Annotated in this window: 62 protein-coding genes (1 of these 62 running past the window's edge); 29 read left to right on the top strand and 33 right to left on the bottom strand. The window is 68.3% G+C overall.

The window, feature by feature from the left end; translation table 11 throughout:
* Together HYZ11_10240 and HYZ11_10235 are read right to left on the bottom strand one after the other, a co-directional pair.
* Positions 1-924, bottom strand: the 5' portion of a protein-coding gene (locus HYZ11_10240) for a tripartite tricarboxylate transporter substrate binding protein (GenBank protein MBI3127973.1). 48 nt of this gene lie to the left of the window's left edge; the window shows 924 of its 972 coding nt (coding positions 1-924); it begins with the start codon at positions 922-924; the stop codon falls past the left edge of the window.
* A gap of 44 nt (positions 925-968) precedes the next feature.
* The gene (locus HYZ11_10235) at positions 969-1,415 is read right to left on the bottom strand and encodes a heme-binding protein (GenBank protein MBI3127972.1); all 447 of its coding nucleotides are present in this window, start codon (positions 1,413-1,415) and stop codon (positions 969-971) included.
* 273 nt (positions 1,416-1,688) lie between these two features.
* On the opposite strand from HYZ11_10235, the gene HYZ11_10230 reads away from it, so the two are divergent.
* Positions 1,689-2,480, top strand: a complete 792-nt coding sequence (locus HYZ11_10230) for a hypothetical protein (protein ID MBI3127971.1) — start codon at positions 1,689-1,691, stop codon at positions 2,478-2,480.
* Between the two features lie 3 nt (positions 2,481-2,483).
* On the opposite strand, the gene HYZ11_10225 is transcribed toward HYZ11_10230, so the two are convergent.
* The 3 genes from HYZ11_10225 to HYZ11_10215 are packed head-to-tail and all read right to left on the bottom strand — an operon-like array spanning position 2,484 to position 5,326.
* On the bottom strand, positions 2,484-3,287 hold the full coding sequence (locus HYZ11_10225) for an alpha/beta fold hydrolase (GenBank protein MBI3127970.1): 804 nt from the start codon (positions 3,285-3,287) through the stop codon (positions 2,484-2,486).
* A 42-nt stretch (positions 3,288-3,329) separates the two neighbouring features.
* Positions 3,330-4,571 carry a tRNA epoxyqueuosine(34) reductase QueG gene (gene queG, locus HYZ11_10220; GenBank protein MBI3127969.1) on the bottom strand — a complete coding sequence of 414 codons (1,242 nt, stop codon included), beginning with the start codon at positions 4,569-4,571 and terminating at the stop codon, positions 3,330-3,332.
* Positions 4,571-5,326 carry a methyltransferase domain-containing protein gene (locus HYZ11_10215; protein MBI3127968.1) on the bottom strand — a complete coding sequence of 252 codons (756 nt, stop codon included), beginning with the start codon at positions 5,324-5,326 and terminating at the stop codon, positions 4,571-4,573. The genes queG and HYZ11_10215 overlap by 1 nt, the downstream gene beginning before the upstream one ends.
* Before the next feature lie 219 nt (positions 5,327-5,545).
* On the opposite strand from HYZ11_10215, the gene HYZ11_10210 reads away from it, so the two are divergent.
* Positions 5,546-6,277: a TVP38/TMEM64 family protein gene (locus tag HYZ11_10210; protein MBI3127967.1), complete on the top strand. Its 732-nt coding sequence runs from the start codon at positions 5,546-5,548 to the stop codon at positions 6,275-6,277.
* 1 nt (position 6,278) lies between these two features.
* Here the strand turns inward: HYZ11_10210 and HYZ11_10205 are convergent, their stop codons facing one another.
* Entirely contained in the window at positions 6,279-7,163 is an 885-nt protein-coding gene (locus HYZ11_10205; protein ID MBI3127966.1) for an AEC family transporter, read from the bottom strand.
* A 158-nt stretch (positions 7,164-7,321) separates the two neighbouring features.
* Here HYZ11_10205 and HYZ11_10200 point away from each other — a divergent pair, with 158 nt between their 5' ends.
* From HYZ11_10200 to HYZ11_10170, 7 genes are all read left to right on the top strand, one after another.
* Positions 7,322-7,759: a VOC family protein gene (locus HYZ11_10200; GenBank protein ID MBI3127965.1), complete on the top strand. Its 438-nt coding sequence runs from the start codon at positions 7,322-7,324 to the stop codon at positions 7,757-7,759.
* Between the two features lie 103 nt (positions 7,760-7,862).
* The gene (locus HYZ11_10195; protein MBI3127964.1) at positions 7,863-8,765 is read left to right on the top strand and encodes a LysR family transcriptional regulator; all 903 of its coding nucleotides are present in this window, start codon (positions 7,863-7,865) and stop codon (positions 8,763-8,765) included.
* Between the two features lie 146 nt (positions 8,766-8,911).
* Entirely contained in the window at positions 8,912-9,334 is a 423-nt protein-coding gene (locus tag HYZ11_10190) for a hypothetical protein (GenBank protein MBI3127963.1), read from the top strand.
* Positions 9,335-9,467: 133 nt separating this feature from the next.
* Positions 9,468-9,929, top strand: a complete 462-nt coding sequence (locus tag HYZ11_10185; GenBank protein MBI3127962.1) for a cytochrome c — start codon at positions 9,468-9,470, stop codon at positions 9,927-9,929.
* Entirely contained in the window at positions 9,929-10,429 is a 501-nt protein-coding gene (locus tag HYZ11_10180) for a hypothetical protein (GenBank protein MBI3127961.1), read from the top strand. Before HYZ11_10185 ends, HYZ11_10180 begins: the two co-directional genes overlap by 1 nt.
* 632 nt (positions 10,430-11,061) lie before the next feature.
* Positions 11,062-12,774: a CocE/NonD family hydrolase gene (locus HYZ11_10175; protein ID MBI3127960.1), complete on the top strand. Its 1,713-nt coding sequence runs from the start codon at positions 11,062-11,064 to the stop codon at positions 12,772-12,774.
* A 152-nt stretch (positions 12,775-12,926) separates the two neighbouring features.
* On the top strand, positions 12,927-14,456 hold the full coding sequence (locus HYZ11_10170; protein MBI3127959.1) for a pyruvate carboxylase subunit B: 1,530 nt from the start codon (positions 12,927-12,929) through the stop codon (positions 14,454-14,456).
* Between the two features lie 11 nt (positions 14,457-14,467).
* Here the strand turns inward: HYZ11_10170 and HYZ11_10165 are convergent, their stop codons facing one another.
* From HYZ11_10165 to HYZ11_10095, 15 genes are all read right to left on the bottom strand, one after another.
* On the bottom strand, positions 14,468-14,776 hold the full coding sequence (locus tag HYZ11_10165; protein MBI3127958.1) for a DUF86 domain-containing protein: 309 nt from the start codon (positions 14,774-14,776) through the stop codon (positions 14,468-14,470).
* 16 nt (positions 14,777-14,792) lie between these two features.
* On the bottom strand, positions 14,793-15,110 hold the full coding sequence (locus tag HYZ11_10160; protein MBI3127957.1) for a nucleotidyltransferase family protein: 318 nt from the start codon (positions 15,108-15,110) through the stop codon (positions 14,793-14,795).
* Between the two features lie 111 nt (positions 15,111-15,221).
* Entirely contained in the window at positions 15,222-15,626 is a 405-nt protein-coding gene (locus HYZ11_10155; GenBank protein ID MBI3127956.1) for a hypothetical protein, read from the bottom strand.
* Positions 15,627-15,705: 79 nt separating this feature from the next.
* Entirely contained in the window at positions 15,706-15,906 is a 201-nt protein-coding gene (locus HYZ11_10150; GenBank protein ID MBI3127955.1) for a hypothetical protein, read from the bottom strand.
* 41 nt (positions 15,907-15,947) lie between these two features.
* Positions 15,948-16,139, bottom strand: a complete 192-nt coding sequence (locus HYZ11_10145) for a hypothetical protein (protein ID MBI3127954.1) — start codon at positions 16,137-16,139, stop codon at positions 15,948-15,950.
* 87 nt (positions 16,140-16,226) lie between these two features.
* Positions 16,227-17,402, bottom strand: a complete 1,176-nt coding sequence (locus HYZ11_10140) for an alpha/beta hydrolase (GenBank protein MBI3127953.1) — start codon at positions 17,400-17,402, stop codon at positions 16,227-16,229.
* Positions 17,402-17,809, bottom strand: coding sequence for a cupin domain-containing protein (locus tag HYZ11_10135; protein ID MBI3127952.1), 408 nt, complete (start codon positions 17,807-17,809; stop codon positions 17,402-17,404). The genes HYZ11_10140 and HYZ11_10135 overlap by 1 nt, the downstream gene beginning before the upstream one ends.
* A gap of 36 nt (positions 17,810-17,845) precedes the next feature.
* Complete coding sequence (gene gatB / locus HYZ11_10130; GenBank protein ID MBI3127951.1) at positions 17,846-19,363, bottom strand: Asp-tRNA(Asn)/Glu-tRNA(Gln) amidotransferase subunit GatB; 1,518 nt, start codon at positions 19,361-19,363, stop codon at positions 17,846-17,848.
* A 7-nt stretch (positions 19,364-19,370) separates the two neighbouring features.
* Complete coding sequence (locus tag HYZ11_10125) at positions 19,371-20,405, bottom strand: isocitrate dehydrogenase (GenBank protein MBI3127950.1); 1,035 nt, start codon at positions 20,403-20,405, stop codon at positions 19,371-19,373.
* A gap of 16 nt (positions 20,406-20,421) precedes the next feature.
* The gene (gatA, locus tag HYZ11_10120; GenBank protein ID MBI3127949.1) at positions 20,422-21,894 is read right to left on the bottom strand and encodes an Asp-tRNA(Asn)/Glu-tRNA(Gln) amidotransferase subunit GatA; all 1,473 of its coding nucleotides are present in this window, start codon (positions 21,892-21,894) and stop codon (positions 20,422-20,424) included.
* A gap of 25 nt (positions 21,895-21,919) precedes the next feature.
* Complete coding sequence (locus HYZ11_10115) at positions 21,920-23,005, bottom strand: ATP-dependent 6-phosphofructokinase (protein MBI3127948.1); 1,086 nt, start codon at positions 23,003-23,005, stop codon at positions 21,920-21,922.
* Positions 23,006-23,077: 72 nt separating this feature from the next.
* A complete protein-coding gene (locus tag HYZ11_10110) occupies positions 23,078-23,863 on the bottom strand; it encodes a class I SAM-dependent methyltransferase (GenBank protein ID MBI3127947.1) in 786 nt (261 codons plus the stop codon).
* Between the two features lie 151 nt (positions 23,864-24,014).
* Positions 24,015-24,950 carry a DNA integrity scanning protein DisA nucleotide-binding domain protein gene (locus HYZ11_10105; GenBank protein MBI3127946.1) on the bottom strand — a complete coding sequence of 312 codons (936 nt, stop codon included), beginning with the start codon at positions 24,948-24,950 and terminating at the stop codon, positions 24,015-24,017.
* Positions 24,947-26,425: a DegQ family serine endoprotease gene (locus HYZ11_10100; protein ID MBI3127945.1), complete on the bottom strand. Its 1,479-nt coding sequence runs from the start codon at positions 26,423-26,425 to the stop codon at positions 24,947-24,949. The genes HYZ11_10105 and HYZ11_10100 overlap by 4 nt, the downstream gene beginning before the upstream one ends.
* A 76-nt stretch (positions 26,426-26,501) precedes the next feature.
* Positions 26,502-26,909, bottom strand: a complete 408-nt coding sequence (locus tag HYZ11_10095; GenBank protein MBI3127944.1) for an Hsp20/alpha crystallin family protein — start codon at positions 26,907-26,909, stop codon at positions 26,502-26,504.
* Between the two features lie 332 nt (positions 26,910-27,241).
* Between HYZ11_10095 and HYZ11_10090 the strand changes: the two genes are divergently transcribed.
* From HYZ11_10090 to dnaQ, 15 genes are all read left to right on the top strand, one after another.
* Positions 27,242-27,691 carry a hypothetical protein gene (locus HYZ11_10090; GenBank protein ID MBI3127943.1) on the top strand — a complete coding sequence of 150 codons (450 nt, stop codon included), beginning with the start codon at positions 27,242-27,244 and terminating at the stop codon, positions 27,689-27,691.
* 26 nt (positions 27,692-27,717) lie between these two features.
* On the top strand, positions 27,718-29,100 hold the full coding sequence (locus tag HYZ11_10085; GenBank protein ID MBI3127942.1) for a radical SAM protein: 1,383 nt from the start codon (positions 27,718-27,720) through the stop codon (positions 29,098-29,100).
* Positions 29,097-30,488, top strand: a complete 1,392-nt coding sequence (gene rimO / locus HYZ11_10080; protein MBI3127941.1) for a 30S ribosomal protein S12 methylthiotransferase RimO — start codon at positions 29,097-29,099, stop codon at positions 30,486-30,488. Before HYZ11_10085 ends, rimO begins: the two co-directional genes overlap by 4 nt.
* 141 nt (positions 30,489-30,629) lie before the next feature.
* Positions 30,630-31,373 (top strand): hydantoin racemase, encoded by a 744-nt coding sequence (locus tag HYZ11_10075; GenBank protein ID MBI3127940.1) that lies wholly within the window; start codon positions 30,630-30,632, stop codon positions 31,371-31,373.
* 99 nt (positions 31,374-31,472) lie between these two features.
* Entirely contained in the window at positions 31,473-32,456 is a 984-nt protein-coding gene (locus tag HYZ11_10070; protein ID MBI3127939.1) for an ABC transporter substrate-binding protein, read from the top strand.
* 31 nt (positions 32,457-32,487) lie between these two features.
* Complete coding sequence (locus HYZ11_10065) at positions 32,488-32,904, top strand: hypothetical protein (protein MBI3127938.1); 417 nt, start codon at positions 32,488-32,490, stop codon at positions 32,902-32,904.
* Positions 32,905-33,194: 290 nt separating this feature from the next.
* Complete coding sequence (locus HYZ11_10060) at positions 33,195-34,178, top strand: ABC transporter substrate-binding protein (GenBank protein ID MBI3127937.1); 984 nt, start codon at positions 33,195-33,197, stop codon at positions 34,176-34,178.
* Positions 34,175-35,185: an ABC transporter substrate-binding protein gene (locus HYZ11_10055; protein MBI3127936.1), complete on the top strand. Its 1,011-nt coding sequence runs from the start codon at positions 34,175-34,177 to the stop codon at positions 35,183-35,185. Before HYZ11_10060 ends, HYZ11_10055 begins: the two co-directional genes overlap by 4 nt.
* A 33-nt stretch (positions 35,186-35,218) precedes the next feature.
* Positions 35,219-36,199, top strand: coding sequence for an ABC transporter substrate-binding protein (locus HYZ11_10050; GenBank protein MBI3127935.1), 981 nt, complete (start codon positions 35,219-35,221; stop codon positions 36,197-36,199).
* A gap of 29 nt (positions 36,200-36,228) precedes the next feature.
* Positions 36,229-37,212, top strand: a complete 984-nt coding sequence (locus HYZ11_10045) for an ABC transporter substrate-binding protein (GenBank protein MBI3127934.1) — start codon at positions 36,229-36,231, stop codon at positions 37,210-37,212.
* A 25-nt stretch (positions 37,213-37,237) separates the two neighbouring features.
* Positions 37,238-38,221: an ABC transporter substrate-binding protein gene (locus HYZ11_10040; protein MBI3127933.1), complete on the top strand. Its 984-nt coding sequence runs from the start codon at positions 37,238-37,240 to the stop codon at positions 38,219-38,221.
* The gene (locus HYZ11_10035) at positions 38,218-40,011 is read left to right on the top strand and encodes a HAMP domain-containing protein (GenBank protein ID MBI3127932.1); all 1,794 of its coding nucleotides are present in this window, start codon (positions 38,218-38,220) and stop codon (positions 40,009-40,011) included. The genes HYZ11_10040 and HYZ11_10035 overlap by 4 nt, the downstream gene beginning before the upstream one ends.
* Positions 40,012-40,055: 44 nt before the next feature.
* Positions 40,056-40,298 (top strand): carboxymuconolactone decarboxylase family protein, encoded by a 243-nt coding sequence (locus tag HYZ11_10030; protein MBI3127931.1) that lies wholly within the window; start codon positions 40,056-40,058, stop codon positions 40,296-40,298.
* The gene (locus HYZ11_10025; protein MBI3127930.1) at positions 40,299-40,610 is read left to right on the top strand and encodes a hypothetical protein; all 312 of its coding nucleotides are present in this window, start codon (positions 40,299-40,301) and stop codon (positions 40,608-40,610) included.
* 31 nt (positions 40,611-40,641) lie between these two features.
* Positions 40,642-41,505: a DNA polymerase III subunit epsilon gene (gene dnaQ / locus HYZ11_10020; protein ID MBI3127929.1), complete on the top strand. Its 864-nt coding sequence runs from the start codon at positions 40,642-40,644 to the stop codon at positions 41,503-41,505.
* A gap of 137 nt (positions 41,506-41,642) precedes the next feature.
* Here the strand turns inward: dnaQ and HYZ11_10015 are convergent, their stop codons facing one another.
* From HYZ11_10015 to HYZ11_09985, 7 genes are all read right to left on the bottom strand, one after another.
* Positions 41,643-42,104 (bottom strand): type II toxin-antitoxin system Phd/YefM family antitoxin, encoded by a 462-nt coding sequence (locus HYZ11_10015; protein ID MBI3127928.1) that lies wholly within the window; start codon positions 42,102-42,104, stop codon positions 41,643-41,645.
* Positions 42,105-42,158: 54 nt separating this feature from the next.
* A complete protein-coding gene (locus tag HYZ11_10010; protein MBI3127927.1) occupies positions 42,159-42,422 on the bottom strand; it encodes a type II toxin-antitoxin system RelE/ParE family toxin in 264 nt (87 codons plus the stop codon).
* Positions 42,423-42,561: 139 nt separating this feature from the next.
* Positions 42,562-42,930, bottom strand: coding sequence for a hypothetical protein (locus tag HYZ11_10005; protein MBI3127926.1), 369 nt, complete (start codon positions 42,928-42,930; stop codon positions 42,562-42,564).
* A 130-nt stretch (positions 42,931-43,060) separates the two neighbouring features.
* Positions 43,061-43,381 carry a hypothetical protein gene (locus tag HYZ11_10000; GenBank protein ID MBI3127925.1) on the bottom strand — a complete coding sequence of 107 codons (321 nt, stop codon included), beginning with the start codon at positions 43,379-43,381 and terminating at the stop codon, positions 43,061-43,063.
* A gap of 198 nt (positions 43,382-43,579) precedes the next feature.
* Positions 43,580-43,885: a hypothetical protein gene (locus tag HYZ11_09995; protein ID MBI3127924.1), complete on the bottom strand. Its 306-nt coding sequence runs from the start codon at positions 43,883-43,885 to the stop codon at positions 43,580-43,582.
* A 36-nt stretch (positions 43,886-43,921) separates the two neighbouring features.
* Entirely contained in the window at positions 43,922-44,197 is a 276-nt protein-coding gene (locus HYZ11_09990) for a hypothetical protein (GenBank protein MBI3127923.1), read from the bottom strand.
* 175 nt (positions 44,198-44,372) lie between these two features.
* The gene (locus tag HYZ11_09985; protein ID MBI3127922.1) at positions 44,373-44,765 is read right to left on the bottom strand and encodes a hypothetical protein; all 393 of its coding nucleotides are present in this window, start codon (positions 44,763-44,765) and stop codon (positions 44,373-44,375) included.
* Positions 44,766-44,881: 116 nt separating this feature from the next.
* Here HYZ11_09985 and HYZ11_09980 point away from each other — a divergent pair, with 116 nt between their 5' ends.
* Positions 44,882-45,325: a hypothetical protein gene (locus HYZ11_09980; protein MBI3127921.1), complete on the top strand. Its 444-nt coding sequence runs from the start codon at positions 44,882-44,884 to the stop codon at positions 45,323-45,325.
* A 264-nt stretch (positions 45,326-45,589) separates the two neighbouring features.
* Here the strand turns inward: HYZ11_09980 and HYZ11_09975 are convergent, their stop codons facing one another.
* Positions 45,590-46,045, bottom strand: coding sequence for a pyridoxamine 5'-phosphate oxidase family protein (locus tag HYZ11_09975; protein ID MBI3127920.1), 456 nt, complete (start codon positions 46,043-46,045; stop codon positions 45,590-45,592).
* A 77-nt stretch (positions 46,046-46,122) separates the two neighbouring features.
* Positions 46,123-46,995, bottom strand: a complete 873-nt coding sequence (locus tag HYZ11_09970) for a DMT family transporter (GenBank protein ID MBI3127919.1) — start codon at positions 46,993-46,995, stop codon at positions 46,123-46,125.
* A gap of 201 nt (positions 46,996-47,196) precedes the next feature.
* On the opposite strand from HYZ11_09970, the gene HYZ11_09965 reads away from it, so the two are divergent.
* The 3 genes from HYZ11_09965 (at position 47,197) to HYZ11_09955 (ending at position 49,080) form a co-directional block, all read left to right on the top strand.
* Positions 47,197-48,027 carry a maleylpyruvate isomerase family mycothiol-dependent enzyme gene (locus tag HYZ11_09965; protein ID MBI3127918.1) on the top strand — a complete coding sequence of 277 codons (831 nt, stop codon included), beginning with the start codon at positions 47,197-47,199 and terminating at the stop codon, positions 48,025-48,027.
* Between the two features lie 162 nt (positions 48,028-48,189).
* Entirely contained in the window at positions 48,190-48,693 is a 504-nt protein-coding gene (locus HYZ11_09960; protein MBI3127917.1) for a hypothetical protein, read from the top strand.
* Positions 48,694-48,702: 9 nt separating this feature from the next.
* The gene (locus HYZ11_09955; protein MBI3127916.1) at positions 48,703-49,080 is read left to right on the top strand and encodes a hypothetical protein; all 378 of its coding nucleotides are present in this window, start codon (positions 48,703-48,705) and stop codon (positions 49,078-49,080) included.
* Positions 49,081-49,205: 125 nt separating this feature from the next.
* Here the strand turns inward: HYZ11_09955 and HYZ11_09950 are convergent, their stop codons facing one another.
* Positions 49,206-49,595, bottom strand: a complete 390-nt coding sequence (locus HYZ11_09950) for a C_GCAxxG_C_C family protein (GenBank protein MBI3127915.1) — start codon at positions 49,593-49,595, stop codon at positions 49,206-49,208.
* 251 nt (positions 49,596-49,846) lie between these two features.
* On the bottom strand, positions 49,847-50,173 hold the full coding sequence (locus HYZ11_09945; protein MBI3127914.1) for a tRNA-binding protein: 327 nt from the start codon (positions 50,171-50,173) through the stop codon (positions 49,847-49,849).
* Between the two features lie 227 nt (positions 50,174-50,400).
* Between HYZ11_09945 and HYZ11_09940 the strand changes: the two genes are divergently transcribed.
* Positions 50,401-52,914 (top strand): AAA family ATPase, encoded by a 2,514-nt coding sequence (locus tag HYZ11_09940; GenBank protein MBI3127913.1) that lies wholly within the window; start codon positions 50,401-50,403, stop codon positions 52,912-52,914.
* 2 nt (positions 52,915-52,916) lie between these two features.
* Here the strand turns inward: HYZ11_09940 and HYZ11_09935 are convergent.
* Positions 52,917-53,180 (bottom strand): glycosyl transferase (locus HYZ11_09935; protein MBI3127912.1); only part of this gene is annotated, 264 nt, incomplete at its 5' end.

Raw genomic sequence — 53,180 nt, 5'->3', positions numbered from 1 at the left:
GACCAGCTTGTCCATCTCGTCGAGGTAGGGGTTGAACTCCTTCTCGTCCATGACATCCACGGTGAAGCCCGCCTTCTTGGAGAAGTCCTGGAAGGCCTTGGATTTCGCCGCCGCGACCATCGCCTTGTAGAGCCTGTCCTTCACCTCGGCCGGAGTGCCCTTGGGCACACTCAACCCCCGGAAGAGATCGATTACCACCGGGTAACCCAGGTCCTTGGCGGTGGGCGCGTCCGGGACGAGCGGGTTCCGCCTCGGGCTGGGGACCGCCAGGATGCGGATCTGCTTCGCCTGGGCGAGCTTGATGATGCCCGTCAGCGGGCCCACCATCGCGTCCACCTCGCCGCTCAGGACGGAGGCGTTGCGCCGCTTCACCCCCACCGGGACGTGAATCGGCTTGCACCCGGTCGCGTTCGCCAGCGCCACCGCGGCGATGTGCGTGCCGCTGCCCGGGCCCGCGTTCGCGATCTTGAGCGTGTTGGGCTTCTGCTTGCACTCCGCGACGAAGTCCTTGAACGTCTTCCACCGGGAATCGGCCTTCACGGCGAAGGGCATGGGCTGGTACTCCACCCGGCCGATGTTGTCGAAGGCGTCGTGGTCGAAGGGGACGTTGCCGATGTTGGTCGTGGTGAGGACGGAGATGGAGTTCCACATCACGGTGTAACCGTCCGGCCTGGCGTTCTTGACGTGGGTGTAGGCGAGGGCGCCGCCCGCCCCTTCCTTATTGACCGGGACCACCGGCTTCCCGAGCGCCTTGGTCATCTCCTGGGCGAGCAGCCTCCCCTCGACGTCGGCGCTGTCGCCCGCCGCGAACGGGACGATGAGCTCGATCGGCTTCTCGGGATACGCCGCCCCGGCGGCCGCGCTCCAGGCGCACAACGCGAAGGCGGCCCAAAGGGCCGGCCACGTCCGGCACGTCCTGCTCATGTCGATCCTCCTTGTCGGAGATCCGCCCCCGCGGGGGGGCGGGATCAGCCGATTCGAAAGCCCGCGCCCACCGCCTCGACGGCCGCCCGCGCGATGGCCTCGTCCTGGGCCCAGTCCCCACCGCTCACCCCGATCCCGCCGACGCACTCCCCGTCCACGACGACGGGGAAGCCTCCCTCCGTCGCCGTCCAGCGGCCCGGGCCCGCCGCGAGGGCCAGGCCCAGCGCGTGGAGGGTGTCGAGGTCCTGCCCCTGGGCGCCCTTGGTCGTGGTGGGGCGCTTGTTCGAGGCGGCGGTCACCGCCTTGGTGGTCGAGGAATGGACGGTGTGGAAGCGGCCGCCGTCCATCCGCTCGAGCACCAGGAGGTGGCCCCCGGCGTCCACGATGGCCACCGTGACGGCGATTCCGAACTCCTCGGCCTTGCCGATCGCCGCCGCGAGCATCTGCTTGGCGCCTCGCGTCGTGAGGCGCCGGGCGGGGGCGAAGGGCATGGGGTCGCATCCTCCGGATGCCGCGCTTCCCCGCCGCGCCGCTTGTGCGGGCGGGATGCCCGCCTGGGGGCCGGCGCGGAAGGCTGGGTCCTGCGGCGCCGCCGGCTGGGCCGCGGCCGGGTGGGCCGGAAAAGTCGTGAGAGAATCAATCTACGGGCGCCGCTTGGTGATGTCAATCGAAGCGCTCGCGTGAAGCCGCCGGGATGAGTGGTATAAGCTATCGGCTTTCGCGCCGGGGGCGGCTCGCTGGGGGCGGCGTTGAGGGATGGTGGGATGGTTTCGGAGAATCCAAAAGAGGAGCTTCGCCGCTTCCTCGGCGAGATCGCGCGCGAGGCGGGGGACCTCGCCATGAGCTTTTTCGGGCGCGTGCGGATGGAGGCCAAGGGCGAGAGCGTCGTCTCGGAAGCGGACCGGGCCGTGGAGCGCCACCTCGTCTCGCGCATCCGCTCCCGTTATCCGGGCGACTACATCCTCGCCGAGGAGAGCGGCGTGAACGGCTCGGCGCGCCCCGGTTCCGCCACCCGGTGGTGGACCATCGACCCCATCGACGGCACCGGTCCCTACCTCAGCCGCCTGCCCTTCTGGTCCGTCTCGGTGGCCTGCCTGCGCGGCCCCCGGGTCGAGGGCGCGGCCGTCAACATGGCCGCCCTGGGCGAGATGCTCACCGCGGTCGAGGGGGAGGAGGCCCTGCGCAACGGCGGGCCGCTCGCGCCCCTGGACCCGGAGCCGCCGGGTCCGCACGCCTACCTCTTCGTCCCCTGCCGCGAGGTCGAGGGGCTGCGCATCGGCTACGAGGGGAGGCGGCTCTCGCTCGCCGCCGCCTCCGTGGCCCTGGCCTACACCGCCTTGGGCTCGGCCTGCGGCACCGTGCTGGAGCCCAATTGCGCCTACGACTTCGCCCCGGCGGCCTTCATCCTTGAGCGCGCGGGGGGAAAGGTCGGATATCCGTCGGGGAAGAAGGTGGACTACGCCGAGCTGGCCGACGGGCGCCTCGCGCCCGAGCCCGTGGTGGCCGCCCCGGCCGCGCAATGGGACCGGCTCCGGAAGCTGGTCCGGTGGGGCTGAGACCTACATCCACATCCCGGCGCGCTGCATGAGCTGGTCGAGCGCGAAGGACACCCGGTCCGGCGCCTCGACGGGGGCCATGTGCCCCGAGCCCTCGATCACGTCGAAGGCCGAATCCGCCAGCCCCTCGTGCAGCTCCCGCATCGCCTGAACGGGGACGAGCTGGTCCTTCTCCCCGGCCACCACCGCGCACGGCACCCGGATCTCCCCCAGGCGGGGCGTCATGTCCTCGCGCTGCCGCATGGCGTCGAGGAGCGCGCAGAGGTTCCGCGGGAGCTGGGACGCGATCGCGCGGCGGTGCTTCCCGGGACCCCCGGCCCCGGAGGCCAGGTAAGCGGACGAGAAGAGCATCGGCACGAACTTGCTGGCGAAGGCCTCCGAGCCCTCGTCGTCGATGAACCGCATGTTCGCCAAGCGTGCCTTCTGCTGCTCCTCGTTGTCGGCCCCGGCCCGGGTGCAGACGAAGGCCGCCGCCCGGACCTTGAGCGGATGGCGCACCGCCATCTGCGCGAGGACGTAGCCGCCCATCGAGAAGCCGGCCACGGCGGCGGCGGGGATGTCGAGCGCCATGAGGAGGCCCGCCGCGTCGTCCGCCATCTGCTCGATGGAGATCTGCACGCCCGGGTTCTCGGTCGCGCCCAGCCCGCGCAGGTCGGGGACGATGAGCCGGTAGCTGCGCGCGAGCGCCTCCACCTGCGCGTCCCACATGGTGCGGTCCAGCGAGAAGCCGTGGAGCAGCAGGAGCGGCGCTCCGCTCCCCGCCTCGTCGAACGAGATGCGGATGCCGTTGGCGCGGACGGATCTCATCGGTTCCTCCGGTCGTGCGCAGGGCGCCCGCGTGGTGCGGCCTCAGCGGGCGGGGTGGGAGTTCCCGTTCGTCCCGGGGCCGCCCGCCGGGGGCAGGACGGGCAGCCGGACCGAGGGCAGGTCCCCCAGGGCCAGCTCGATCTCCTCGTGGACCCACGGGTCGCGCTCCCGCCCCAGGCGCTCCTCCAGGACGGGGCGGATGGCCTCGCCGCCCAGCCTCCGCCCGATGCGCCCCAGCGCCCAGGCGGCGTGACCCCGGGCGAGGGGCTCGCGGTGGCGCAGGGCGCGCAGCAGGGGCGCGACCGCCTCGCCGCCCCCTGTGTTGCCGATGGCGACCGCCACGTTGCGGAGGAAGCCGTCGTAGCGCGAGCGCATGACGGGGGTCCCGCGGAAGCGCCTGTGGAAGGCTTTCTCGTCCATCTCCAGGAGGGCGAGCAGGTCGGGCGACTGCGCGCCCGGCCGGGGGGCGAAGCGGGGCTCGGCGGCCGGGGGGGCGTCCGTGTTCCAGGGGCAGACCTCCTGGCAGATGTCGCAGCCGAAGAAGTGGTCGCCCACCAGCGGGCGCAGCTCGCGAGGCATGGGCCCGCGCAACTCGATGGTGAGGTAGGAGATGCACCGCCGCGCGTCCACCACGCCCGGCGCCACGATGGCGCCCGTGGGGCAGGCCTCGATGCAGCGGACGCAGGTGCCGCAGTGATCCTCCCCGAAGGGGGCGTCGGCGGGCAGGGGCCGGTTGAGGAGGAGGACGCCCAGGAAGAAGTAGCTGCCCAGGGATCGGTTCAGCAGGAGGGAGTTCTTGCCGTGCCAGCCCAGGCCGGCCCGGACCGCGAGGTCCCGCTCCAGGATGGGCCCGGTGTCCACGTAGCTCCGGCCGTCGACGCCGGGGTCGAGCTCCCGGAGGTCCCGCAGCACGCGCAGGAGGCGCTTCTTGAGGAACTTGTGGTAGTCCCCGCCGTGGGCGTAGGAGGCGATCCGGCCCGGCAAGGCGGCGGGCGGTTCGTGCATTTTCTCTCCGCGGTAGCGGATGGCAACGACCAGGGCGCACCGGGTCGCGGGCCACACGCGCCGCAGGTCGGAGCGCGCCTCGGGGTTGCGGCGCAGGTAGGCCATCTCTCCCTCGTAGCCGAGCCTGAGCCACTCGAGGTAGCGCCCGTGCGCCTCGCCCAGCTCCGGGGGGGCGATGCCGGCCAGGTCGAAGCCGTGGCGGCGGGCGAGCGACTTGGCCGCCAGGGCCAATTCCTCCGGCGAAAGCTCCGCCACCGCCGAGGCGGGCCGCAGGTCCATCACGCGCGCTCCTTCCGCGCGACGCACTGGAGCTGGGCGCGGACGGTGAGGGTGGCTCCCCCCTGCCTGAGATAGGACATCAAGGCGTCCCAGCGGCCGTCCTCCCGCCAGCGGGGGACGGCGCGGCCGCCCTGGAAGAGGTCCTCCTCCGCCTCGCGCGGGGCCCGGAAGCGGAGCACGGTCGTCTCCAGGCGGCGGAAGAGGGGGATGAAGCCCAAGGAAGCGAGGAGCCGTTCGGCCTCCTCCTCCCCGAGGGCGAAGCGGCTCGGCCGGCCCGTCTCGCTCCAGAGCGCAGGATGGAGGGCGGCGAAGGCGAAGACGCCCCCCTTCGGCAGCGCCCGCGCGGCCCGCTCGGCGATGGCGGGGCTCATGCATAGGTGGGCGGTCACGATTCCGGGGGCGCGGCCCCCCAGGAAGGCCTCGTACTCCTGGCTCTCGATGTCTCCCCGGACGAAGCGGGCGCCCCCGAGGCCAAGACGTGAGGCCTGCTCGCGCGCCTCGGCGAGCGGCGCCTCCTCGCGGTCCACTCCGACGGACCATCCGGCGGGGAACCACCGGCAGGCGAGGGCCCACGTCATCCGCCCCCGGCCGCACCCCGCGTCCAGGTGCCCCGCCCCGGGCGGCATGGCCTCCCGCACGGCGTCGAGCCAGGCCTCCCCGATCCGCGCGTGCAGGCCCGGGCGATCCTCTCCGGCCGCGAACGTGCGGACGCTCGTCTCGCGCTGCCAGGCGGCCTGGGCCGGGGTGACGGCCATGGACTCTCTCCTTCTCGGGCGCGGGCCGGAGGCCAACGTTACGCCGCCCTTCCGTCATCGCGGGCAGGGCAGGCGCCCCCGCGGGATCCGCGCCGGATGGGTGATCTTGATCGGTGGCTTCCCGTGCGTCAAGAAGAGAGGGCCGAGGGCGGCGGGGAGGGCTTTGACGCTGGCCGTCCGATGGGTACTAATCCAGGAAAGTCCGGATCGGGAGGGGAGATGGCCGGGGGGAACGGGGGGACGGAGAACGGCCTGCGCCGCCGCCGGCGCATCTTCTGGGCGGTGGCCGCGGGCGCGCTTCTCCTCGCGGCCGGGGGCCTCTACTTCGGACGCGAGATCGCCGACGGCGTCCAGTACCTCATCCGGCTCCAGGGGCGGCGGGAGAGATTCCGCCTCTGGATCAACTCCTACGGCGCCTGGGGCCCCCTGGTGTTCATCGGGCTCCAGGTGCTCCAGGTGGTTTTCTCTCCCATCCCCGGCGAGGTCACCGGCTTCCTGGGCGGCTACGTGTTCGGGGTGTGGACCTCCACTGTCTACAGCACCGTCGGCCTGAGCCTGGGGAGCTGGATCTGCTTTCTCCTGGGCCGGTGGCTTGGCCGGCCCTTCGTCGAGAAGCTCATCTCCCGCGCCGTCCTGGACAAGTTCGACTTCCTCGTCGCAGGCCGGGGCGCCTTCCTGGCCTTCGTCTTCTTCTCCATCCCCGGTTTTCCCAAGGACTACATGTGCTACCTGCTGGGCCTGAGCCCCCTGAGCACGCGGACGTTCCTCCTGGTGGCCACGTTCGGCCGCATCCCGGGGACGATCATGCTGAGCCTCCAGGGAGCGAACCTCTACGACGAGAGGTACGATCTCGTGGCGGGTATCTTCATCGGCGCCCTCGTCGTGATCCTGCTCTTCTGGTACTTCGCCGAGCCCATCCGGCTGTGGCTGCGGAGGAAGGCGGAAGGGTGAGTCAGGCGAGCTGGAGGTAGAGAAGGACGAGGGGCGTCGTGAGCAGGCTGGCCGCCGTGCCGGTGAAGACGATGGAGGCGGCGAGCGGGCCCTCCTGGCCGTAGCGCTCCGCGAAGATGTAGTTGAGGATGGCCGGCGGGCTGCAGGAGACGAGGAAGAGGGCCGCCCGCGCCGTCTCCTCGAGCGCGAAGACCCGGGCGATCCCCCAGGCCGTCAGGAAGCCCAGGCCGAACCTCAGCCCCACCGTGAACAGGCTCAGCCTCAGGTCGGAGATCCGGATCGATCGCAGCCGGTAGCCCAGGGCGAACAGCTCCAGCGGGAACATCCCCCGGCCCGCGATGTGGGTGAAGCTCAGGAGGAAGGCCGGCACGGGCAGGGCGAGCATCGAGACGAGGATGCCCGCTCCCGATGCGTAGAGAGAGGGCATGCGCAGGGGCTCCATCGTCTGGGAGCGCCCCCCGTGGAGCATGATGCCCAATGTGAAGACGATGAACACGTTGGGGATGGAGAGGAGCACCACCTGGGCCAGCCCCGCCTCCCCGAAGGCGAGCAGGGCCAGCGGGTAGGGCAGCGAGACCGTGTTCATGATCATGACCGAGGGCACGAAGGCGCGCGAGCGGATGCCCGCAGCCCGGCGGACGGCCAGGGCGGCGGCCCCCGGGATGAGCTGGATGGCCAGGGAGAAGCCCATCGCCCGGATGAGCTCCCCCGCGTCGAAGCGCTGGCGGGCGAGGGCGTCGAACATGAGGGCGGGCCCCATCAGGAAGAGGATGAGGTCGGTGATGAACCGGGGGTCGAGCTTCCGCCAGCGGCCGTAGGTGAAGCCGGCCCCCATGAGCGCCAGGACGGGGAACATGATCTCGGCGACGCGGAGGAGAGCGGCCATGCGCCTTTCACCGAAGGAAACCGGGAGGACGGGTGCGGGCCGAGTATAGCGGGGGCCTCCCGGCGCGTACAGGAGGCGCGGAGCCGATTGCGGGGCCGCCCCGGCGGGGGGTAGCCTTCCCGAAATTCAGGGGCTGATCTTTCGGAGGAGAGGGGCAGATGCCGGCGATGGACCACATCGGATACGCCGTCCGCGACGCGGACGGCAAGCGGGGGATGATGGAGAAGCTGCTCGGGTTCACCTTCCTCGAGCGCAAGGTGTACGAGCGGCCCGGCAACACCTCGAGGCTCGACTTCTACGAATGCCAGGGCGCCGTCCTCGAGCTCCTGGAGAACAGCAACCCCGAGGCCCCGGCCAACAAGTTCATCGCCGCCCGGGGCGAGGGACTGCACCACATCTGCTTCCGGGTGGACGACCTCCGCGCCGTCATGGCCGAGTGGGAGGGGAAGGGCGTGAAGTTCACCCTCAGGCCCCTCTTCGGCTCGCGCGGGGGCATCATCACCTTCACCGATCCCTCGACCACCGGAGGGCTCGCCATCGAGCTCGTCCAATACCTCAAGGCGGGCGAGCCCGTCCCGGACTGGGCGCAGAAATAAGCCCGGCCCCCGGCGAAAGCCGCTGCGCCCCCTTTGATAAGAATAGGGAAAGGCGATACATTGGGGCCGAGTCAGAGGAAATGAGAATGGCTGGAGGCGCCCCATGGACATCCGGCAGCTCGAGGTCTTCTGCCAGGTCATGAAGTCGGGGAGCTTCTCCCGGGCGGCGAAGGCGCTCGGCCTCTCCCAGCCCACCGCCAGCGAGCACATCAAGACCCTCGAAGAGGAGCTGGGCGCCCGGCTCTTCGACCGCCTGGGCCGCCGCGTCCAGCCCACGCGCGCCGGGGCGCTCCTCCAGGCGCACGCCCAGCGGATCCTCCAGGAGCGGGAGCGGGCCAAGGCGGCCATCGAGGATTTCCTGGGCATCGTGAAGGGCCACCTCTCTCTCGGGGCCAGCACCATCCCCGGGGGATTCCTCCTGCCGGGCCTGCTCGGCGGCTTCAAGAAGCGCTACCCGGAGACCACGGTCAGCATCCGGATACTGGACTCGGGCCGGGTGGCGGGCGGGGTGATCGAGGGGGAGTTCCAGATCGGCTTCACCGGGGCCCGCCACTCGAACGCGCAGCTTGTCTACCGCCTCTTCGCCCGGGACGAGCTTCTCCTGGCCGTCCCCCCCGGTCACCCCCTGGCCGGGAAGCGGTGCATCCGCGCCGAGGACCTGGCGGGGGAGAAGCTGATCGTGCGCGAGGAGGGCTCGGGCACCCGGTCGGTGGCCGAGGAGCGGCTGCGCGAGCTGGGCTTCGAGATGCGGCCCGGCCAGGTGGCCGCCGTGCTGGGGAACCCCCAGGCCGTCCGCACCGCCCTCAAGGCGGGGGTGGGGGTGGCCATCGTCTCCCGCTTCGCCGTGGCCGAGGACCTGGCGGGCGGGGCGCTCCGCGAGGTGGAGATCCAGGGCTTCGAATGCATCCGGGAGTTCTACTCCGTCGTCCACAAGGCCCGCAGCCTGAGCCCCCTGGCCCGGGGCTTCCTGGATTACGCCCACGCCGCCGCCCCGAACGGTGCCTGAGGCATTTTTTTCCACCTCCCGCTCGGGCCGCCTTTATTTAAGTATTTGAAATTAAATGCATTACACAAATACGCCCGGGGCATGGGATTTGCTTTTCCGAACGCCTGGGAACGTGCGGGAGGCCGCACGGCCGGGGGAGGGCAAGCATGAAACCTGCATGGGGGTGGCGGTCGGTGGCGCTGGCCCTCCTGGCCTCGTTCCTGGGGGCCTGCGCGGGGCCTGAGCCGTGGAAGGCCCGGGAGGAGCTGGTCCCCTCGACCCCGGTGGTGCTCCGCGCGGTGCCCCGGCACGTCCAGTTCGCCCCCGTGAGCGAGTGGGTCTACCTCTGGGACCGCCCGGGCGGCCCCGGCGCCCGGGCCCTGCGCATCGCCCGGGTGCCCCACCTGACGGAGGCGGTCATGCTCGCGGTCGAGCCGCCCGACCCGCCCGCCTCGGAGTATTGGGCGATGATCGGCGCCGACGCCCCGGAGCGGCAGCCGGTGCGCTGGGTGCGGGTGGCGACGCCGCAGGGAGAAGGCTGGGTGCGCCGGGAGTTCGTGGAGCCCCGGGAGTTCGTGGAGCCCCGGTAGTTCGTAGGGCCGGGGGAGCGGCCCCGGCGGGCGAATCTCCCGATTGACAGTCCGTTTCCCCCCTGCATACGATATCCGCCGCGAGGGAGGCCCGCGCCTCCCCTTTCTTTTTCTATGCGTCGGAGGGATTTTCGTGCGCACTCGGCGGCTCATGCTCGCGCCGGCGGTGGCGGCCTTCTTCGTCCTGGCGGCCGGCCCCGTGGCCCGGGGGGCGGACCCGGCCCAGGTGCAGAAAGAGCGTCTCGACACCATGAAGGCGATCAACCAGGCCATGCGCGAGATCAAGGTTTATACCGGAAAGGGCGACTTCCCCCAGGTCCTCGCGGCCGCGAACCGCGTGGCCGGGCTCGTCGCCAAAATCCCCTCGCTCAGCCCCGAGGGGAGCAACGTGGGCAAGACGCGCATCAAGCCCGAGGTGTGGAAGAACTTCGGCCACTACAAGGAGCTGGCGGAGACGTCGGTCCAGGCGGCCCGGGCGCTCGCCGGGGCGGCCGGGAAGAAGGACCGCGCCGCCGTGGCCAAGGCCTTCGCCGCCCTCGGCGACAGCTGCAAGACCTGCCACGACCCGTACCGCCTCCCCAAGAAGGAGGACTGATGCCCCGCCGCGCCCTCCTGCTCCTGCCCGCCCTGCTCCTCGCGGCCTGCGCGGGCCTTGAGGTGGGGCCCCAGGTCCCCGGGCGCCAGGGGCTCGCCCGCGCCCTGGACCGGATCGAGTCCGCCGCCGCCTGGGGCAACTGGCCGCTCGTCCTCCAGTCTTTCTATCTCCCCGAGCACGCCGAGGAGGTGAAGCGCGCCTTCGGCGGGGACGCCTCTAAGTGGTTCAGGGCCGGGGGCGAGCTCGGCACCCTCGCGGCCGGGGAGGCGGGCCGGGGCCCCCGCATCTGCCCCCTGGCCTTCCGGGAGAAGCATTTTTCCCCCCGCTTCGAGCCCCACTACGTCGTCTACTACCGCATCCAGATGGAACCCTGCGCCGAGCTCCTGAGCGGGGAGGCCCCGCCGGCCCTGGCGGCCGGCCAGATGGAGTGGGGCTTCGAGATCGAGGCCCGGCGCTGGGTGCACCTGCGCGCCCTCGGGAAGGACTCCGCCAAGCCCTAGCGGCGCCGCCGGTTTTTCATGTTTGGCGTTATTATCCGTTACTATGCGGCACCAGCCGCGGCCGCCCTCCTCTTCGCCCTGAGCGCCCTCGCTCCCCTGCGGGCGCGGTAAGACCGGGAGAAAAAACGGGGCTTTATCCCCTCTTTATCCCTCAATAAGCGTTACTAGCCGTTACTCGCCTCCACCCTCCTGCCGGTGAAAAGGGGTTTTCCCATCAATTCGCGGGACTTCGCGAGACGGGCATCCGGCGCATCCCGATCTGTAGGGCGGGGTTTTCCCCCTCTCCCTCCGGGAGAGGGTTGGGGTGAGGGCCATCCACCGGCGGCGTCCCCCCTCACCCTGCCCTCTCCCGGAGGGAGAGGGGAAAACAGGGCCGCCCCTACGAATAGGCGGCCGCCACCGCGCCCCCAATCCAACATACCCCCTCCCGCCGCGCCGCCCGCTACCGCAATTTCGCGCAATTTCGCGCAAATCGCGCCATTTTCGTGCCCGGGGCGATTTTTCAAACCCCGGCCGGGGCGGCTAGAATCCCCCCATCGAGCCGAAACCATCCCCCACGGCGGTCCTTCCGTGCGTTTTCCAGTAGGAGGAGAGAGATGAACGACATCATGCGGAGCGAGATCCGGGACGGCATGCGGATCGACTGGGACGCCCCCGTCCCCATGGAGGACGGCGTGGTGCTGCGAGCCGACGTCTTCCGGCCCATGGACGAGGGCAAGAAATACCCCGTCATCATGACCTACGGCCCCTACGCCAAGGGCCTCGCCTACCAGGAGGGCTACAAGACGGTCTGGGAGATCTTCTCCCGCGACCATCCCGAGGCCATCGCGGGCTCCTCGAACAAGTACCAGAACTGGGAGGTGGTGGACCCCGAGAAGTGGGTGCCGGACGGCTACGTCTGCGTCCGGGTGGACTCGCGCGGCGCGGGCCGCTCGCCCGGCTACATGGAGATCTGGTCCCCGCGCGAGACCCAGGACTTCGCCCAGTGCATCGAGTGGGCCGGGGTCCAGCCCTGGAGCAACGGGAAGGTGGGGCTGAACGGCATCTCCTACTACGCCATGAACCAGTGGATGGTGGCGGCGCTCCAGCCCAGGCACCTGGCCGCCATGTGCGCCTGGGAGGGCGCGGCGGACTTCTACCGCGACGTGAGCCACCAGGGGGGCATCTTCAGCACCTTCTGCGCCGACTGGTACGACACCCAGGTGCGCACCGTGCAGCACGGCCTGGGGGAGCGCGGGCCCCGGAGCCGCGTCACGGGCGAGCTCGTCTGCGGCCCCGAGACGCTCTCCGAGGAGGAGCTCGGGCGCAACATCGACGACTACGGCGAGTCCTGCTTCGCCCATCCGCTCGACGATGAGCACTGGAAGGCGCGCACCCCGGACTGGTCCAAGGTCAAGACCCCCTTCCTCTCGGCCGCGAGCTGGGGCGGGCAGGGGCTTCACCCGCGCGGCAACTTCGAGGCCTTCTACCGCGCCGCCTCGAAGGAGAAATGGCTCGAGGCGCACGGCCTCGAGCACTGGACCCACTTCTACACCCCCTACGGCGACGCCATGCAGCGCAAGTTCTTCGGCCACTTCCTCAAGGGGGAGGACACAAGCTGGAAGAAGCAGCCCAGGGTGCTCCTCCAGGTCCGCCACGTGGGGGAGAGGTTCGCCGAGCGCCGGGAGAGCGAGTGGCCCCTCAAGCGCACCCGGTGGACCAAGTTCTACCTGAACCCGAACGAGCTGACCCTGGGCGCGAAGAAGGCCTCCGCCGGGAAGACCGCGTATGAGGGCCTGGGCGAGGGCGTCACCTTCATGATGCCCCCCTTCAAGGCCGAAACCGAGATCACCGGCCCCGCCGCGGCCAAGCTCTTCGTGTCGTCCGAGACCGAGGACGCGGACATCTTTCTCGTCCTGCGCCTCTTCACCCCGGACATGCGCGAGATCACCTTCTCGGGCACGGTCGACCCCCACACCCCCATCGGGCAGGGCTGGCTCCGGGCCTCCCACCGCAAGCTCGACAAGAAGCTCACCAGGCCCTGGCGGCCCTACCACGCGCACGACGAGAAGCAGCCCCTGAAGCCGGGGCGGGTGTACGAGCTCGACGTCGAGATCTGGCCCACCTGCATCGTGGTGCCCGCGGGCCACCGCATCGGGCTCACCGTGCGGGGCAAGGACTACGTCTATCCCGGCGAGGGCCTCAAGCTCTCGAACATGAAGATGCCCTTCACCGGCTGCGGGCCCTTCCTGCACGACGACCCGCGGGACCGCCCGCCCAGGATTTTCGGGAAGAGGGTCACCCTCCACGCGGGGGGCAGCCGGCAGCCTTACCTCCTCTTGCCGGTCATCCCGCCAAAGAGGTAAAGATATGGGGCCGGCGCCGCCCCGGCCGGGCGGCGCCGTCTCGCAGGCGAGATTGCAGGAAAACCCCTCAGGGCGCCGCGCGGCTTGGCCTTCCTCGGAAGGCTGCGGGCCGACGTGTATGTCCGGACTGTAAAAAAGTAAGGGAATCCGGCATGAATCTGGAACAGAGGGTGCGCCGGCTGGTGGAGAGCGCCGAGGTCGGCGTCACCGACACCACCCTGCGGGACGCGCCCCAGTCCCTCTGGGCCACCCGGATGCCCAACCGGCTGGCGCTGGGCATCCTCCCCGAGATCGACGCGGCCGGTTTCTTCTCCCTCGAGGCCTGGGGCGGCGCCACCTTCGACACGGCCCTGCGGTTCCTGGGCGAGGACCCCTGGGAGAACCTCGAGCGGCTCAAGGCGGCGGCCCCCAAGACTCCCCTCCAGATGCTCCTCCGGGGCCAGAACGGCGTGGGCTACGGGAAGGCGCCCAACGACGTCCTGCGCGCCTTCATCCGCGAGGCCCGGCGCGCGGGGATCGACATCTTCCGCACCTTCGACGCCATGAACGACCCCCGGAACCTCGAGAACGCCGTGCGGTTCGTGCGCGAGGCCGGGGGGCACAGCCAGGTCTGCGCCAGCTACACCGAGAGCCCCGTCCACACGCCCGAGTACTACATCGGCTTCGTGGACGATCTCGTGGAGAGGGGGCTGCTCGACCCGGAGAGCGCGGGCGAGAGCTTCTGCCTCAAGGACATGGCCGGGGTGGCCAGGCCCTCGCCCGTCGCCGCCATCGTCCGGGCGGTTCGGCGAAGATACCCCCGCCTCCTGATCCAGCTCCACTGCCACTACTCGAGCGGCCTGGCGCCCGCCGCCTACTACGCGGGGGTCGAGGCCGGGGCGAACGTGATCGATGGCGTCATCTCCCCGATGAGCCATTTCACCTCCTTCCCCGCCGTCGAGACGCTCGCGGCCATGTTCGAGGGCGCGGGGCGCGAGGTCCGCCTGGACCGGTCCCGCTTCCCGGCCATCCGCGGCTACTTCCTGCCCCACGCCGAGGCGCGCCACCTGGCGCGGTTCCAGGTGCCGCTCGACGCGGGCGTGCTCGAGCACCGCATCCCGGGCGGGATGTGGACCAACTACGTACTCCAGCTCGAGGGCATGGGGCTGGGAAATCGGATACGGGAAGTGCTGGACCGCTTCCCGGCGGTCTGGGAGAAGCTGGGCTACCCGCCTCTCGTCACCCCCACCAGCCAGGTGGTCGGGGTGGAGGTCGCCCTGAGCGTGCTGCGCGGGGAGGACTACCAGCGGCCCACCCAGGTGGTGGACTACATCAACGGCGTGTACGGGAAGCCGCTCGGAAAGCTCGATCCGGATCTCCAGAGGAAAATAGTCGGGCATAACGGCCCCGTCGACTACGAAGCCCCCATGGAGATTCCCGCCGACGCGCTTCCCCGGTGCGAGGCGGAGCTTCGCGAGAAGGGCCTCCTCCAGCGCCCGAGGGACGCCGTCACCTACGCCATGTTCCCCTCCCAGGCGGTGGCCTTCTTCCTCTGGCGGGCGGGGAAGGGCCCCTGCCCCCGGGAGAAGGAGGACCCGAGCCTGGGCCCGGCCGAGCTCCTCCGCCGCGACGCGGCGCGCGTCGCCGAGGCGCACCGCCTCCTCTTCGGGGGCTGGGGCGCCGGTGCGGTGCACATGGAGTAGGGGGATTCCGGTTATTTCCTGTCTTCGACGAATTTCTCCAATTGCCGGATCAATTGGGGTATATCTTCTTCCACCGTTTTCCAGACGCGGCCCAGGTCGACATTCAGGTAATCGTGCACGAGCCGGTGCCGCATCCCGATGACCTCCTGCCAGGGAATTTCGGGATGAGATGCCCGGAACTCCGCGGAGACCCCGCGGGCCGCTTCGCCGACAATCTGAATCAGATGAATCAGGCCCATCTGTGCCAGTTCGTCCGCCTGGAACGCATCTTTGGAGGCACGCTCCGCGAAGCGGCGAATCTTCCGGGCCGCCAGGAGCATGTCCAGAAGGTAGGTTTCATCCCTCGACATAAAGCGGCTCGATGGAGGAGAGGATGCTCTCCCGGCGGAGGTAGTTCTCGCTGCGCTCCACGGCGGGCCGCTCCACCAAGTCCACTTTCCGCCCGAACAGCCGGGAGAGCTCTTCCTCCATCCGGACCAGATCGAACAGGCCCCAGGTCGCTTCGGGAGAGAAGGTGACCAGGACGTCTACATCGCTCTCCGGCCCGAAATCCTCCCGCAGGACCGAGCCGAACAGATGGAGCTCCGCCACCTTCCATCTCCGGCAGAAGTCCCGTATCTGTGCGGCAGAAGCTCCGATCGCCTCTTTTCCCATCGTCGTCATTCCTTCCCCGGCCGGACATGCCGCCTTGGGAGCATTCTATCAAAAAGCGTCTCTGGGATGGCCCCACCCGTTTTCGCTTCGCATGGATGCGTCAGCGCTGAATCACCCCTTCCCCTCCCCGTCCTCGCCCATCATCCGCCTCAGCCAGGCGATGGGGTCGGCGGGGGAGACGGGCGGGCGGTCCCCGGGGCGGGCGCTCCCGCGGCGGGCGGCCTGGCGGGCGAAGGAGGCGAGCACAAGAAGGGTGCAGAGGAAGTAGGTGAACCAGAAGACGAAGTCCCCGACCGCGGCCAGGGCGGTCGAGCGGCTGATCCAGTAGGCCGCGAGGAAGGAGAGGATGAAGGAGGGCAGGAAGCCCGCCTGGAGCCAGCCCAGGATGGCGTGCACCCCGCGCCTCGCGTCGCGCAGGGCGCTCAGCCTCACGAACTCGTAGTAGAAGCGCATCCCGCCCAGGGCGAGCAGGGTGGCGAGGGAGTAGCGCAGGGCCGTCTCGACGCCGCCGTCCATGGAACTCCTAAGGCTGGGCTGAAGTAACCTGCGCCCTGGAAATGAGAAGATGGAAATCGCAATTGGGCGGATTCGGTAATCATTCGATTTTCTTGCCGCCGAGCAATCCGAAAATCGCGCCGACTCCGGCTTTGATTATGAAGTCGAGCGTCTCGAAAAGTCTGTTGATATGCGGCGGGGGAGAATTTCCGACCATAAGGGAGATTGCAACATACAGAACAAGAGCCAACAGGGTAATGCCCACCACTGCTCCAAAGGTGAGCTTGAAATATTCTCTGATTTCTTTCTTGCGGGTAGGCGGCCCGGGTTTAGTCATGAACTCTATTTTGAATTGTCGTCCGACCCGTTCTTGTCCCCACCAGGAGTTTCCCCGGGCATGACGTCGCCCGTCACAATCGTCGTTGTCGAGAACGGATGGAAGAGGCTCTCCTTAATGATAAGCCAAGTCTCTTCCAATCCGTTCCGCGCCCGGACAATTCGGTGATTTCCTTTTTGTTCCGTCTCGTTCGCCATTTCTGAACCTCCCAATCAACTTATGCAATTATAGCATAAAGAACGTGGGGCCATTATGCATGCAAGCCCTGTAATCTAGAAGTTTATCTACGCCCGCAGCTTCTCCTTGAGCCAGTCGGCCATGAAGTCCACGACGGGGGCGAGGTAGTCGGTGTTGCAGTGCTGGGCGCCCCCGTCGGGGCCGCGGAAGACCCGGAGGGTCTTGTCCTTCGAGCCCGCGGCGCGGAAGCAGGCGCGGGCGTCGGCCAGGGAGATCTGCTGGTCGTCCAGGCCGTGGACGAGGAGGAAGGGGCACCTCATCCGCTGCACCACGCCGTCGAGCCGGAACTTCTCGAGCTTCTTCAGCGCCTCCTCCAGCGTCCGGGTCTTGAGGCTCCAGGTGAGGTGGTCCCCCGGCACCGGGAGCTGCATCTTGAAGGCGGCCTCGATGCGCCGCTTCCAGATGGCGTGGTAGTCCCAGATGGCGCCCCAGGCGACGCAGGCCTTGAAGCGCGGCTCCATGCTGGCGGTGCGGGGGGCGTAGTAGCCCCCGAGGCTCGGCGCCATGATGGCGGCGCGGCGGCCGTCCACGTCCTTTCTTTTCTCCAGCCAGTCCAGGATGGCCGAGCCCGCCACCTCGACGTCGTGGCGCAGGTGGATGCCCCGGAAGCGGATGGCCTCCCCCACCCCCGGGCTGTCCGCCACGAGGCAGGCCATCCCCCGGCGCGTCAAGGCGTCCGCCGCCCAGTTCACGCTCATCTCCTTGGTGCCGTCGAAGCCGTTGTAGAGCACCACCACCGGGGGCTTCTTCTTGGCCCGGCCCTGGGGCGGGAGGAAGTAGGCCGGGAGCTTCTTGCGTCCGAAGGGGATGTCCACCGGGGCGATGGAGGGCCGGTCGGTGAGCCCGGCGTAGCGGTGGAAGCAGCGGACCGACTGGCGGTAGGCGTCCAGCGCCTTCTTGTCCTTAGGTATTCGGAAGCGCTCCCCCATCTGGTAGTAGGTCGAGGCGCGCTGGAAGTTGCCGGCGGCGGTGAGGCGGCGGCCCTCCTTGAGCTCGGACTCTCCGCGCAGGCGCAGGCGGTCCCCCATCCGGGTCCACTCGCGGAACCACGCCGCCTCGTCCCCCGGCTTCTTCCGGAGGGCCCGGCACACCTGGTCCACCTCGCCCACCTCGCCGCCCCCCGAGCGGGCCATGGCGAGGGCGATGTGGACGTTGAACGACCAGCGGTAGTCCTCCGGGAAGTAGATGAGCCAGGGCACCTTGCGCATCGCGCGGACGGCCATCAGGCGAGCTCCTTCGCTTTCCGGTCCAGGCGGGCGGCGACGGCCTCCTGATCGGCTGCCGCGTGGTAGTCCTGGCTCAGGCGCCCGTCCCCGGCCGGGCTCTTCACGACGAACATCACGCACCGCTCGTCGAGGGAGCGCCCGCCGTGGCGGGTGTTGCGGGGGATGTGGACGAGGTCCCCGGGTCCCACGACGCGCTCCTCGTCCCCCAGGATGAAGTAGCGCCTCCCCTCCAGCACGAGGATGAACTGCTCGTCGCGCGGGTGGTAGTGGGGGGGCGCGCCGTGGCCCTTGTGGTAGGTCACGACGCCCGCCTTCATGAGCTCCCCGGCCACCCGCTTGATCTCGGCCAGGGGGCTCTCCCCCTCCCGCAGGGTCTCCATCTCGGAAATCTTGTAGAAGGGCATGGGGGACCTTTCTCCGCACGGGGAATGAGCGCCAGTCTAGTCCAGCTTTGCCTTCAGCGCGGCCTGGAGGGCCTGGGGGTTGGCCTTGCCCCCGGTGGCCTTCATCACCTGGCCGGTGAAGAAGCCGAGGAGCTGCTTCCGGCCCCCCTTGTAGGCCTCGACCTCCTTGGGGTTGGCCGAGAGCACCGCCTCGATGGCCGCGTCGAGGGCGCCCGCGTCCGAGATCTGGCCTCCACCTTCCATTTTCACGATGTCTTCCAGCTCCATCGTTATATATTCGCCCTGGCTCATCTTCGGGAGGATGGCTTTTGCAATCGTTCCGCTGATCAAGGGTGTATTACTCGGGGGCTTGGGTACAGAATGGAGCTTAATAAGCTGGCCAAGACGCTTAGGAGAGGAGATAGAATGATCCTCGTATTTTACTTTGCCAGAATTCATTTGTGCCAAGAGCTCGAAACCCACCTTGAGCTCGTTTAAGAGACGCAAGAATTCCCCCATCACCATATTGCTCGCCACCTTGGCAAGTTTAATGCCTGTCTCTTCCACAACTTTCTCGTAGTAGTCCGCGAGCGCCCGCTCCTCGGTCAGCACCTCGGCGTCGTAGGCGGGCAGGCTGTACTCCCGCTGGAAGCGCTCGCGCTTGGCGTCCGGGAGCTCGGGCAGCGCGGCCCGCACCCGGTCCAGCCAGTCCTGCCCCACTTTCAAGGGCACGAGGTCCGGGTCCGGGAAGTAGCGGTAGTCGTGGGCGTACTCCTTGGAGCGCATCGGGAGGGTCGCCCCCTGGGCCTCGTTCCAGAGCCGGGTCTCCTGCTCGATCGTCCGGCCCGCGTCGAGGAGCTTGGCCTGGCGCACCTCCTCGTACTCGAGGGCGCGCCTGAGGTTGCGGAAGGAGTTGATGTTCTTGATCTCGACCTTGGCCCCCAGCTTCTCCGCGCCTTGGGGGCGGAGCGAGATGTTCGCGTCGCAGCGCAGGCTCCCCTCCTGCATGTTGCCGTCGCAGATGCCCAGGTAGCGCACCAGGGTGCGGAGCTTGCGCACGAAGGCCTCGGCCTCCTCGGGGCTCCGGAGGCCGGGCTCGGTCACGATCTCGAGGAGCGGCACCCCGGCCCGGTTGAAGTCCACGTAGGAGTGGGCCGGGTCGCCCAGCTCCTCGCCGTGGATGAGCTTGCCGGCGTCCTCCTCCATGTGGATGCGGGTGAGGCGCACTCGGCGCCCGGTCCCATTCTTGAGGAGGAGGCGGACCTCCCCGCCCGTGCAGATGGGCTCCTCGTATTGGCTGATCTGGTAGCCCTTGGGGAGGTCCGGGTAGAAGTAGTGCTTCCGGGCGAAGCGGCAGGCCGGGGCCACCCCGGCCCCCACCGCGAGCCCGAGGCGCAGGGTGTACTCCACCACCTCGCGGTTCAGCACCGGCAGCACCCCCGGGAGCCCCAGGTCCACCGTGCAGGTGTGGGCGTTCGGGGCCGCGCCGAAGGCCGCGCTCGAGGCGCAGAAGATCTTGCTCCGGGTCGAGAGCTGGGCGTGGACCTCCAGCCCGATCACGGTCTCGTAGGGCATCGTTCCTTTATCCTTTCAGCCGCTCCAGCGTGCGGCGGATGACGGCCTCGGTGAAGGCCTGGGTGCCGAGCGCCCCGCCCAGGTCCGGGGTGGCCTCCTTCGCGTCCAGGCAGTCGAAGAGCCCCCGCCGGAGCGCCGCCGCCGCCCGGGCCTCCCCCACGTGGGCGAGGAGGAGCGAGAAGGCCAGCAGGATGGCCGTCGGGTTCGCCTTGTCCTGCCCCGCGATGTCCGGGGCGGTGCCGTGGGTGGCGTCGAACATGGCGGTCGACACCCGGCCCCGCTCGTCGAAGGCGAGGGAGACCGAGGCGCCCAGGCCCAGGCTCCCGATGAGGCCGCTGGCGAGGTCGGAGAGGAAGTCCCCGTACTCGTTCAGCACCAGGATGACCTGGAAGTGCTCGGGCCGCATGACCAGCTTGGCGAGCAGGGCGTCGAAGAGCTCGCGGCTGTGCTTCACCTGGCCCGCGAAGGCGATGTCCTTGGCCACCTCGTCCACGATGTCCTCGAAGAGCCCGTCCGTCACCCGCTGGATGGTGTACTTGCTCGAGGAGGTGAGGGTCTTGCGGTCCCGCGCCGCGATGGCGAAGGCGTAGCGGGCGGCCTGCTCGCAGGTCTTGCGGTCCACCACCCGCAGGCTCACCGCAGCGTAGTCGCCCACCATCTGGCCCGGGTCGTCATAGGTGCCCCCGGTGGCCACCCGGACGATGTCGAGGTCTATCTTGCCCGTGAAGTGCGTCTTGAGCCCCGGGATGGAGGTCACGGGCCGGTGGATGACGGCGAACTTGAGGAGCTTCCGCAGGATGGCGTTGGGGCTCTCCTCGACGGTGGCGGTCGGGTACTTGAGGCCCGCCCCCGTGCGGCGCATGGAGGCCACCGCCTGGTCGTAGAGCTGGCGCCCGTGGGTGCGGCGGTTCGAGTGCTCGAGGTTCACCGTGTCGAAGGCCACCTCGATCGGCAGGGCCGCCGCCACGGCGCGGACGGAGTGGCAGAGCTCCTCCGCGATGCCGTCCCCCAGCAGCTCGGTGATCTCGTGGCGCTTCGGCATGTCCTGTCTCCGCGGCCTAGAGGGGAGGGAGCGCCCGGTGGTGGGCCGTCGCCCCCTCGAAGGCGGCCGCCGCGCGCAGCACCTCGCCCTCCCCGAATGGCCGCCCGACGAACTGGAGCCCGATGGGGAGCTTTCCCGAGGTGAGGCCGCAGGGGACGCTGATGCCCGGCAGCCCGGCCAGGTTGCACGGGATGGTGAGGATGTCCGAGAGGTACATGGCGATCGGATCGTCCATACGCTCCCCGAGCCGGAAGGCGGGGGTCGGCGCCGTGGCCGAGAGGATCACGTCCACCTTCTTGAAAGCCTCCCGGAAGTCGCGGCTCACCAGGGTGCGCACCCGCTGCGCCTTCGTGTAGTAGGCGTCGTAGTAGCCCGAGGAGAGGGCGTAGGTGCCGAGCATGATGCGGCGCTTCACCTCCTCCCCGAAGCCGGCCTGGCGGCTCGCGGCGTACATCCCGAACAGCGGGCCGAACTCGGAGTCCCCCTCCTCGCGCAGCCCGTAGCGCACCCCGTCGTAGCGGGCGAGGTTGCTGCTCGCCTCGGCCGGGGCGAGGATGTAGTAGACCGGCAGCGCGTACTCGGTGTGGGGGAGGGAGACTTCCTCGATCCGCGCCCCCAGCCCCTCCATCACCCGGATGGCCTCGCGCACCGAGGCCTCGACCTCCCCGTCCATCCCCTCGATGAAGTACTCCTTTGGGATGCCGATGCGCATCCCCTTCGCCCCTGAGTCCAGTTCCGCGGCGTAGTCGGGCACGGGCTCGGTCGCGGAGGTCGAGTCGCGCGGGTCATGCCCGCTCACGGCGGCGAGCATGAGGGCGCAGTCGCGCACGGTGCGGGCGAAGGGCCCGATCTGGTCGAGCGAGCTGGCGAAGGCGACGAGGCCGTAGCGCGAGACGCGGCCGTAGGTGGGCTTCATCCCCACCACCCCGCAGCAGGCGGCCGGCTGGCGGATGGAGCCCCCCGTGTCCGAGCCCAGCGCCGCCGCGGCCGAGCGGGCCGCCACGGCGGCGGCCGAGCCCCCGCTGCTCCCCCCCGGCGTGGTCTCGAGGTTCCAGGGGTTGCGGGTGGGGCCGTAGGCGCTCCGCTCGGTGGAGGAGCCCATGGCGAACTCGTCCATGTTGAGCTTGCCCAGGATGACCGCCCCCGCCGCCTTGAGCCGGGCCACGGCGGTGGCGTCGTAGGGGGCGGTGAAGCGCTCCAGGATGCGCGAGCCGCAGGTGGTGCGCGTGCCCTTCATGCAGAGGAGGTCCTTGACCGCCACGGGGACGCCCAGGAGGGGGGAGCCCCTCTCTCCCGCCTTGAGGCGGCTGTCGGCCGCGCGGGCGGCCTCGAGCGCCTCCTCCTCCAGGACGCTCAGGTAGGCGTGGACGCGCTCCTCCGTCTCGGCGACGCGGGCGAGATAGGCGCGCGCCGCCTCTTCGGCGGAGAGCTCCCGCGCCCTGAGCTTCCCGCCGAGGTCGTGGAGGGTGAGCGAGACGATTTCGTTCATCGGATCTCCCGGATGGTTCGCGGCCTCACTCCTCGTCCCCGAAGGAGATGCCCACCGAGCGGCCCACCCGGAGGAAGTCCGAATCCAGGGGGACGAGGCGCTGGCCCTTGGCGGCCTCCCCGAGCGGGACGAGGGCGATGGCGCCGTGCCTGAGGGCGACCAGATGGCCGAAGTTCCCCGCCATGGCGTTCAGGGCGGCGTGGACGCCGAAACGGGTGGAGAGGTTGCGGTCGTAGGTCGAAGGGGTGCCCCCGCGCTGGATGTGGCCGAGGACGGTGACGCGGGTCTCGATGCCGGTGATCTCTTCGAGCGTCTTCCCCACGAGGTTCCCGATGCCGCCCAGGCGGCGGGGCTCGGTCGGATCGTTCACCATGGCCTTCACCACCACGTCCTGGCCCTTGAGGTGGGCCCCCTCGGCCACCACGATGATGCTGAAGTTCTTCCCCTCGGCGCGGTCCTCTCGGATCTTGGCGGCCACCGCCTCCATGGAGAAGGGGATCTCGGGCAGCAGGATCACGTCCGCCCCCCCGGAGAGCCCGCAGAAGAGGGCGATCCACCCGGCGTTCCGTCCCATCACCTCCACCACCATGAGCCGCCCGTGGCTCTCCGCCGTGGTGCGGATGCGGTCGATGGCCTCGGTGGCCGTCCCCACGGCGGTGTCGAAGCCGAAGGTCACGTCCGTCGCCAGGAGGTCGTTGTCGATGGTCTTGGGGACGCAGATGGCGGGCAGGCCCTTCTGGGAGAGGCCGTGGGTGATGGCGAGGGTGCCGTCCCCCCCGACGGCGATGAGCCCGTCCAGTCCCAGCTCCCGGAAGTTCGAAAGGATGGTGTCGGAGACGTCCACCACGCGCTGCTGGCCGTCGATGTTCATGGGGTAGGCGAAGGGGTTGTCGCGGTTCGAGCTGCCCAGAAAGGTGCCGCCCCGCTGGAGCAGGTCCTCGACCGTCTCCGGCTCGAGCTGCACGTAGCTCTTGTGGAGGAGGCCGCCGAAGGCGTTGCGGATGCCGGTCATCCGTACCCCCTCCCGGGCGGCGGTGAGGACGGCCCCCCGGATGACGGCGTTCAGCCCGGGGCAGTCCCCTCCCCCGGTGAGGATTCCCAGGTGCCGGATCTTTCGCTTCGGTTTGGCGGCGGCTTCGGCGTTCACGGCGTCTCTCCCCCTGATGGATGGTCGGACGCCAGTTTACCGGATCCCCGCCCCCGGAGTCTCATCTCGATCCGGGAGGCGCAGGAGGAACGAGGCGTAGGCCAGGACCTCCCGCCCCCCGCCGCTGTGGAAAAGCTCCAGTTCCCGCTGCCACCGGTCGAGCGTCTCGCGCTCCCGGGAGGAGAGCCCGGATTCGCGGCGGCTCTCCAGGATGGCCCGGGCCTGGGGCGCGTAGAACGACTCCCAGGAGGCGTCGGGCTCGACCCGATGATCCACGGCTTCCAGGCCCTCCGCCGCGAAATCCCGGCGCAGCGCCTCCGCCTCCCGCACCCCGGCCGGGGCGGCCGCCCCGGCCCAGGCCCGCAGGGCCTCCGGCGCGGCGGCCCGCGCCCCCGGCTTCCACACCACCGCGCCCAGGATCATCCAGCCCCCTGGGCGCACCAGGGGGGAGAGCCGCCGGGCGGCCTCCAGGACGGGAAAGGGCCGCGCCGGGCCCAGCCGGAGGGCGAGGTCGAAGTAGCCCTCGTCGAAGAGGAGCTCCCCCGGCCCCCCCTCCACCACGTCCACGAGATGGGCGAGGTCCGAGAAGAGGGCCAGGCGGCGGGCCTCCTCGGCGAACTCCGGCCGGGCCTCCACCCCCACGACCGGGCAGCCGAAGCGCCGGGCGAGGACGAGGCAGGCCCCTCCCTTCCCGCAGGCCGCGTCGAGCACGGCCGACTCCCGGCCGAGGCCGCAGCGCCCCGCGAGGGCCTCCAGGGAGGGCGTCGAGATGGGGGAGAGGTGCAGGTTGTGCTGGTAGCGCTCGAAAGGGTCGGGCGTCATGCGGGGCGTCCTCCCGCGGTGGCGGGGAGGACTAGAAGAGCGGCATCCCGATCAGGTCGAGCATGAGGATCAGGGAGCTCACCCCCAGGATGCCCGCGATAATCAGCGTGAAGAGACAGAAGAGCCTGCTGTACGCCATGAGGGTGTCTCCCTAGGGGCTTTTCTTCTTCCTGCGCGCCGGTTGGCTCGTCTGGGATTTGTTGATCTGCATGAGGATCTTCCCGTCCTTGAAGACGCTCACCGTGCCGGTGGACTCGCTCACGGCGAAGGAGGTGGCCGAGCTCACCTCGGTGATGCCCGAGGCCGCCATGTGCCGTGCCCCGAGGCCCATGGGCAGCTCCGCGCGCGGCGCGGCGCTCAGGTGGCGCCCGGCCGCCTCGATGACGCCGTCCCCCCGGATGACGAAGGCGCCGTCGATGGCGCTGAACTCCTTGATGGTCTCCCGCAGGGCCGGGTCCAGGATGTTCCGCTGTTCCTCGGGGTAGCCGTGGAAGGGATTGATCACGAGCTGCCGCGAGTACTGGAGCACCAGCTCGTGGTCGCCCAGCACGAGGAGGGCGCCCAGGGGCTTCCCCTCGCGCCCCTCCGCCGCGAGCTCCAGGGCCATCGAGAGCACCGTCTCGAACACCTTGGGGTCCGCCCCGTCGATTGCGCTCGGCGCCTCGGAGGTCTGGAACATCTCCGTCTCCTGGTCCAGACGGAACACCATGAGGGTGTCGATCAGCCCGTTCGAGGCGAGGCCGGAGAGGCAGACGATGGTGTCCTGCTTCGTGATGGAGCCCTCGCTCAGGGCGATGAGCACCCCCATCTTGATGGTGTCCAGCCGGCCCAGGGGCAGGTCGGGGAGCTGGATGGCGCGGCAGCCCCGGCCGGCGAGGGTGGAGTGGCGCTCGGCCGAGCACGTCGAGATGAAGCAGGCCAGCTCCTGCGGGCGGCGCTCCAGCGGCTCCAGGTCCTTGTCGAGGTCGCGGATGGGGTCGATGTGGACGAATATCGCCTTCGCCCCGACTTGGCCGCAGATGCGGACGGCGGCCTCCAGAAGGCTCGAATTGAGGAAGGTCGCCTCTGTCAGATCGCTCTGGCTCAACCCTGGTTCTCGATCGCCATGTAGAAAGTTGATCCCTTGCGTTCCACGAAGAAGAGGTTGCCCGTGCCCTTGCCCTGCTGCAGGGCCTGGCCCATCTCGGCCACATTGCGGACGCGCTTCTGGTTCACCTCGATGATCACGTCGCCCCGCTGCAGCCCCACCTGGGCGGCGGGGCTGCCCTGCGTCACATTGGTGATCACCACTCCCGACCGGGTGCGGACCCCCACTTGCCGGGCGATGTCGGGCGTGAGGTCCTGCACCTGGATGCCCAGGGAGGAGGTGATGTTCTCGCGGGCGGGCGCGCGGGCGACCATCTGCTCCTCGTCCGGCATGCGGCCCATCGTCACCGTGAGGGCGAGAGGCTTCCCCGCGCGGAGGACCGCCACCCTGACCGCGGTGCCCGGCTTCAGGTCGGCCGCTATCCGGGAGAGGTCGCGGGCCTTCTCGATCTTCTGCTCGTTCAGGGAGGTGATCACGTCCCCGCGCCGGATGCCCGCCTTGGCCGCCGGGCTGTCGTCCACCACGCTGGCGACGATGGCGCCGCGCTGCTCCTTGAGGCCGAGGCTCTTGGCCATCGTCTCATTGACCGACTGGATGGACACCCCCAGGAAGCCGCGGACCACCGAGCCCTTCCGCAGCTGCGGGACGATGGTCTTCGCCATGTTCGCCGGGATGGCGAAGCCGATGCCGATGTTGCCCCCGGCCCGGCTGAAGATGGCGGTGTTGATCCCGACCACCTGGCCCTGGAGGTTGAAGAGCGGGCCGCCGCTGTTGCCGGGGTTGATGGAGGCGTCCGTCTGGATGAAGTCGTCGAAGCGCCCGGCCCCGATCATCCGGCCCTTGGCGCTCACGATCCCGGCCGTCACCGTGTGCGAGAGGCCGAAGGGATTGCCGATGGCCATCACCCATTCTCCCACCCGGAGCTTATCGCTGTCGCCCAGCGCGACGGGCACGAAATTGTCGCCCGGCCGCTTCTCCACCTTGAGCAGGGCGAGATCGGTCAGGGGATCGCGGCCCACCACCGTGGCCTTGCGCCGCTTGCGGTTGTCGAGGATCACGGTGATGCCGGTGGCCTTCTCGATGACGTGGTTGTTCGTCAGGACGAAGCCGTCCTTGTCGATGAGGAAGCCCGATCCCAGGCTGGTGCTCCGCTGCTCGATCGGCGGGCCGCTCTCCGGGAAGGGGAGGGGCTGGCCCTCGAAGAAGCGGCGGAACATCTCCGGCCAGGGGTCGCCGGGCATGCCCGGGATTCCGGGCTGGGCCTGGACGACCGTCTCGGCGCTGATGTTCACCACCGAGGGACGCAGGCGCTCGGCCAGGTCCGCCAGGGAGGGGAGTCCCTGCACCGCGGCGGCCGCGAAGGCCGGGCGATCCGCCAGCGGCGGCCCGGCCAGGAAGGCGGCCAGGACGAGGACGGGAAGCCAACTGATCCACTTCACGAACCTTTGCCGGGAAGCGACGGATCTCATGGTCATGGGTCGCGGTCATCCTCTTCATGCGGCGGCATAACGGCCCGAAACACGGGGGAGCCAGCGCGCTCCCGCCGCGGGATCAATCCTTGAATTCCGAGATCTCAAGCCGGCGGGGCTTGCGCTTGGCCGCGCGAATCTCCAGGACGCCGGCCCTCATCTTGGCCGTGATGGAGGAGGGGTCGGCATCCTCCGGCAGGCTGATGAGGCGCCGGAAGGCCCCGAAATTTCCCTCCGCCAGCACCGCCTCGGCCCGTTCCCCGGCGTCCGGCTCCCGCCGGACGCCGCCCACCGAGAGAAGACCCTCTTGGAACTCGAGCGACACCTCGTCCGGCGAATGGATGCCGGGAAGCTCCACGAAGATCAGCACCTCGTCGTCCCGCTCATAGACGTTCACGCGCGGGGCCCAGGCCGTCTCGAGGGCGGCGGCGGGCTCGGGGACCGGGGCGGGCCGGCGGCCGCGCAGGCTCTCCTCGAGGAGCCGCTGCATTCTTCTTTGAAAAAAGGCCAATTCCTGGAACGGATCCGCAGGGGACATGGGATTCCCTTCGTTCGGCGCCGGAGCGGCGGATGGGAAAAATCCCGCGCCCCCGGATGATTTTTCTATTTTCCCTCATCCCCCGCGCGGGCGCAACGGGAGCGGCGGAGATCCCACGGGATGGGCGGCGCCCAAGGTTTTGAGGGATTGGACGCCCCCGGTTCCGCGGCGCCCAGCCGAGAGGAAGGCGGCCCGGCCCCGCTGTGGCGCCCGGCCCGGCTTGCCTGTAAGCTAGGGGGCTCTCCCTTCGCCGGGCCGAAGGGCCTCCTTCCGGAGAACCATTCATGCGCCGCCTGTTCGGACTGGGAATTCTCGCGCTTCTGATCGCGGGCTGCCAGGGCGCCCCCCAGGCGGTGGACACGGGCGCCCAGGCCATCGGGAAGGGTGTGGAGGGCCTGGGGCGGGCGGCCACCGAGGGGGTGGTCGGCCGGCTCCTGACCGACCGCAGCCGGACCGATCTCCTGCGCGAACAGCGCGAGCTGGGGGAGCACATGGGAAAAGTGGAGGGGGCCATCCTCCAGGGGAGGCTCCTCCTCTCGGACAGAGAGCGGCGCATCCTCCAGGACGCCAAGGACTCGCTCGCCGCCGCCGGGCGCCAGCTGGAGGCCCCGCGCATCCCGCTCGAGCTGGGGCTCCGCGTCCAGGCCGAGCTCGACAAGGTGCGCGAGGCCTTTTCGGTCCTCCGCCAGCGGCACAACATCCCCGCCTACTCGGGCTTCGTCGCCACCCGCTAGCCGACCTCTTGGAGCCGTCTTTCCCGATGCAGCCTCTCATGGTCGCGGCCGATCCCCAGGGCCGCATCTTCGAGCACCCGGATCTCGCCATGGTCGGCGCCCAGGGCCGGGAGGCGGTCGCCCCCCAGCCGGAGGAGCTCTCGCCCCTGCCGGAAGGGAGCCGCCTGTTCACCCTTCCGGGGAGCCACCCCGTGGGGGGGCGCCCGGAGAAGGGCGAGCTCGTCGTCGTGGAAGAGGCCGATTTCGACGAAAGCCCCGTCCCCGTCTCCGCAGCCTGCACCTTCCCGGCGCCTGGCTGGATGCGCACCCTCCTGCCCTGCGCCGAGCGCGGGGAGGACGCCCCGGCGCTCCCGCTCTGGGCCTATACCGCCCTGGGCTTCGACCCGGAGGGGAGAGGTTTCGTCTGCGCCGCCGTCCGGGTGGACGATTGCCCGCGCTGGGCCCCGGCCCGGTTCGACGACCGGGGGCTCGCCGGGCGGGTGGCGGAGATGCGGGACCGCCATCCCAAGAACCGCATGATCCCCCACCTGGCCCGCTGCGCCCAGGAGTTCCACTGCTTCGCCGCCAAGAACTTCTTCGCCGGGCGCTGGGAGATGGGCCTTCCCATCGCCCCCCTGTGCAACGCGGACTGCCGGGGGTGCATCTCCCTCCAGACGGACGACCTCTTCCCGGCGAGCCACGAGAGGATCGGCTTCGTGCCCACCCCCGAAGAACTGCGCGACATCGCCCTCCCGCATCTCGAGGGGGCGGAGCTCGCCGTCGCGAGCTTCGGCCAGGGCTGCGAGGGCGAGCCCCTGCTCCAGGCGGGGGTCATCGAGCGGGCCTGCCGCCTCATCCGCGAGCGCACCGCGCGCGGCACCCTTCACCTCAACACCAACGGAAGCCGCCCCGAATGGGTGCCCCGCCTCGCGGCCGCGGGACTCGAGAGCATCCGGGTGAGCACGAACAGCGTCCTGCCCGGGTGGCACCGCGCCTACTACCGGCCCGAAACCTACGGGTTCGAGCAGGTGGAGGACACGGTCAAGGCCGCGGTGGACGCGGGCCTCTACACCCAGATCAACTACCTCGTCTTCCCCGGGGTGACCGACCTCGAGGCCGAGGCCGAGGCGCTGATTGAGTTCTGCGGGCGCACGGGCCTCCATGTCATCCAGATGAAGAACCTTTGCATGGACCCGGACCTCTACCTCGACCTCTTGCCCGGCCTGGAGGAAGCGGGGGAGGCGATGGGCATGGCCTTCCTCCTGGACATCCTGCGGCGGGAGCTGCCCCATGTGGCGCTCCGCTACTTCAACCGGCCCCGGGAGGAATGGCACCTCGACCCGCGCTCGGCATCCCGGAAAGTGGGTGGGAAGGTGGCCTTGCGCGTCCTCCCGGGGGACGGCGGCCCGGCGGAGGGCGGGGGCTCATGAGCGGTCTGCTGAGAATCCAGGAGAAGCCCCTCGTGCGCCTCGCCGCGCCGGGCGTTGACGGAAGCGCCCCGCGCGCCGCCCTCGTCTCCCTCGGCTGCGCCAAGAACACCGTGGACAGCGAGATCATGCTCGCCGCCCTGGCCGGCGCGGGCTACCGCCTGGTCGGGGACGCCGCCGAGGCCGACGTCGCCATCGTGAATACCTGCGGCTTCATCGAGGACGCCAAGCGCGAGTCCATCGACGCCATCCTCCGGGTGGCCGCCCACAAGGAGACGGGGCTCAAGACCCTGGTGGTGGCGGGCTGCCTGGCCGAGCGCTACCGGGGCGAGCTGGCCCAGAGCCTGCCCGAGGTGGACCTCTTCATCGGCACGCGGGAGTACGACCGCCTGCCCGAGCTCCTGGCCGCCCGCGAGGAGGGCGCCCTGCCCGCGCGGGAGGCCTTCTCCGACACCTTGATGGACTACGGCCGCCGCCTCCCCCGCCTCCTGGCCGAGCCGGGCCCGAGCGCCTACCTCAAGGTGGCCGAGGGCTGCTCGCGCCCGTGCACCTTCTGCGTCATCCCGCGCTTCCGGGGCCGGTTCCGCTCCCGGCCGCTCGATCTCGTGGTGGAGGAGGCGGAGGCCTTGGCCGCCGCCGGGGTCAGGGAGGTGAACCTCCTCGCCCAGGAGATCACGAGCTACGGCACCGACCTGGGGATGGGTTTCTCGCTGGCGAAGCTCCTCGAGCGCCTGAACGCGGTGGAGGGCCTCCGCTGGATACGCGTCCTCTACAACTACCCGCGCGGGGTGACGGACGAGCTGCTGGACGCCTTCCGCGAGCTGCCCAAGGTGGTGGAGTACATCGACATGCCCCTCCAGCACGTCTCGACGCCGGTGCTCGCGGCCATGCGGCGGGGCATCGACGAGGCAGGCACCCGCGAGCTGGTGCGGCGCATCAAGGAGAGGGTCCCCGGCTGCGCCCTCCGCACCACCATGCTGGTGGGCTTTCCCGGGGAGACGGAGGCGGACTTCGAGAAGCTCCTGGCCTTCGCCGGGGAGACGCGCTTCGCCCGGCTCGGGGGCTTCGTCTACTCCCCCGAGGAGGGCTCCCTCGCGGCGCGGCTCCCGGATCAGGTGCCCAAGAAAACGGCCCGCGCCCGCCTCAAGCGGCTCCTCGCCCTCCAGGAGAGGATCATGCGGGAGGACAACCGCGCCCTCGCCGGGACGCGCGCCGAGGTTCTGGTCGAGGGCATGACGGCGGAGGGCCTCCTCCGGGGCCGCACCCGCCACCAGGCCCCCGAGGTGGACGGCGAGGTCTTCCTCCACGAGACCGAGGCCCAGCCGGGCGACATCATCCAAGCCGAGATCATCGGGGCCGCCGGGGTGGATTTGATTGCGCGGGGGGTGTAGGGCAGATCGCTTTTCCGTCGCTTCCGTAGGGGCGAGGCATGCCTCGCCCTGCAAATTTCCCTCCCATTGAGCCCAAGGCCCCTCCGGTGGGATGATGGCCCCATTCATCGGTCGTCATCCCGGCCATCTTGAGGAGGCTCCATGCGGATTCTCGTCGCCAACCCGAACACCTCGGAGATCGTGACCGGGGTCATCATGCGCTCCGCGAAACGCTGCGCCCTGCCCGGGACGGAGCTCCTCCCCCTCACCTCCCCGGGCGGCACCCGGAACATCGACTGCGCCTACGGCGACTACATGAGCGCCCCGCACATGATCGAGGCGGTGCGCGAGCGGGCCGAGCAGGACCGGCCCGACGCCGTGGTGCTCGCGGGCTTCGGGAACGTGGGCGTCTTCGCCCTCAAGGAGATCCTGGACATCCCCGTCTGCTCCATCTCCGAGTCCAGCATGGCGATGGCCTGCCTGCTCGGCCACCGCTTCACCGCCCTCACCATGCTCGAGCAGTTCATCCCCTACCAGCAGGACCTCGTGCGGCTCTACGGCTTCGAGGCCAAGTGCGCCTCGGTCCGGGCCATCAACATCAACGTGGAGGAGGCCGCCACCGGCCGCGAGCGCACCCTGCGGGAGCTCACCGCCCAGGTCGAGAAGATCGTGGCCGAGGACCGGGCCGAGGTGGTCATCCTCGCCTGCGCGGGGCTGTGCGACTACGACCGGGAGCTGAGCCTGGCCTCGGGCATCCCCGTGATCGACCCGGTGGTGGCGGCGGTCAAGATGGCCGAGTCGTTCGTGCAGATGGGCCTCAGCCACTCCAAGGCTCGCAAGTTCCACGCCCCGCCCCAGCCCCTCGAGGCCTACCGGGGAGAGCTGATGGGCAGGGCGGGAACCTAACGGCCGGTGGGTTGTTCTCTATAAAAGGACAAAGCTCTCCTCCGCGCGGACGGGGCGATCCGGGCAGGAAGGCAAGAGGACCTTAGGAGAGGGAGAATCATGGGGAAAAAGACAGCCGTCTTTTTCATGATTCTCGCCCTCCTGGCTCCTGTGCCCCTGGCCGCTGCGCAGCAGCCGGCGGGGAAGGTCTGGCGGATCGGGATTCTCACCTCGGCGTGGGTGCCCTGGCACTCCCAGACAAATGGCTTCCGGGAGGGCCTCTCGCAGCTCGGCTACGTCGAGGGGCGAAACGTCGTCTTCGAGGCTCTGGCGGCCAAGGGGGATTCGGCAGTGCTGCCCGCACTGGCCGAGGAGCTGATCCGGAAGAAGCCGGACCTCCTCTTCTGCGGCGCGGCCCCCGAGGCCCTGGCGTGCCAGCGGGCGACCCGGACCATCCCGATCGTGTTCACCCAGACCGGCGACCCCGTGAAGCTGGGGCTCGTGGAGAGCCTCGCCCGGCCGGGCGGGAACATCACCGGAATCGGGAGCCTGCGGGGGATGCTGACCGCCAAGCGCCTGGAGCTCTTCAAGGAGATCGCCCCCTCCCTCAAGCGGGTCCTGGTGACGTACGATCCGCGCGAGCACGAGGAAAAAGAGGCGGTGGAGTTCGCCCGGCGCGCGGCGGCCCGCCTGGGGCTGACGCTGATCGAGCGACCGATCGCCGATCCGCTGGAGATCGAGCCGGGACTCGCCGAGCTCCGGAAGGGGGGCGAGGAAGGGATACTGATCGTCCAGGCCAATCCGAACCTGAACATCCCGGGACGGAGCCTGGAGGTGGCCACATCCAACGCCATTCCGACCATGTATCCGTCTTCTTTTTGGACGCAATATGGGGCGCTGGCTTCCTACGGCGCGGACCAATACGAGCAGGGGAAGCAAGCCGCCCGGCTCGCCCACAAGGTCCTGACGGGGACGCTCCCCCAGGATATTCCCGTGGAACTCCCTCGGGACATCAAGTTCGTCGTCAACCTCAAGACCGCCAAGCGGATCGGCCTGACAGTGCCTCCCGAGGTGCTATTCCGTGCCGACCGCGTAATCCGGTAGCCGCGGCTTCGTGCCGCAGGAGGAGAGAATCATGAAAGCGGTGTTTGCGGGGCTCATCGTCTCGCTGGGGATTTTGGGCGTTGTTTCAGCCGTCCCGGCGGCGGATCTGAAGGAAAAGGTCAAGGTGGAGATCCTGAGCGCGGGCTTCCACCCCGGGATGGACCCGGGCCTCTACGTCTGCGCCGGGGGGCATCTCCACGTCAAGGGAACCGTGCAGAACCTGACGGGCGTCGCCCTGGCCTCGATCAAGCTCGAGGGGAAAGCCTACGACGCCGAGGACAAATTCCTGGGGATGGCGAGCCCCTGGAAGAAGGCCCCACTCCTTGTGTCCCTGAAGCCAGGCGAAAAGCGCGAATTTGACATGGAATTTCTGACGATCACCGGACCGCGGGTTGGGCTGGCGAAGAAGCACGAGATCGTGGTCGTGGAGGTGCAGCCGAGTAACTAGCCTCTTGGGAGCCGGGCCGCCGGCGTCCCGGTCCTCGACCCCGTGGTGGCGGCGGTCAAGACGGCCGAGTCCCTCGTCCAGATGGGCCTCAGCCACTCCAAGGCGCGCAAGTTCCCCGCCCCGCCCCAGCCCCTCGAGGCCTACCGGGGGGAGCTCCTGGGCCGGGCGGGGGGCTGAAGACCGCGCCTGCTTTCGCCGGGGCCTTCCGGGAGACGCTCCGGCTGATTTCCCGAGGTCCTCCAGCGGGCGGACAAGGTGATCCGGTGAGGGAGGCGATGGGAGGGAATCCTGTGCGTCGTACGATTGCCGTCTTCGTGGCACTCTTTGCCCTTCTCGCTTCCGCATGGCCGGCCGAAGCCCAGCGGCAGGAGGAGCCGCGCCGGATTGGGTTCCTGTCCACCGGCTCCCCCGGCCCCACGGCTTCCGCCGTCCAGGCGTTCCTCGAGGGGCTGCGGGCGCACGGCTGGGTCGTCGGCCGGAACCTCGCCATCGAGTACCGCTGGGCGGGGGAGAGCCGCAAGTCTCTCCAGGAGCTCGCGGCCGAGGCGGCCCGGCTTCCGGTGGATTTGATTTACGTGCGGACTACGCCCGCGGCGCTGGCCCTCAAGAAGACGGGGACGAAGCTCCCCGTCGTCTTCGTGCTCGTGAGCGAACCGATCGGGACCGGCCTGGTCGCCAGCCTGGCGCGGCCGGGGGGCAACTTCACGGGCATCACTTCCATCAACCGCGACTTGATGCCCAAGCGGCTGGAGCTCCTCAAGGAGGTTCTCCCGGGGCTCAGGCGGGTGGGCCACGTGGCGAATCCCGGCTATGCGATCCACAAGGTTCAGGTGAAGGAGATGCAGGAGGCCGCCCGGTCTTTTGGCATGGAGCTTGTCGTATTTGAAGCGCGCACCCTCCCCGAGGCGGAGCGCGCTTTCGCCGCCATGGCCGAGGCCCGGGTGGGGGCTTTCATCATGGGCCAGGGCCACCCGTTCCTCTCCCACCCGCGGCAGATCATCGACCTGGCCGCCCGGCACCGTCTCCCGGGAATGTGTTTAGTCGGCTTTTGGGCGCGCGATGGCTGCCTCATCTCCTACGGGGCGAACGCCGAGGATCACCACAGGCGCTCGGCGGCATACGTGGACAAGATCCTCAAGGGCGCGAAGCCGGCCGACCTCCCCATCGAGCGGCCTACGAAGATCGAGCTGTTCATCAACCTCAAGACGGCGAAGGCGCTGGGAATCACGATACCGCCGGAGGTCTTGCAGCGGGCGGACCGGGTGATCAAATGAAGCCCAAGGCGCGGCGAACGCTCCCACAGAAAACGACGGGCAGAAGGGCCGCTTCTTGCCTGCTGGCCGCGGTTGTTCTGCTGGGTGTTCTTCGAGCCGAGGCTCAGCGGGTCCGAGACCCTTATCGGATCGGGGCCATTACCGGGGCGTGGGCTCCCAATCACCCCGCTGTCGAAGGACTCAAGGCCGGTCTGAAGGAAATGGGCATCAGGGAAGGCAATGATGTGCTCTTTGACATCCGCTTCACAAAGGGGAACTTCCAGGCCATGCCCATGGCCGCGGCCGCGCTTATAAAGGCCGGGGCGAACCTCATCTTCACGACCAATGAAGCGGCGACCAAGGCGGCTATGGCCACTACCCAGAAGATTCCCATCGTCTTCACGGGGGTAGGCGACCCTGTGGCCGCCGGGATCGTCGCGAGTTTCGCCCGTCCCCAGGGTAACGTCACCGGGGTGTCGGCTCTTTTCACCGAACTGGCGCCTAAACGGCTGGAAATCCTCAAGACGATCGCCCCGGGCCTCCGCCGCGTCCTGGTGATATATGAGGCGGATGATCCCCAATCCATCGCGGCGGCCCGAAAGGCCCAGGAGGCCGCTCCCATCCTGCGGATCGGGCTGCTGGCTCTGCCGGTGCGGACGTCCGAGGAATTGGCCCGCAGTCTGAAGAGCCTGCAACCGGGCGACGGTCTCATGGCCCCGGACGTTGCGGCTCTCGACATTCCCGATCAGACGTTGCAGGCCTCGCTATCGGCTAGAGTGCCCATCATCTTTGGGCCAGCTTTTTGGGCTGGCCACGGTGCGCTGGTCTCGTACGGGGCCGATTATCATGCCCAGGGGCGCCAGGCGGCGCGGCTCGTCGCGAAAATCCTGCGGGGCGCCCGGCCCCAGGATCTTCCCGTCGAGGGCGCCAACAAGATCGATCTCATCATCAATCTCAAGACCGCCAAGAAGATCGGCCTGGAGATTCCGCCGGAGATGCTCATGCGGGCGGACCGGGTGATCAAGTGAGGGAGGGCGGAAGGTGTTAGGAGGAAGAAAATCATGAGCCGGAAGACCGTTGTCTTCGCCATGGCTCTCGCCCTCCTGGCCTCCACCCAGCCGGCCGGGGCGCAGCCTGCGGAAATCCGCCGGATAGGAGTCCTGTCGCCGTTCACTCCTTCCGCCACGGCGCTCTGGCACGAGGCGTTCCGGCGAGGCCTCCGCGACCTCGGATGGGTGGAGGGAAGGAACATCCGCGTCGAGTACCGGTACGCGGAGGGCAGGGAGGACCGCCTCCCCGGCCTCGCGGCGGATCTCGTCCGGCTCAGGGTCGAGGTCATCGTCGCGGCCGTCAGCACCGATGCGCTGGTCGCCAAGAACTTCACCAAGACAATTCCCATCGTCATGGCGTCTACGGGCGACGCCCTTGGCAGCGGGCTCGTTCAGAGCCTGGCCCGGCCTGGCGGCAACGTCACGGGGCTGACCCAAATGGCCCCGGAGATGGGTGGAAAGCGGCTGGAGCTGCTCAAGGAGATGGTCCCCGGCCTCTCCCGCGTGGCAGTGCTCTGGAACCCCAGGGGCCGGATCTCCACGCTCGGTTGGAACGAGACCCAGCTCCCGGCGCGGCAGCTGGGAATCGAGCTCCATTCGGTGGAGGTGCGGAGCCCGGGCGGTCTCGACAAGGCGTTCGAGGAGGCAAAGAGGACGGGCGCGGGCGCCCTTGCCATTATGCCCAACCCGGTGTTCGCGGGGAACATGAAACGGCTCGCGGAGCTGGCGGCCAAGAATCGCCTCCCGGCGGTATTTCACCTCAAGGAATTCGCGGAAACTGGCGGCCTCGTGGCGTATGGGCCGGACCGTTCCGACTTGTTCCGCCGCGCGGCCCTCTACGTGGACAAGATACTCAAGGGCGCCAAGCCCGCCGATCTCCCCGTCGAGCAGCCGATCAAGTTCGAGCTGGTGATCAACTTGAAGACGGCGAAGGCGCTGGGAATCACCATCCCGCCCGAGGTCTTGCAGCGGGCGGACCGGGTGATCCGGTGAAAAGCCGCGAAATGTGGGAGGGACGTTTGATGACCAAGAGCTTCGCCGGCTTCTTCATAGCCTTGGCCTTGTTCGCTTTGACCTATCCCGCAGGAGGGCAGGATCGGGCAAGGATTCCCAGGATAGGCTTCTTGGGGAACTCCACCGCCGCCCGTGAGGCGCATCTCGTTGGCCCTTTTCGCGAAGGGTTGCGTGACCTCGGCTACGTCGAGGGACAGAACATCTTGATCGAGTACCGATGGGCGGAAGGGAGATATGAGCGCTTCCCCGCCCTGCTCGCCGATTTGATCGCCCTGAAGGTGGACGTGATCGTTTCCGCTGGAACGCCGGCTGCCTTCGCCGTCAAGAAGGCGACGTCCTCGATTCCTTTCGTGATGGTGGCCGTCGGAGATCCTGTCGGGACAGGTCTCATCAACAGCCTCGCTCGCCCCGGCGGAAACATCACGGGGCTGACCTCGATTGCGGCTGACCTGGAAGGGAAGCGGCTGGAGTTGCTGCGGGAGGTCATTCCCGAGCTCTCTCATGTGGCTGTCCTTTGGAATCCCGCCAGCGCTTTTCAGGTGGTCTCCGAGAAGGAGGTGCAGGCCGCGGCCCCGGTCCTGGGGATAAAAGTTCTGTCTCTGGGGGTGCGAGCCAGGGAGCAGTTAGACGATGCCTTTGCGGCGATTCTTCGAGAACGGCCAAGCGCCCTCGTCGTGTTGGCGGATCGTCTCTTCCTGCACCACCGCAAGAGCATCGTGGACTTCATCACCCAAAACCGCCTGCCGGGGGTGTACGCGTACCAAGAGTTGGTGGAACTAGGTGGTTTGATGTCCTATGGGCCAAGCTACTCGGGCATGCACAGGCGCGCCGCCTACTACGTGGACAAGATCCTGAAAGGAGCCAAGCCCGCCGATCTCCCCGTCGAGCGGCCGGCCAATTTCGAGCTGGTGGTCAACCTCAAGGCGGCCAAGGCGCTGGGCATCGCCATCCCGCCCGAGGTGCTCTTAAGGGCGGACAGGGTGATCAAATGACGGGAGCCGATGGGAGAAAAAATCCATGAGCAGGAAAATCGCCATCTTCGCGATGGCTCTCGCCCTCCTGGCCTCGGCTTGGCCAGCCGAAGCCCAGCGGCTGGAGGAGCCTCGTCGGATCGGATTCCTGTCCACCGGTTCCCCCGGCCCCTCTTCTTCCGCCATCAAGGCGTTCCTCGAAGGGCTGCGGGGGCACGGCTGGGCCGAAGGGCGGAATATCGCCATCGAGTACCGCTGGGCGGGAGAGAGCCGCAAGTCTCTCCAGGACCTCGCGGCTGAGGTGGCCCGCCTGCCGGTGGATGTGATTTTCGTGCGGACCACCCCCGCAGCGCTGGCCCTCAAGAAGACGGGGACGAAGATCCCCGTCGTCTTTGTGGCCGTGAGCGAGCCGATCGGGACCGGCTTGGTGGCCAGCCTGGCGCGTCCGGGGGGCAACTTCACGGGCATCACCTCGATCAACCGTGACTTGATGCCCAAGAGGCTGGAGCTGCTCAAGGAGGTTCTCCCGGGGCTCGCGCGGGTGGGTCATATCGCGAATCCCGGCTATGCAATCCACCAGGTTCAGGTGAAGGAAATGCGGGAGGCGGCCCGGGCACTCGAGATGGAGCTTCTCGTTTTCGAGGCGCGCACCATCCCCGAAGCGGAGCGCGCCTTCGCCGGCATGGCCGAGGCTCGCGTGGGCGCTTTCATCATGCAGCAGGGGCCGCCGTTCCTCTACCTCCGGCGGGAGATCCTCGGCCTGGCCGCCCGCAGCGGCCTGGCTGGAATGTATCCGGCCAGCTTTTGGACGCACGATGGCGGTCTCATCTCCTATGGAGCCAATTCCGATGATTATCATCGGCGTTCGGCGGCCTTCGTGGACAAGATCCTCAAGGGTGCCAAGCCAGGGGATCTCCCCGTCGAGCGGCCGACCAAGTTGGAGCTGGTGATCAACCTCAAGACGGCCAAGGCGCTGGGCATCACGATACCGCCCGAGGTCCTCCAGCGGGCGGACCGGGTGATCCGGTGACGGAAGGCGGAGGTCGGCGCAGGCGGCTCGTCCGCGACTATTACCTCATTTCGGTCCTCCTGATCGGCGGCGGGCTGATCACGAGCGGCTTGGTGGAGCTCTTCTTCCGCTACTTCGAGAACCGGGATCAAATCGCCCTCTTTCAGCGGGAGGTTGCGTCCGGGGCCGCATTCAAGATCGAGCAGTTCGTCCACGAGATCGAGCGGACGATGAAGGGCATCACCAAGAGCCGGGAGATCGTCACCAAGGGGATATCCCCCGAGTTCCAGTTCGAGCTTCGGAAGCTCCTCCTGATCTCCCCCCCCGTCACGGATGCCCTGGCGCTGGACGAGTCGGGGTTCGGGCGGGTGGAGGTTTCGCGCCTGCGGACCGTGCCCCCCGGCCAGCGGCGCGACCTGTCCGCTTCCCCCGCCTTCCGCCAGGCGAAGCAGGGGAAGTCCTATTTCGGCCCCGTCTACTTCGTTCGGGGCTCCGAGCCCTACATGACCATCGCGATGCCCATCGAGCGCTTCGCGGGGGAGGTTATCGGCGTCCTCCAGGCCGAGGTGAACCTCAAGTACATCTGGGACGTGATCTCCGGCGTCCGGCTCGGGAAGGCGGGCTACGCCTACGCCGTCACCCGCTCGGGGGACCTCGTCGCCCACCCGGACATCAGCCTGGTCCTTCAGCGGAGGAGCCTGGCCGGGATTCCGCAGGCGCGCGAGGCGTTCGCCGAAGGCGGGCCGGGCGGGGCGGGGCCGCGGGGCGCGAAAGGCGTGAACCTCCAAGGCGCCTCGGTCTTCAGCTCCTCCGCGCGTATTCCCGGGCTGGACTGGGCCGTCATCGTCGAGCAGCCGGTGGAGGAGGCCTACGAGAGGCTCTACGCCTCCCTTCTCAGGACCTCCGGCCTCCTCCTCTTGGGGCTCGGGACGGCGCTCCTGGCGAGCGTTTTTGTGGCGCGGCGGGTGGTGCGCCCCCTCGGGCGGCTGCGCGAGGGCGTGGAGAAGATCGGGGCGGGGGACTTCGGCTACCGGATCGAGCTCAAGACCGGCGACGAAATCGAGGCCTTGGCGGAGGAGTTCAACAAGATGGGGGCCGCCCTCCAGGAGGCTCTCTCGGACAAGGTTCGCCGCGAGGTGGAGGAGGCGGAGCGGGTGAACCGGATGAAGCGCTACCTCTCTCCGCAGATCGCCGAGGCGGTCCTCAAGAGCGGGGGCGAAGACCCCTTCCGGGTCCGGCGGCGTGAGGTGACGGTTATCTTCCTGGACCTGCGCGGTTTCACGAACTTCTCGGACAGCACCGAGCCCGAGGAGGTCTTCGAGTTTTTGCGGGGCTACCACGGCGAGATGGGCCGGCTCATCTTCAAATACGAGGGAACGACCGAGCGCTTTGCGGGGGACGGGATCATGGTCTTCTTCAACGATCCCATCCCGCAGGAGGACCACACCGACCGGGCGGTCCAGATGGCCCTGGAGATGCAGGCCCGCGTCCGGGAGCTCCGCCCGGGGTGGCTGCGGCGGGGGTACGACCTCGACCTGGGCGTGGGCTTGGCGGCCGGCTACGCGACCCTGGGGACCGTCGGGTTCGAGGGGAGGATGGACTACGCCGCCATCGGCAACGTGACGAACCTCGCCGCCCGCCTCTCCTCGGAGGCCAAGGGCGGCCAGATCCTCACCAACCAGCGAACGCTCGGCAGGGTGGAGGACCGGGCCGAGGCCGAGCCGGTCGGCGAGCTGCAGCTCAAGGGCCTAACGCGCCCCGTGCCCACCTTCAACATCGTGCGGTGGAAGGCGGCGCAGAAAGTGGTATGACGTAACCGCGGACCGAAGTTCCCCACCGGCAGGAGGAGGCATCCATGCCCCGCATCCCCGAAGTCCCTCTCCCCGCGAAGGACCCGCTGGCGCGGGAGCTCTTCGAGGCGCAGGAGAGGGAGCACGGCTTCGTCTTCAACACCTCGCGCGTCTACGGCCGCCGGCCCACCATCATGCGCGGCATCAACCAGCTCCAGGAGGGCATCAACACCTCGGGGCTGCTCGAGCCTGGGCTCAAGGCGATGGTCTGCGTGCGGGTGGCCCAGATCAACGGCTGCCCCTTCTGAGTGGACATCAACTCGTCCCGTGGGATGAGCAGCGGCATCGACTGGGAGAAGCTGGAGGCGCTGGAGGCCCACGCCTCCGACCCGCGCTTCAGCCCCCGCGAGCGCGCGGCGCTCGAGTTCGCCGAGCGCATGACCCGCACCGACCTGGACCTCGACGACGCGTGTTTCGCCCGGGCCCGGGCGGAGTTCGCCGACGACGAGCTGGTGGAGCTCGCCGGCGTCGCGGCGATGGAAAACTTCCGCTCCAAGTTCAACAACGCCTTCCGCATCGAGGCTCAGGGGTTCTGCGCGGTGAAGAAGGGGAAGAGGTGAGGGGAAATAGAATTATTGAGGTGCAAGAGCCGTGCGTGAGGTCGTGCTCGATACAGAAACGACGGGTCTTGGCGCTAAGAGCGGCCATCGCATTGTCGAAATAGGTTGTATCGAATTAATCGACCGCGCCCCTAGCGGTAGGATTTTTCATTCTTATTTGAATCCTGAGCGAGATGTTCCAGATGGTGCGCGTCAGGTGCATGGACTGACACGAAAATTTCTTTCGAAGCATCCGTTCTTTTCGGGGGTCGCAAACAAATTGCTGACATTTCTCGGCGATGCTGCTTTGATCATGCACAATGCCAGATTTGATTTGAACTTTTTGAATGCCGAGTTTTCGCGGGCGGGGTATCCACCTTTGCCGCAAGATCGAGCCATTGACACCATGTTGTTATTTCGGTGCAAGTACCCTGGGCATCCTTCTTCTTTGGATGCAGTATGTGAGCGGTATAATGTGGACGTCACGGATCGTGTGACACATGGCGCATTGCGTGATGCGAAATTGCTGGTGAAAGTCTATTTGAAGTTGCTTGCCGATCCGACAGCGCCACCAAGTCCAGGGCCGGGCGATCCGCAGTATTTCTTCATCAAAATGGCAGAGATTAGATTGCTCAAACGAGAGGGCAAGTTTGAAGAGGCAGAAGCTCTTCTAAATCAACTTCTGGGGGTCGCAGAAGCAGAAAGCAAGAAAAATCGGTTCGGTGTTTTTCCGTTCCCATATGAGCAACTCGCCATCATCTTTCGAAAGAAGAAGGATTACGAAAGGGAAATAGCGATTCTTCGTAGATACGAGCAACAGGCCCATATTGATGGGCCATATTCGCAGATGCTTACAAAAAGGCTCAGACGATCGATAGAACTCCTTGCGAGACTGCAAGAGAAGGATCGCTGTTAGTGGCCGCACAAGCAGATTCCTCGCTTCGCTCGGAATGACATCCCGAAACGTACTGCGGATTGTGCTCAGGGGTTCTGCGCGGTGAAGGGGAGGAAGTAGGAGGGGGATACGGAAGAGGGCGCTGAACCGACTCTGTTTTATTTTCCTTGTTTCCGGCGGAGGTCGGCATACACCCTATCGAGGAACCTGCGATAGTCCGGCTTGCCGCTAGGGGGATCGGGGATTTTCCATACGATCCCCTTCATGCCGCCTCCGCGGACGTACGCGAGACAACCCGCCTGTTCCTCAAGGCCGTTTTCGCGCGCCTCCTCCAGGAACTCTTCATGGGTCATTTTCGCCCGCAACTCCTTTTTGGCCTTTTTCCAGGGGATGGTTTCGTCCTCTCCACGCTCCAGCTCCGAGAGCGCCGCCGCGGCGTCCTCGGCGTCTAGGCGGTCCTCCAGGGCCTCAAGGAGCCTCATGTCCTCCGGGCCAATGAGATATCCCGCCACTTTCTCCCGGCGACGGATCTCGACCCGGTCGCCCGAATAGGTCGCCGTGTTCAGCAACTCGGAGAAATTTTTCCTGGCCTCATCGGCGGTGACGATTCTTGTCTTCATAATTTTCCCTTTTCCCTCCGCGCCTCCCTGCACTGCTCGCGCAGGATCAGATGATTATTTGTAGATGTCTCCTCTCGGTCCAACTTTCAGGACCAGCACTATCAATTCAGACCGGCGCACCTCATATATCAGCCGATAGCTTTCCGCGAAACGAACTCGCCATGTGTTTGCCCGTCCTCGGAGCTTCCTCGCACCGGCGGGAGTCGGCTCTTCCTCGAGAGAATCGATGATGGTTTCCGCCTGCTGACGAATGCGAGTGGGCAACCTCCTCATTTGCTTCAGCGCCTGTCGCTTGATGCGTACCGTATAGGTCGCCACGTCCTTAATATTACTAAAATTACGATTCGATGTAAAGTATAGATTCGTGATGTTGGAAAGTGGCCGCAAAAAACGGGCGGCGCGGGGAAACCCGCGCCGCCCGGTCTTGCGTTCTTCCCGGGCTCGCTCGATCTCCTATTTAGTAGCCGGGGGCCCGACCCGGATTCAGGGGCGCGGGAACCGCCGGCTGCTCGAAGGTGCTCCCCGGCCGCCCGCCGAACGGGACCTCCGCGGCATTCCGGTCGATCTGGTTCAGGGCCAGCTGGGCCAGGTTGACGCAGGCGTCATAGTCGCGCTGCCTGAGCTCGAGCCTCGCCTGATCGAGCGTGTCCATGATCTGCCCGCGCGCGTGCTCGTCCGGCACGCGGTTCAACTGGGCCAGCGCGTCCAGGATCATCGGCTGGCAGGAGGTCTGACTGGGGCCGGAGCCGGTCGACTGGGCGACCGCCGCGGCCGGCGAAAAGGCCAAGGCGGCGAGAGAGAACGTAAGGAACGTCTTCTTCAGCATTGAGGATTTCCTCCATTCTTATTGCTTCATTTTGGCGGCGTTTTTCTCCCGGCCCGGGCCGGAGGCGCTCCGGAACGGCCCTGGAGAGCCGGTTCCGGCCGCGCCGTCCGGCCTGAGCCGGTCCTGCGGGCTACCGGCGGCGGTCCTTGAGGATGTCGGGGATCAGCGGGTTGTCGTTCCGCTTGTCCCGCCTGCCCTCGTTCCGGTCGATCTGGTTGAGGGCCACTTCGGCCAGGTTCGCGCAGGACCTGTAGTCGCGCGCTCTCCGTTCCCGCTCCGCGCGGCTGATGGTGTCCTGAATCTGGTCGCGGGCGTCGTCGTTTTCCACGCGGCCCACCCGCGCCCGTGCCTCGCGGAGCAGCGGCACGCAATCGCTCTCGTAGGCGCCACGGCGGTCAAGGTCGCGGCGCTCGTAGTAGTCCTGCGCCCCGGCGAGCGTCGCCGGCGACACAACGGCGGCTATCGCCAAGCCTGCCAATGTCGTCTTCATCATGGGGCAGGTCCTCCATGTTTTCGGACATGCATTTTAGGTGTCCTTGGAGGCGGCATCTTGTGGAGGCGGCATGGCGGCGATTCGGGCAAGACCTCTCCCCGGGGTCCGCCGCCTGCCGGGCGGACCCCCACTTTCATCGAATTGTCCCGGTTGAAATTATGGAATACGCGCCTGAGGCTCGCCTCTCTCGGACCGATCGATCTGCATGAGGGCCACCTCCGCGAAGCCGTGGCACGCGATGAAGTCGCCCGCCCTCTCTTCGCGCACGGCGCGGGAGATGAGCTCGGCCACATTGTCCCGCATGGGATAACCCACGGCCGTGGAGCGGTTCCTGGCCTGATTGATCTTCGTCCGGCATCCCGCCACCACCGGATCGCCGCCCCAGAAGGGCTCCACCGCGCCCGCGGCGGCCGGCGAAAGTATCAGGGCCATGAGAGAAATGGCGGTCAAGGGCTTGCGCATCGAATCATCTCCTCGAAAGAAGAAAAAAGGCCGCTTCTACCCGGACCGCATTTTGTCCAGCGCGAAGTTTGCGAGCTGAATGCACGTCCGGTAGTTGTGCTCGCTCCGGGCGACCTCCGCCCGCGTGATGGCGTCCGTCGCCACCTGCCTATCGAAAGCGTCCGCGAAGGCCGTGCTGTTGAGGCCCACCTTGGCTTCCCGAACCCGCTCCCAGCACTGGGTCCGGTCGGGGTTTGCTGAGGCGCCGTTTGCGCCCAGGATGAGGGAGAAGACAAGCGCCGCTAGCGCAATGCCGAACAGTGTCTTTCGCATGGGGATTCCCCTTTCTTTGCATTCATCGTGTTTTTAGTTTGGATTCAGGCGGATTGCTGAAATCAGAAGGCGGCGTCCAAGGCCCCGCGCTGCTATAGGACCAAGCTAGGAGCCGGAAGGGAACATTTCAACCGGATCCGCAAAAAAAATATGAGTGATTACGAACGCCGGATTGTCAGCTTTGTTTTCGCCCCGTCCACCATCCCGCGGCGAAAATCGCGCCAATGCTCCCCAGGTAGCCGCCCCATGTCCACCAGGCCCCAAAGTAGTCCCGGGCGGACAGTCCCGAGACCGGCTGCAGGTACGCGAGGTCCACCCCCAGGCGCAGGGCGGTGAGCGCTCCTGCGAGGACGCCCGCCTCGGCGAGGCGGCTGCCCTTCCGGTCGAACGTGTAGAACCAGCCCGCGATGAAGGCGGCGGCGAGGGAGGGGAGGAAGAGGATCTTCCCCGGCCGGAGGACGCAGAGGACGTGGGTGAGGATGGACCCCATCAGTCCGGTGAGCATCATGTAGAATGCGGCGCAGAAGAGAAGGCGCGCCCATTTGCGCGGGTCGGCCCCCGGCTCCATGCGGGTCTCCTCGGCGGATGGCGCCTGCGCCGCCAGTATGCGCACCTCCGGCCCCGGCGCCACGGGCGGGGGCCGGTCACGGGAACAGGACCGCCCCAAGGGAGAGGAGCTCCGGCATGCCCCCGGTCATCCGCCTGTACGTGAAAACGAGCCTCGCCTTCTTCATCCTCACCTTCTCGACGGGCTCCGCCTTCATGCTGATGAACGCGCTCTACCGCACCCCCATGCCGCGCGACCTTGCCCTCCTCCACGCCCACATGGGCCTCGTGGGCTGGCTGGGCCTCATGGTGATGGGGGTGGCGTGGTGGATGTTCCCGCTGATGAAGGACCAGCACCGGGAGACGCGGGGCCGCTACCACCTGCCGACGGCCTACGCGGTCTATTACCTGACCGTGGGGGGCCTCCTGCTCCGGCTGGCGGGCGAGCCCTGGTTCTGGCGGACGGGCCATCCGTTCCCGCGCTTCCTGCTCATCGTCTCGGCCGCCGCCCAGCTCGCGGGGGTGCTGGGCTTCACCGCGGGGATATGGGGGCGGGTGCGGCCCATCGGGGAAAGCCTGTAGGGCGGGGATTTGACTTGGCTGTTCGTCGGCCCCCGACCCTCCCGTCCGCATCACCCCTCTCTCTCTTCGGGTCCCCGAACCGGCAAGCCGGTTCGGGAGGAGGGAGAGGGGAAGGGGGTGAGGGAAAGCCGATGAGCGACCGCAGTCCTCCCTCACCCTGGCCCTCTCCCGAAGGGAGAGGGAGGAACGGCCCCATTGCTCAACGGAACCAATCGTCGGTTCCGTTTGCCTGCTCATACATCTCTATCTCGGTCTATTTTTTCTCTACGCGTAGACGCCCGCCCGCGCGCCGAACGGAGGGTTCGCGCCCTGGTTCCAGATGGTCCAGCGCCTGGGGTGGACGATGAAGCGCACCCGGTCCACCTGGGCCACCGGCCCCGCCATGAACTTCTCGGCCATCTCGGGGGGCAGATAGCGCCGGGCGCAGCGGCCGATGAGCTCGTGGTCCTTCCCCACGCCCTCCACCAGCTCCACCTCGCCCTCGCACACCACGGCGGCGTAGGGGCGGGTGTCCTTGTCCACGCAGACGGAGATCTTGGGGTTGCGGCGCACGATGCGGGTATGGACGCCGCTCGTCTTGGTGCTGATGAGGAACTTGCCGTTCTCCCAGATGTACCAGATGGGGCGGATGAGCTGGCCGCCGTCCTTGCGGGTGACGGAGAAGCGGCACATCCGAACTTCCTCGGTCAGGAACCGGTCGATGAAGGCCTTGTCGCTCATGGCATGTCTCCGTGGAAATAGGGTGAGCCGTCCGCGCGGTCGGTATCACCGGAATCTACCCCTCCGGCCCCGCGCGATCAACGCCCCAGCGCGATGGCCGCCATCCCCCCGGCCGTGACCAGCACCCCCGCCGCCGTCGCCGGGCGGATGCGGTCCGTGTCCCGCAGCAGGAGCGCCGTGAAGAGCAGCGAGAAGACGGGGCTCGCGGAGATGATGGGCCCCACCACGCTCACCTCGCCGTGGAGCACCGCCAGGTTGTAGAGGATCTGGTTGAAGGAATTGAGGAAGCCCACGCCCAGCATGGCCCAGAAGGCCCAGCCCATCTTCCAGTGGAAGAGCACGGGGGGCATGAGGGGCCGCACGGCCAGGAGCACGGGGAAGCTCACCAGGTTGGACCACGCCACGGTGAGCCCCACGTTCGGCATGGCGGCGAGGCCCTTCTTGCGGAGGAAGACGCTCACGCCGAGCGAGAGGGCGCTCGCGAAGCCCCAGAATATCCCCTTCTGCACCCACCGCCCCTCCGAGGGCTCGTAGCTCACCATGATGATCCCGGCGATGACGAGCAGGGTTCCCCCCAGCACCGGGAGCCCCGGCCGCTCCCCCAGGAAGAGGACCGCCAGGCTCAGGCTCAGCAGGGGGGCCGTTGTCGAGATCGTCATCAGGCGCGGGGGCCCGATGATGTCGAGCGCCTTATAGAAGACCACCCGCCCGTAGCTGTAGGCCGTCACTCCCATGAGCGCGAACCAGAGCATCCCCTCGGTGCTGTACTGGCCCGGCTCGTAGATCCACCAGCCCCAGGCGCCCAGCACGAGCATGTTCATGAAATTCGTTAAGAGGGTGGCGGCCATGAAGCCCATCTGCCGCAGGGGCCGGTAGGCGAGCACCGCCGTGAAGGCGGCCATGATGGCCGCGCCGAGCGCCCAGAGGATGCCGGCGGTGTTGTCGATCATTCACGCTCCCGGGTGGAGATGCCGGACGCACCTTCCCACCCGTCCGCGGGGTTGTCCAGGCGGGGGGTCGATCCGCCTGCCCGGACCCCTGGACACGCCCCCGGGCCGCCGTATACTTCCTCCGTTCCCGCACCCCCCAGGCCGCCGGGCGCAGCGCGGCCGAGATCCTTGCGGCACCACCGCACCGGAAGGAGCTGCCTCGTGACGCCCAAAGAATATCTCTCCCGCGTGCCCCTCGTCCGGTCCGAAACCGAACGCCTCGCCGCGTACTGGCGGGGTTTTAGCGAGAAGGACTGGACCACCCCCACCTTCTGCCCCGGCTGGGCCGCGCAGGACGCCGTCGCCCACATCACCACCGGTGCCGATTTCTACGCCAACTCCGTCCGGCGCGCCGTCGAGGGCCTCCCGCCCGAGCCCCCCTACGGGGGCGACGCCAAGGAGTTCTACGCCATCCGCAAGGAGAGGGGCGACGCCCTCATGGCCGGCCCGCGGGCCGCCATGGTGGACGCCTTCGAGTCGTCGGGCCGGCTCGTCGTCGAGGCCCTGGAGATGGCCGGGGAGGGCGACCTCGCCAAGCTCGGCTGGCACCCCCGCGGCCTCACCCCCGTGGACGCCTGGATCGGCCTGCGCCTCGTCGAGCTCGTCGTCCACGACTGGGATATCCGCCTCGGCCAGGACAAGAGCGCCCGCCCCACCGCCCCCGGCGTGGAGGGCATGCTCACCTTCCTGCCCGCCACCCAGTGCCGCCACTTCAACGTGCGCGAGAAGCCGGGCTTCCACGGCCGCTACCTCTTCTGCACGACGCGCCCCGACCGCGGCTGGAGCATGGCCGTCGAGGGCGAGCGGGCCTCCTTCCGGCCGGATGCCATGGGCCCCCACGACGCCACCGTCACCGCCGACGCCGAGGCGCTGCTTTTCTTGAACTACGGCCGTCTCGCCCGCGAGGACGCCGAGCGGGGGGGCAGGCTCCGTGTCGATGGGAACCGGGAGCTGGCGGACAAGCTCCTGGGGGTGTTGTTCGCGAAGTATTAGGAGCGCCATCGGGAGAGGTACGGGAATAAAATCGAGCGGAAAGGGTTGTCATTCCGAGCGCAGCGAGGAATCTACGCGAGTGGCCGCTGACGAAGATTCTTCGCTTCGCTCAGAATGACATCCTACAGGCAAACGGACGTTTCATTTCTTCCAGGAGCCCTCATGCCCATCACGAAAGTGGACAGCTATGCGTTCTATCCCGGCGCCCGGGACCGCCTCGATCAGATGCGCCCGGCCGACCCCTCGAAGACCCCCTGGACGCCCCTCGGCAAGCCGCTCTCCGAGTGCCGCGTCACCCTCGTCTCGACGGCGGGGATCTACCTGAAGGGGGACGTTTCCTTCGACTACGAGCGCGAGTGGCGCGAGCCCCAGTGGGGGGACCCGACCCACCGGGAGATCCCCCGCACGGCGGGCCAGGACGACTGCGAGTACACCCACCTCCACATCAACACGGAGTACCTGAAGGCCGACCGCAACGTGGCCTTCCCGGTGGACATCTTCCTGGACTACGAGCGCGAGGGGAAGATCGGCCGCCTCGCCGACACCCTCTACTCCATCATGGGCTACATCCCGAACTTCAACCCCCTCATCAAGCAGACCGCCCCCCGGATGGCGGCCCGGATGAAGGCCGAGGGGGTGGACGCGGCGTTTCTCTTCCCCGTCTGACCCCTCTGCATGCGGTCCGTGGGACTGCTGCAGCGCGAGCTTGAGAAAGCCGGGGTCGCCACCGTCTCCATCAGCAACCAGCCGGACGTGACGGAGAAGGTCTGCGTGCCGCGCGCGGCCTTCATCCAGTACCCCTTCGCGCGCATCCTGGGCATGGTCGGGGACCGCGCGGGCCAACGCCAGATTTGCGACGACATGTGTGAGCTGCTCGGGGAGGCCGCGGGGCCGAACGCCTACGTCCACCTGCCCTACGAGTGGCCCGAGCCTCCGGACCAGACGCAGTGGCATCCCCTCACCCCCGCTCCCATGCACGTCCACCGGGCGAAGGGCACGGCGCCCAAGGGCTTCGCCCACTACCGCGACGAGGAGCGGCCGGACCTGGTGTAGGAGGGGACTAGAACAGCCGCCCGCCCACGGCGGCTCCCTTCGGATCGGGGGCGATTAGAACGACCGGCCCTCCGCGTCCGGGACGCCCAGCGTGAGCACCTCCGAGAGGAACGGGCCCGGCTCCGCTAGGCCTCCCCCTCGCGCAGGGCGAGGATCACGTCCGCCGCGATCTTGGCGGCCTCGTAGCACACGCTCGGGCATCCAGCCGCGCTGTGCCCGCCCGCCTCCAGGAAGGCCTTGCGCTGCTCGGGGTCGGCGAGCAGGAAGCCCCGCCCGTAGAGCTTCTCGTGGATCTCCAGGCATTGGGACGAGCCTTCCGCCGCCTCGAAGCGCCGGTACACCTCCTGGGCGGGGGCCATCGCCCTCGCGTACTGCTCCGTGTCCTCCAGCCGTGCCCTTCCCACCTCCAGGCCGACCGCCATGACGGCGCCGGTCAGGGCGCCGCAGGTGGCTCCCATCCGGGCCACCCCGCCCGCGAGCGCGCTGCCCGCCCGGAAGGCGCCTTCATCTTCCATACCCAGCTTTTCTTGCAGAGCTGCAAGAACGGACTGCGTTCAGCCGGCGAACTTCATGTCGTACGCGCGGGCGAGCTCACCGATCTCCTCGGCGAGCCGGCTCCTCTCGGCGGCGTTCATGGCGGCGTCCATGGCGTCCTCCTTCATGGGCAGGGGAAATGAAACGGCCTTCTGCCAGTATGGTTTCCCTGGAGGAGAAGGGCAAGGGAGAAGGCGGCTTCCGCCCGGGTCCGGTTTGAGGAGGGGTGGGCTCAGAACAGCCGCCCGCCCACGACCGCGCCCTTTGGGTCCGGGGCGGCGAGGACGACGCGGCCCTCCGCGTCCGGGACGCCCAGCGTGAGCACCTCCGAGAGGAAGGGCCCGATCCTCCGGGGCGGGAAGTTCACCACCCCCAGCACGAGGCGCCCGCGCAACTCCTCCTTGGTGTAGAGCGCCGTGATCTGGGCGGCGCTCCGCTTCAGGCCCACCTCGGGGCCGAAGTCGATGGTGAGCTTGTAGGCGGGCTTGCGGGCCTCCGGGAAGTCCTCCGCCTCGATGACCCGCCCCATCCGGATGTCCAGCTTCTCGAAGTCCTCCATCGTCGCCACGGGGTCGTCCTCCTCGCTTAGGTCCGGCGTGCGCCCGGGAGGCATCATCCAATTTCGCGCCCCGCGGAACGCCTTCGCGCCGCCTTCGCCCGGGTCAGGGGAAACGTCCCGAAAGTTGAGGGTTCGGCGCGGTCGCCAGGGCCGGAAAAGCTGTTAAGATGAAACTCCCTCCCCCTCCCGGGGGCGCTCTCTTTTTCCCGCAGGAAACGGAGGGTCCGATGGCCGAACTGCCCCAGCCTCTTCCGCCCGAAGCCTTGCGGTGGCGCTGCGATCTGGGCGAGCCGCTCCCGGCGGACGGGAGCCCGCCCGCGAACGAGAAGTTCATCGGGCAGCAGCGCGCCCAGCGCGCCCTCGCCTTCGGCCTCGAGGTCCGCTCGCCCGAGTTCAACATCTTCCTCTCCGGGCCCCCGGGCACGGGGCGCTACACTATGTGCCGCTCCATCTGCGAGCGGATCGCCGCCGAGCGCGCCATCCCCAGCTCCCTCGCCTTCGTCCACGACTTCGACGACCCGGAGCGGCCGCTCTGGCTGAAGTTCCCGCCGGGCCTGGGGCGCTCGTTCCGCGACGACGTGGACTCCCTCGTGGTCGAGCTGCGCGACGCCATCCCCAAGGCCTTCGAGGACGAGGCCCACGAGGCCGAGCGCAAGCAGATCATCGAGTCCATTCAGGCGCGCCAGCAGGAGCTGCTGAGCCAGCTCGAGGAGAAGGCGAAGGAGGCCGGCTTCGCCGTCCGCCCCGGCCAGGGCGGCTTCGCCCTCATCCCGCTCATCAACGGGGAGCCCGCCACCGAGGAGACCTTCGAGAAGCTCGCGCCCGAGGAGCGGGAGCGCATCGCGCAGTCGCGCAACGCCTTCAACGAGCACGTGGGGGAGTTCGTCAAGCAGACGCGGGCCCTGGAGAAGGAGCTTCGCGGGCGCATCCGCAACCTCGAGAAGGACATCGCCCTGACCGCCGTCCGGGGGCCCATCGACGACCTGCGCGAGAAATACCGCGACTTCCAGAAGGTCCGCGAGTTCCTGGACAAGGTGCAGGAGCACATCCTGGGCAACCTCCAGCACTTCCGCCCCGAGGAGGAGAACCAGCCCCAGATGCCCTTCCTGGCCATGCGCCGCGGCCAGGAGGAGGACCCCTTCAAGATCTACACCGTCAACCTGGCCGTGGACACGAGCGACATGGACGGCGCCCCCGTCGTCTTCGAGTCCAACCCCAACTTCAGCAACCTCTTCGGCCGGGTCGAGCGCCGGGCGGTATTCGGCGCCTACACCACCGACTTCACCATGATCCGGGCCGGCTCCATGATCCGGGCGAACGGGGGTTTCCTCCTCCTCAACGCCCTCGACGCGCTCATCAACCCAGGCGTCTGGCCCGCCCTCAAGCGCGCCATCCGCACCCGCTGCGTGCGCATCGAGGACCTGGGGGAAACCTACGGCTGGACGCAGGGGGGCATCAAGCCCGACCCGGTGCCCGTGGACGTCAAGGTCATCCTCATGGGGAGCCCGACGCTCTACTACCTCCTCCTCCACCACGACGAGGACTTCCAGAAGCTCTTCAAGGTGAAGGCCGACTTCAGCTCGGCCATCGACCGCACGCCGGAGAGCCTGCGGGACTACCGCGAGTTCATCGAGTTCCACCGCAACAAGTCCGACCTCATGCCGTTCCGGGACGACGCCGTCGCCGCCCTCCTCGAGGAGAGCGCCCGGGCCGTCGCCCACCAGCGCAAGCTCTCCGCCCGCTTCGGCGAGGTGCACGAAACCATCATCGAGGCGGACCACTGGGCCCGGGAGGAGGGGGTCTCCGAGGTCGGGCGGGAGCAGATCCTGCGGGCCGTCCGGGAGAAGCGCCGCCGCTCCGACCTCATCGACGAGCGCCTCCGCGAGCTCATCCTCGAGGGCACTCTCTTCATCGACGTCCAGGGCGCGGTCGTCGGGCAGGTGAACGGCCTCGCGGTGATGGACCTGGGGGACTACGTGTTCGGCAAGCCCTCCCGCATCACCGCCCAGACCTTCATCGGCGAGCGCGGGGTGGTGAACGTCGAGCGCGAGAGCAAGCTCTCCGGCAGCATCCACGACAAGGGCATGCTCATCCTCCAGGGCTACCTGGGCGGCCTCTACGCCCGGCGGCGCCCCCTCGCGCTCTCGGCCAGCATCACCTTCGAGCAGAACTACAGCGGCGTGGACGGAGACAGCGCCTCCTCCACCGAGCTCTACGCCATCCTGAGCAGCCTCTCGGGGCTTCCCGTCAAGCAGGGGCTCGCGGTGACGGGCTCCATCAACCAGCGCGGCGAGATCCAGCCCATCGGCGGGGTGAACGAGAAGATCGAGGGCTTCTTCGAGATCTGCAAGGAGAAGGGCGGGCTCACCGGGGACCAGGGCGTCCTCATCCCCGAGCCCAACGTCAAGAACCTCATGCTGCGCGACGAGGTGATCGAGGCGGTGCGCGCGGGGAAGTTCCGCATCTACCCCGTCCGGGACGCCGACCAGGGCATCTCCCTCCTCACCGGGGTCCCCGCCGGGGAGCGCGACCCCGGGACGGGCGACTTCCCGCCCGAGAGCGTCCACGGCCGCGCCGAGGCCCGCCTCCGCCAAATGTACGACGACATCAGCCGCTTCCGCCGGGGCGACGGGAAGGACAAGAAGGACGAGGACGAGGAGGCCGGGAAAAAAGACGAGCCCGGCGGCCAGCCCCCCTCGCCCCCGCCGCCCCCCGGCCCCCCGCCGAGGAGGGGGGGATAGCCCTACCTCACATCCTCATAAAACCTCGCCAGCCTCTCCGCCGGGACGCCCAGGGCGTAGAGGAGGCTGAGCCCCCACCAGAGCTTGAAGCACTTCCACTTGCCCCAGGCCTCGATGCGCCGGGCGCTCGTCAGGACGGGGGCGGGGATGATCGCGAGCCTTCCCTCGCGCTTCAGGCGGGTGCAGAGGTCCCAGTCCTCGAAGAGGGGCAGGCCGGCGTAGCCCCCGATGCGCTCGAAGGCGCCCCGCCGCGCGAAGATGGCCTG

Source organism: Candidatus Tectomicrobia bacterium, from assembly GCA_016192135.1.
In the GTDB taxonomy this organism is placed as follows: domain Bacteria; phylum UBA8248; class UBA8248; order UBA8248; family UBA8248; genus 2-12-FULL-69-37.
The sequence above is the reverse complement of the archived record's forward strand: the minus strand, read 5'-3'. Positions and strand labels throughout refer to the sequence as shown.

Excerpts from the sequence above, each read along its gene's own strand:
- HYZ11_09950 (MBI3127915.1), bottom strand. The coding sequence starts at position 49,595 with ATGGAAGATGAAGGCGCCTTCCGGGCGGGCAGCGCGCTCGCGGGCGGG.
- HYZ11_10165 (MBI3127958.1), bottom strand. The coding sequence starts at position 14,776 with ATGCTCCTGGCGGCCCGGAAGATTCGCCGCTTCGCGGAGCGTGCCTCC.
- HYZ11_10050 (MBI3127935.1), top strand. The coding sequence starts at position 35,219 with ATGAGCCGGAAGACCGTTGTCTTCGCCATGGCTCTCGCCCTCCTGGCC.
- HYZ11_10210 (MBI3127967.1), top strand. The coding sequence starts at position 5,546 with ATGGCCGGGGGGAACGGGGGGACGGAGAACGGCCTGCGCCGCCGCCGG.
- HYZ11_10095 (MBI3127944.1), bottom strand. The coding sequence starts at position 26,909 with ATGCAGCGGCTCCTCGAGGAGAGCCTGCGCGGCCGCCGGCCCGCCCCG.
- HYZ11_10180 (MBI3127961.1), top strand. The coding sequence starts at position 9,929 with ATGCCCCGCCGCGCCCTCCTGCTCCTGCCCGCCCTGCTCCTCGCGGCC.
- HYZ11_09955 (MBI3127916.1), top strand. The coding sequence starts at position 48,703 with ATGCGGTCCGTGGGACTGCTGCAGCGCGAGCTTGAGAAAGCCGGGGTC.
- HYZ11_09945 (MBI3127914.1), bottom strand. The coding sequence starts at position 50,173 with ATGGAGGACTTCGAGAAGCTGGACATCCGGATGGGGCGGGTCATCGAG.
- HYZ11_09940 (MBI3127913.1), top strand. The coding sequence starts at position 50,401 with ATGGCCGAACTGCCCCAGCCTCTTCCGCCCGAAGCCTTGCGGTGGCGC.
- HYZ11_10040 (MBI3127933.1), top strand. The coding sequence starts at position 37,238 with ATGAGCAGGAAAATCGCCATCTTCGCGATGGCTCTCGCCCTCCTGGCC.
- HYZ11_10100 (MBI3127945.1), bottom strand. The coding sequence starts at position 26,425 with ATGACCATGAGATCCGTCGCTTCCCGGCAAAGGTTCGTGAAGTGGATC.
- HYZ11_09985 (MBI3127922.1), bottom strand. The coding sequence starts at position 44,765 with ATGGAGCCGGGGGCCGACCCGCGCAAATGGGCGCGCCTTCTCTTCTGC.
- HYZ11_10170 (MBI3127959.1), top strand. The coding sequence starts at position 12,927 with ATGAATCTGGAACAGAGGGTGCGCCGGCTGGTGGAGAGCGCCGAGGTC.
- rimO (MBI3127941.1), top strand. The coding sequence starts at position 29,097 with ATGAGCGGTCTGCTGAGAATCCAGGAGAAGCCCCTCGTGCGCCTCGCC.
- HYZ11_10145 (MBI3127954.1), bottom strand. The coding sequence starts at position 16,139 with ATGGCGAACGAGACGGAACAAAAAGGAAATCACCGAATTGTCCGGGCG.
- HYZ11_09980 (MBI3127921.1), top strand. The coding sequence starts at position 44,882 with ATGCCCCCGGTCATCCGCCTGTACGTGAAAACGAGCCTCGCCTTCTTC.
- HYZ11_10085 (MBI3127942.1), top strand. The coding sequence starts at position 27,718 with ATGCAGCCTCTCATGGTCGCGGCCGATCCCCAGGGCCGCATCTTCGAG.
- HYZ11_10030 (MBI3127931.1), top strand. The coding sequence starts at position 40,056 with ATGCCCCGCATCCCCGAAGTCCCTCTCCCCGCGAAGGACCCGCTGGCG.
- HYZ11_09975 (MBI3127920.1), bottom strand. The coding sequence starts at position 46,045 with ATGAGCGACAAGGCCTTCATCGACCGGTTCCTGACCGAGGAAGTTCGG.
- HYZ11_09995 (MBI3127924.1), bottom strand. The coding sequence starts at position 43,885 with ATGCGCAAGCCCTTGACCGCCATTTCTCTCATGGCCCTGATACTTTCG.
- HYZ11_10235 (MBI3127972.1), bottom strand. The coding sequence starts at position 1,415 with ATGCCCTTCGCCCCCGCCCGGCGCCTCACGACGCGAGGCGCCAAGCAG.
- HYZ11_10005 (MBI3127926.1), bottom strand. The coding sequence starts at position 42,930 with ATGCTGAAGAAGACGTTCCTTACGTTCTCTCTCGCCGCCTTGGCCTTT.
- HYZ11_10205 (MBI3127966.1), bottom strand. The coding sequence starts at position 7,163 with ATGGCCGCTCTCCTCCGCGTCGCCGAGATCATGTTCCCCGTCCTGGCG.
- HYZ11_09990 (MBI3127923.1), bottom strand. The coding sequence starts at position 44,197 with ATGCGAAAGACACTGTTCGGCATTGCGCTAGCGGCGCTTGTCTTCTCC.
- HYZ11_10200 (MBI3127965.1), top strand. The coding sequence starts at position 7,322 with ATGCCGGCGATGGACCACATCGGATACGCCGTCCGCGACGCGGACGGC.
- HYZ11_10075 (MBI3127940.1), top strand. The coding sequence starts at position 30,630 with ATGCGGATTCTCGTCGCCAACCCGAACACCTCGGAGATCGTGACCGGG.
- HYZ11_10230 (MBI3127971.1), top strand. The coding sequence starts at position 1,689 with ATGGTTTCGGAGAATCCAAAAGAGGAGCTTCGCCGCTTCCTCGGCGAG.
- HYZ11_10140 (MBI3127953.1), bottom strand. The coding sequence starts at position 17,402 with ATGGCCGTCCGCGCGATGCGCAAGGTGCCCTGGCTCATCTACTTCCCG.
- HYZ11_10055 (MBI3127936.1), top strand. The coding sequence starts at position 34,175 with ATGAAGCCCAAGGCGCGGCGAACGCTCCCACAGAAAACGACGGGCAGA.
- gatB (MBI3127951.1), bottom strand. The coding sequence starts at position 19,363 with ATGCCCTACGAGACCGTGATCGGGCTGGAGGTCCACGCCCAGCTCTCG.
- HYZ11_10135 (MBI3127952.1), bottom strand. The coding sequence starts at position 17,809 with ATGCCCTTCTACAAGATTTCCGAGATGGAGACCCTGCGGGAGGGGGAG.
- HYZ11_10090 (MBI3127943.1), top strand. The coding sequence starts at position 27,242 with ATGCGCCGCCTGTTCGGACTGGGAATTCTCGCGCTTCTGATCGCGGGC.
- HYZ11_10045 (MBI3127934.1), top strand. The coding sequence starts at position 36,229 with ATGACCAAGAGCTTCGCCGGCTTCTTCATAGCCTTGGCCTTGTTCGCT.
- HYZ11_10195 (MBI3127964.1), top strand. The coding sequence starts at position 7,863 with ATGGACATCCGGCAGCTCGAGGTCTTCTGCCAGGTCATGAAGTCGGGG.
- HYZ11_10175 (MBI3127960.1), top strand. The coding sequence starts at position 11,062 with ATGCGGATCGACTGGGACGCCCCCGTCCCCATGGAGGACGGCGTGGTG.
- HYZ11_10070 (MBI3127939.1), top strand. The coding sequence starts at position 31,473 with ATGGGGAAAAAGACAGCCGTCTTTTTCATGATTCTCGCCCTCCTGGCT.
- HYZ11_09970 (MBI3127919.1), bottom strand. The coding sequence starts at position 46,995 with ATGATCGACAACACCGCCGGCATCCTCTGGGCGCTCGGCGCGGCCATC.
- HYZ11_10160 (MBI3127957.1), bottom strand. The coding sequence starts at position 15,110 with ATGGGAAAAGAGGCGATCGGAGCTTCTGCCGCACAGATACGGGACTTC.
- HYZ11_10110 (MBI3127947.1), bottom strand. The coding sequence starts at position 23,863 with ATGACGCCCGACCCTTTCGAGCGCTACCAGCACAACCTGCACCTCTCC.
- queG (MBI3127969.1), bottom strand. The coding sequence starts at position 4,571 with ATGGACCTGCGGCCCGCCTCGGCGGTGGCGGAGCTTTCGCCGGAGGAA.
- HYZ11_09960 (MBI3127917.1), top strand. The coding sequence starts at position 48,190 with ATGCCCATCACGAAAGTGGACAGCTATGCGTTCTATCCCGGCGCCCGG.
- HYZ11_10155 (MBI3127956.1), bottom strand. The coding sequence starts at position 15,626 with ATGGACGGCGGCGTCGAGACGGCCCTGCGCTACTCCCTCGCCACCCTG.
- HYZ11_10215 (MBI3127968.1), bottom strand. The coding sequence starts at position 5,326 with ATGGCCGTCACCCCGGCCCAGGCCGCCTGGCAGCGCGAGACGAGCGTC.
- HYZ11_10015 (MBI3127928.1), bottom strand. The coding sequence starts at position 42,104 with ATGAAGACAAGAATCGTCACCGCCGATGAGGCCAGGAAAAATTTCTCC.
- HYZ11_10190 (MBI3127963.1), top strand. The coding sequence starts at position 8,912 with ATGAAACCTGCATGGGGGTGGCGGTCGGTGGCGCTGGCCCTCCTGGCC.
- HYZ11_10065 (MBI3127938.1), top strand. The coding sequence starts at position 32,488 with ATGAAAGCGGTGTTTGCGGGGCTCATCGTCTCGCTGGGGATTTTGGGC.
- HYZ11_10225 (MBI3127970.1), bottom strand. The coding sequence starts at position 3,287 with ATGAGATCCGTCCGCGCCAACGGCATCCGCATCTCGTTCGACGAGGCG.
- gatA (MBI3127949.1), bottom strand. The coding sequence starts at position 21,894 with ATGAACGAAATCGTCTCGCTCACCCTCCACGACCTCGGCGGGAAGCTC.
- HYZ11_10125 (MBI3127950.1), bottom strand. The coding sequence starts at position 20,405 with ATGCCGAAGCGCCACGAGATCACCGAGCTGCTGGGGGACGGCATCGCG.